Source organism: Vibrio sp. Isolate25, assembly GCF_022398025.1.
Taxonomy (GTDB): Bacteria; Pseudomonadota; Gammaproteobacteria; order Enterobacterales; family Vibrionaceae; genus Vibrio; species Vibrio coralliilyticus_A.
This window is the reverse complement of sequence record NZ_JAKEUT010000005.1, coordinates 1-57,671: the sequence shown is the minus strand read 5'-3', so window position 1 is coordinate 57,671 and position 57,671 is coordinate 1. Positions and strand designations below refer to the sequence as shown.

38 protein-coding genes and 2 tRNA genes (1 of these 40 running past the window's edge) are annotated in these 57,671 nt (G+C 45.5%); 18 read left to right on the top strand and 22 right to left on the bottom strand.

Translation table 11 applies throughout. From position 1 onward, the window contains the following. The 5 genes from ompV to L1D15_RS12530 form a co-directional block, all read left to right on the top strand. Positions 1-571, top strand: partial view of an outer membrane protein OmpV gene (gene ompV / locus L1D15_RS12550; RefSeq protein WP_239876100.1) — the 3' portion only. The gene continues 206 nt to the left of window position 1, outside the view; the window shows 571 of its 777 coding nt (coding positions 207-777); its start codon lies beyond the left edge, outside the window; its stop codon occupies positions 569-571. 91 nt (positions 572-662) lie between these two features. Further along, positions 663-1,574 (top strand): VirK/YbjX family protein, encoded by a 912-nt coding sequence (locus tag L1D15_RS12545; RefSeq protein WP_239876099.1) that lies wholly within the window; start codon positions 663-665, stop codon positions 1,572-1,574. A gap of 165 nt (positions 1,575-1,739) precedes the next feature. Then, positions 1,740-2,672, top strand: a complete 933-nt coding sequence (locus L1D15_RS12540; protein WP_239875931.1) for a LysR family transcriptional regulator — start codon at positions 1,740-1,742, stop codon at positions 2,670-2,672. 146 nt (positions 2,673-2,818) lie between these two features. Then, positions 2,819-3,922, top strand: coding sequence for a sugar diacid recognition domain-containing protein (locus L1D15_RS12535; RefSeq protein ID WP_239875929.1), 1,104 nt, complete (start codon positions 2,819-2,821; stop codon positions 3,920-3,922). A 122-nt stretch (positions 3,923-4,044) separates the two neighbouring features. Continuing rightward, positions 4,045-5,181 (top strand): glycerate kinase, encoded by a 1,137-nt coding sequence (locus tag L1D15_RS12530; protein WP_239875928.1) that lies wholly within the window; start codon positions 4,045-4,047, stop codon positions 5,179-5,181. Between the two features lie 36 nt (positions 5,182-5,217). On the opposite strand, the gene L1D15_RS12525 is transcribed toward L1D15_RS12530, so the two are convergent. After that, on the bottom strand, positions 5,218-5,931 hold the full coding sequence (locus L1D15_RS12525; RefSeq protein ID WP_239875926.1) for a 4'-phosphopantetheinyl transferase superfamily protein: 714 nt from the start codon (positions 5,929-5,931) through the stop codon (positions 5,218-5,220). A 176-nt stretch (positions 5,932-6,107) separates the two neighbouring features. Between L1D15_RS12525 and L1D15_RS12520 the strand changes: the two genes are divergently transcribed. From L1D15_RS12520 to L1D15_RS12465, 12 genes are all read left to right on the top strand, one after another. Next, on the top strand, positions 6,108-6,872 hold the full coding sequence (locus L1D15_RS12520; protein WP_239875924.1) for an ABC transporter ATP-binding protein: 765 nt from the start codon (positions 6,108-6,110) through the stop codon (positions 6,870-6,872). Further along, on the top strand, positions 6,866-7,747 hold the full coding sequence (locus tag L1D15_RS12515; RefSeq protein ID WP_239875922.1) for an iron-siderophore ABC transporter substrate-binding protein: 882 nt from the start codon (positions 6,866-6,868) through the stop codon (positions 7,745-7,747). The genes L1D15_RS12520 and L1D15_RS12515 overlap by 7 nt, the downstream gene beginning before the upstream one ends. Then, on the top strand, positions 7,744-9,720 hold the full coding sequence (gene fhuB, locus L1D15_RS12510) for a Fe(3+)-hydroxamate ABC transporter permease FhuB (RefSeq protein ID WP_275658379.1): 1,977 nt from the start codon (positions 7,744-7,746) through the stop codon (positions 9,718-9,720). Before L1D15_RS12515 ends, fhuB begins: the two co-directional genes overlap by 4 nt. Positions 9,721-9,820: 100 nt before the next feature. Beyond that, complete coding sequence (locus L1D15_RS12505) at positions 9,821-11,476, top strand: multidrug ABC transporter permease/ATP-binding protein (RefSeq protein ID WP_239875920.1); 1,656 nt, start codon at positions 9,821-9,823, stop codon at positions 11,474-11,476. Between the two features lie 57 nt (positions 11,477-11,533). Next, positions 11,534-11,737, top strand: coding sequence for an MbtH family NRPS accessory protein (locus L1D15_RS12500; RefSeq protein ID WP_006962378.1), 204 nt, complete (start codon positions 11,534-11,536; stop codon positions 11,735-11,737). Positions 11,738-11,810: 73 nt separating this feature from the next. Continuing rightward, positions 11,811-22,715 carry a non-ribosomal peptide synthetase gene (locus L1D15_RS12495; protein ID WP_239875919.1) on the top strand — a complete coding sequence of 3,635 codons (10,905 nt, stop codon included), beginning with the start codon at positions 11,811-11,813 and terminating at the stop codon, positions 22,713-22,715. Further along, entirely contained in the window at positions 22,712-28,132 is a 5,421-nt protein-coding gene (locus L1D15_RS12490) for a non-ribosomal peptide synthetase (RefSeq protein WP_239875917.1), read from the top strand. Before L1D15_RS12495 ends, L1D15_RS12490 begins: the two co-directional genes overlap by 4 nt. A gap of 137 nt (positions 28,133-28,269) precedes the next feature. Further along, positions 28,270-30,501 carry a TonB-dependent siderophore receptor gene (locus L1D15_RS12485; RefSeq protein WP_239875915.1) on the top strand — a complete coding sequence of 744 codons (2,232 nt, stop codon included), beginning with the start codon at positions 28,270-28,272 and terminating at the stop codon, positions 30,499-30,501. Beyond that, positions 30,491-31,459, top strand: a complete 969-nt coding sequence (locus L1D15_RS12480) for a GNAT family N-acetyltransferase (protein ID WP_239866314.1) — start codon at positions 30,491-30,493, stop codon at positions 31,457-31,459. The genes L1D15_RS12485 and L1D15_RS12480 overlap by 11 nt, the downstream gene beginning before the upstream one ends. A 75-nt stretch (positions 31,460-31,534) precedes the next feature. Then, a complete protein-coding gene (locus L1D15_RS12475; RefSeq protein WP_239875914.1) occupies positions 31,535-32,827 on the top strand; it encodes a lysine N(6)-hydroxylase/L-ornithine N(5)-oxygenase family protein in 1,293 nt (430 codons plus the stop codon). A gap of 66 nt (positions 32,828-32,893) precedes the next feature. Then, entirely contained in the window at positions 32,894-33,142 is a 249-nt protein-coding gene (locus L1D15_RS12470; protein ID WP_239875912.1) for a DUF2127 domain-containing protein, read from the top strand. A gap of 182 nt (positions 33,143-33,324) precedes the next feature. Beyond that, complete coding sequence (locus tag L1D15_RS12465) at positions 33,325-33,501, top strand: hypothetical protein (RefSeq protein WP_019277768.1); 177 nt, start codon at positions 33,325-33,327, stop codon at positions 33,499-33,501. A gap of 68 nt (positions 33,502-33,569) precedes the next feature. On the opposite strand, the gene L1D15_RS12460 is transcribed toward L1D15_RS12465, so the two are convergent. The 20 genes from L1D15_RS12460 to L1D15_RS12365 form a co-directional block, all read right to left on the bottom strand. Then, positions 33,570-33,646: transfer RNA gene (locus L1D15_RS12460), tRNA-Val, on the bottom strand. 33 nt (positions 33,647-33,679) lie between these two features. Beyond that, a tRNA-Val gene (locus tag L1D15_RS12455) sits at positions 33,680-33,756 on the bottom strand. 158 nt (positions 33,757-33,914) lie between these two features. Further along, positions 33,915-34,553 carry a sugar transferase gene (locus tag L1D15_RS12450; RefSeq protein ID WP_006962371.1) on the bottom strand — a complete coding sequence of 213 codons (639 nt, stop codon included), beginning with the start codon at positions 34,551-34,553 and terminating at the stop codon, positions 33,915-33,917. Between the two features lie 13 nt (positions 34,554-34,566). Further along, positions 34,567-35,751, bottom strand: coding sequence for a glycosyltransferase family 2 protein (locus L1D15_RS12445; protein ID WP_239875911.1), 1,185 nt, complete (start codon positions 35,749-35,751; stop codon positions 34,567-34,569). After that, on the bottom strand, positions 35,748-36,839 hold the full coding sequence (locus L1D15_RS12440; RefSeq protein ID WP_239875909.1) for a glycosyltransferase: 1,092 nt from the start codon (positions 36,837-36,839) through the stop codon (positions 35,748-35,750). The genes L1D15_RS12445 and L1D15_RS12440 overlap by 4 nt, the downstream gene beginning before the upstream one ends. A gap of 118 nt (positions 36,840-36,957) precedes the next feature. After that, on the bottom strand, positions 36,958-38,394 hold the full coding sequence (locus tag L1D15_RS12435; protein ID WP_239875908.1) for a chain-length determining protein: 1,437 nt from the start codon (positions 38,392-38,394) through the stop codon (positions 36,958-36,960). Continuing rightward, entirely contained in the window at positions 38,391-39,506 is a 1,116-nt protein-coding gene (locus L1D15_RS12430; RefSeq protein WP_239875906.1) for a glycosyltransferase, read from the bottom strand. The genes L1D15_RS12435 and L1D15_RS12430 overlap by 4 nt, the downstream gene beginning before the upstream one ends. Further along, the gene (locus L1D15_RS12425; RefSeq protein WP_239875905.1) at positions 39,506-40,231 is read right to left on the bottom strand and encodes an acyltransferase; all 726 of its coding nucleotides are present in this window, start codon (positions 40,229-40,231) and stop codon (positions 39,506-39,508) included. Before L1D15_RS12425 ends, L1D15_RS12430 begins: the two co-directional genes overlap by 1 nt. Before the next feature lie 80 nt (positions 40,232-40,311). Continuing rightward, positions 40,312-41,703, bottom strand: a complete 1,392-nt coding sequence (locus tag L1D15_RS12420; RefSeq protein WP_239875903.1) for an O-antigen ligase family protein — start codon at positions 41,701-41,703, stop codon at positions 40,312-40,314. Then, positions 41,700-43,151 carry a lipopolysaccharide biosynthesis protein gene (locus L1D15_RS12415; RefSeq protein WP_239875902.1) on the bottom strand — a complete coding sequence of 484 codons (1,452 nt, stop codon included), beginning with the start codon at positions 43,149-43,151 and terminating at the stop codon, positions 41,700-41,702. Before L1D15_RS12415 ends, L1D15_RS12420 begins: the two co-directional genes overlap by 4 nt. A gap of 10 nt (positions 43,152-43,161) precedes the next feature. Beyond that, the gene (locus L1D15_RS12410) at positions 43,162-44,358 is read right to left on the bottom strand and encodes a glycosyltransferase (RefSeq protein WP_239875900.1); all 1,197 of its coding nucleotides are present in this window, start codon (positions 44,356-44,358) and stop codon (positions 43,162-43,164) included. After that, the gene (locus L1D15_RS12405; RefSeq protein WP_239875898.1) at positions 44,351-45,553 is read right to left on the bottom strand and encodes a glycosyltransferase; all 1,203 of its coding nucleotides are present in this window, start codon (positions 45,551-45,553) and stop codon (positions 44,351-44,353) included. The genes L1D15_RS12410 and L1D15_RS12405 overlap by 8 nt, the downstream gene beginning before the upstream one ends. Before the next feature lie 99 nt (positions 45,554-45,652). Next, on the bottom strand, positions 45,653-46,720 hold the full coding sequence (locus tag L1D15_RS12400; RefSeq protein ID WP_239875897.1) for a glycosyltransferase family 4 protein: 1,068 nt from the start codon (positions 46,718-46,720) through the stop codon (positions 45,653-45,655). After that, positions 46,698-48,185 (bottom strand): sigma-54 dependent transcriptional regulator, encoded by a 1,488-nt coding sequence (locus L1D15_RS12395; RefSeq protein WP_239875895.1) that lies wholly within the window; start codon positions 48,183-48,185, stop codon positions 46,698-46,700. Before L1D15_RS12395 ends, L1D15_RS12400 begins: the two co-directional genes overlap by 23 nt. A 21-nt stretch (positions 48,186-48,206) precedes the next feature. Next, positions 48,207-50,507, bottom strand: a complete 2,301-nt coding sequence (locus L1D15_RS12390) for a response regulator (RefSeq protein WP_239875893.1) — start codon at positions 50,505-50,507, stop codon at positions 48,207-48,209. A gap of 22 nt (positions 50,508-50,529) precedes the next feature. After that, positions 50,530-51,330 carry a phosphate/phosphite/phosphonate ABC transporter substrate-binding protein gene (locus L1D15_RS12385; protein WP_239875891.1) on the bottom strand — a complete coding sequence of 267 codons (801 nt, stop codon included), beginning with the start codon at positions 51,328-51,330 and terminating at the stop codon, positions 50,530-50,532. Between the two features lie 9 nt (positions 51,331-51,339). Further along, positions 51,340-52,035, bottom strand: coding sequence for a chromosome partitioning protein ParA (locus L1D15_RS12380; protein ID WP_239875889.1), 696 nt, complete (start codon positions 52,033-52,035; stop codon positions 51,340-51,342). Then, on the bottom strand, positions 52,035-54,125 hold the full coding sequence (locus L1D15_RS12375; RefSeq protein WP_239875887.1) for an SLBB domain-containing protein: 2,091 nt from the start codon (positions 54,123-54,125) through the stop codon (positions 52,035-52,037). The genes L1D15_RS12380 and L1D15_RS12375 overlap by 1 nt, the downstream gene beginning before the upstream one ends. Then, positions 54,115-54,954, bottom strand: coding sequence for an OmpA family protein (locus L1D15_RS12370; protein ID WP_239875885.1), 840 nt, complete (start codon positions 54,952-54,954; stop codon positions 54,115-54,117). The genes L1D15_RS12375 and L1D15_RS12370 overlap by 11 nt, the downstream gene beginning before the upstream one ends. Before the next feature lie 41 nt (positions 54,955-54,995). Next, on the bottom strand, positions 54,996-55,313 hold the full coding sequence (locus L1D15_RS12365; protein ID WP_239837009.1) for an STAS domain-containing protein: 318 nt from the start codon (positions 55,311-55,313) through the stop codon (positions 54,996-54,998). 290 nt (positions 55,314-55,603) lie between these two features. Between L1D15_RS12365 and L1D15_RS12360 the strand changes: the two genes are divergently transcribed. Further along, positions 55,604-56,464 (top strand): DNA ligase, encoded by an 861-nt coding sequence (locus tag L1D15_RS12360; RefSeq protein ID WP_239875883.1) that lies wholly within the window; start codon positions 55,604-55,606, stop codon positions 56,462-56,464. Here L1D15_RS12360 and L1D15_RS12355 read toward each other — a convergent pair. Further along, positions 56,454-57,449: a DUF3080 domain-containing protein gene (locus L1D15_RS12355; protein ID WP_239875882.1), complete on the bottom strand. Its 996-nt coding sequence runs from the start codon at positions 57,447-57,449 to the stop codon at positions 56,454-56,456. The two genes, L1D15_RS12360 and L1D15_RS12355, sit on opposite strands and share 11 nt — an antisense overlap. Between the last annotated feature and the right edge of the window lie 222 nt (positions 57,450-57,671).

Genomic DNA, 57,671 nt, shown 5'->3' with positions numbered 1-57,671 from the left:
CTTCAATGCGAGCCTGCAAGGGGTCAACTACCGATTCCTTGGGAATACCGGTGACATGTTCAATATGAGTGGTTACTTGGGTACTTCTGGCTTGATGTATGACCATGACACCTCTGACTTCCTAAAGGGGATGGATAAGCGCAAAGCGAGTTTGGATTTGGGTATTAATGCTGATTTCCACTTATCTCAAGGTACCATCTCTACTTACGCTCAGCATGACGTGACGGATACTTATGATGGTTACCTTGCAGGTGTCACTTACTTCTTACCTATGAGTGTAGGACGCATGGACCTTGTTCCATTTGCGGGCTTAACTTATCAGAGCAAAGACTACGTCGATTACTATTTTGGTGTTAAAGATAAAGAAGCGACTCAAACACGTAAGGCGTATAAAGGAAGTGGCGATGTCTCTTATAACCTAGGTTATAAACTGATCATGCCAATTAATGACAGTTGGGAAGTTACCCAAACGACAGCTTACACTCGCCTAGGTGACAATATCTCAGACTCTCCGGTTGTTGATAGTGCTAATCAATGGATGGTGGGTGCAACCGTCGCTTATCACTTCTAATCAAAAGTTCCGCTCGAAGCCTGACTGTATTAGTCAGGCTTACATACCTTCGTTCTTCAAGTCCCACACCATTCTGAATTTAAGTGAAACCATGCTGTCCGATTATTTTACTTTTATACGATCTCTGCCGCTTGTCGCACAGAGGGTTTATCCTGAAATCCATGGTTTAAAGAAAGTCCGATATAACGTTCGTTTCTGTTTGTGGTCAATGTTAAAACCCAATGCGCTTAAACAAATGCAGCGGTTATTTGAACACCCTGACTTTCGTCCAATTACAGAGACAAATCCAAGGATGTTTGAAAAGCCTCTAAAGCCATTTGTTTGTCTACAGTGGCGCCCTAAGCAACGCGCCATAAAAATATATGAGCATTTTCAGACGCTACACCAAATGTACGGACGCGCATTCCTCGATTTTTACTCGGAAGCAGGGTGGTGGTTGCTGGATGTTCAGGATTGCAGTCTTATACTGTGTGCGGGTCCAGAAAGGGAAGGGTCTTTGGCTTTGAAGTTGGTCGATGAAAATAAACAGGATTTATTTACTTTAGCCTTCAATATCTCTTCGTCACCAAAACGAGAAATCCACATTGGAGCCTTGCAAGGACCAGGCGATCATATCACTGGTCGTGGTGAAATTATTAAAAGCCTGACGCGCGGAATGCATGGGCTTCGCCCCAAAGCGCTTATGCTAGAGGTACTTCTGATGCTTGCACGTGAGTGGGGTGTTGAATCGGTTTATGGTATTACCAACAAAGGCCATGTCTACCAAGCACTAAGGTATACGGGCTCTAAGCGCTCAAGCATCACGTATAACTATTCTGAATTGTGGGCAGAATATGGTGGTGTAGAGGTATCAAAATATTTGTATCAAATACCTCTTTGTCCTGCTCGTAAAGATCCAAGTTCATTGAAAAAAGCCAAGCGACGCCTTTACACAAAACGTTACGCTTGGCTTGAAGAGATGCAAAAAACAATTCGAATACGCCTAGATGAATTGTTGGGCTGAACATCGATATAGAAAGTGTTTTCACGTGGTTTAAGAGGTTGGCCATCATTCATTTTTTCACTTTATCGGGCGATGAGTGCATTTTATTTGTTTGCTATTAATTGATAATTGAGTGAAAGTAAAACTTATAATTTAGCTATCCCGAACAATGGTGTGAAAAGGTATATGGATAAACTAGCGGATATGGAATTGTTCACTCTGATTGTCAAACATCAAGGGTTGGCAAGTGCCGGCAGAGAGCTTGGATTATCACCTGCCACCGTAACAGCAAGGTTACAAGGGCTTGAGGAGCGACACGGTGTTAAACTCCTCAATCGCAGTACGCGACATATCGCGCTGACAGATTCAGGCCTCAGCTATTACGAGTCGTGTGTACAGATTTTAGAAAGCGTCCGTGAAGCAGAAGCGAAATTGCAGAACACCGCTGTTCAAATAGAGGGGCAAATACGAATTTCAGCACCTAAAGATATTGGGAAGCAATTTGTGATGCCAGTTATCGATACCTTTCAGCGGCTATATCCCAAAGTTGTGCCTCATCTATTACTGCATGATAATTTATCTAGCTTGTCGGAAAGTAACCTTGATCTTCAGATACGTTATGGTTCTCCTCCCGACAGTGGCATGATTGCCAGAAAGCTAGCAGTGAGTGAACGTGTTTTGGTCGCATCACCCGCTTATATTGACTGCCATGGTCGGCCCAATTCTCCTGAACAACTCCAAACACACCAAGGCTTATCTCTGCTGAGAAATGAGCAAGAGATGAAGCTGTGGTACTTTCAGCACAGAGAGTCTAAGAGTAATTCATCCCAGCAAGTGTGGAGTTTTCGCTGTTCAGATGATGGTGAGGTAATACGTCATTGGGCTAGGGAAGGAATGGGAATTGCGCTTAAATCAAGGTTAGATGTTGAGACTGATATAAAAATGGGTGCATTGCAGGTGTTATTACCAGGTTTTCGCGTCGACTTTAAGCCCATTTCTTCAATGAATGACTCTGAGCTTTATGCCGTCTACCGTGACCGTAAATATCAACCTAAACGTCTCAAACTGTTTTTGGAGCACTTGATCGCTGCTTTTTCTGCTGAAGTGGATGCTTCATGAGCCATTGGTTAAATTGATGCCACTGGTATATGTTTCATTTTCTTCTATTGTCACTTTTATGCAAAACAATGAAAATCTTGTAGGAGCAGGAGTAGAGATCTGTCAGACTCTCTAAAGTTTAAAAATCAAAGAGTTCAGGGAAGATCATGTTAGATGCTCAGCTTGCTCAACGAATTGTTGATCGCACAATGCCGATTATTGGTCACAACATTAACGTAATGAACAATGCTGGTATGGTCGTCGCGAGTGGAGAGAAATCACGCATTGGCCAGACCCATGACGGGGCATTGCTAGCGTTAAACCGAAAAGCGTCAGTTGAAGTCTCTTCAGAAGACTGCAAACTCTTATCTGGGGTTAAACCCGGTGTTAACCTGTTACTGAAGCATAAGAATGCGATCCTTGGTGTGGTGGGGATTACAGGGGATCCTAGTGAGATTCGTGGTGTAGCTGAACTTGTGGCAATGACGGCTGAGCTGATTATTGATCAAGCTGACCTGCTGGAAAAAGTTCAACGTGACAGGCGATATAAAGATGAATTTATCCTAGCCTGTTTAACAGGGCGTTTGACTCCATCGGAAATGCGCGATGGTGCTGAACAAATATCAGTGAATCCGAGTGATTCATGGGAGCTACTGCTGGTCGAGATGCCAAATCAAGATAGCTCAACCACAACTCTTACTGAGCATCTGTACCAAAAGTCGGGACATCATCTCTGCGCTCATTTGTCTGCTCGCCATTTAGTTATATTTGTTCCAACTGAACAGCCTTTGAGCGTAGGCAAAGTGAACGAGTGGCTTCATTGGTTAGAGCAAATACCATGTCGAAATCTAAAGATCTCAACGGGAAAGTTTGCCCACAGTCTAGATGAATGGCAAACCGCGTATCACTCAGCACTTCAGGTAATGAAAATAGGCAAAGCGGCTCGCCCTAAGAATGCGGTTTATCTTCTTGAAGAGTATCAGTTGCCAGTTTTATTAGCACCGTTGCATGGTACTTGGCAGGGAGAGCAACTGTCACAAATGATAGCAACCTTGACCGAGCATGATAAATCAGGCCAGCTTGTCGCGACCTTGGAGGCCTACTTTGATGCTAATGGCAGCGCAAATGATACGGCTTCCAAATTGTTTATCCATCGAAATACTCTGAAATACCGTTTGGACAAGATCACTGAAATCACCGGATTTGAGACAACAGATTTCTCTCATATGGCGCAGCTTTATCTGGCTATTCAACTTGGTAAGCTTAGTTAAATTGTGCAAATATACAATAATTAAGTTTTATTTAGCTTGTGTTTTGTTAGTTTGCACAATGTTGTGGCTCTTGTTTTGTTCCATAATGTCTACAGTGATTCAGTGGAAAGGAATAGGCCAATATGAAGATTGTTATCGCTCCAGACTCATTTAAAGAAAGTTTATCCGCAATAGAAGTTGCTCAGTCAATCCAGACAGGGTTGGAAAAAGTATGGCCTAATGCTGAGTTTGTCAAAGTGCCAGTTGCCGATGGTGGGGAAGGGACGGTTCAGTCTTTAATTGATGCTAGTGCTGGGAAGAAAGTCTTCACTGAGGTAACAGGACCATTAGGTCAACCAGTGCAAGCTTTCTATGGTGTTTTGGGTGACAGCAAAACCGCTGTGATCGAAATGGCTGAAGCAAGTGGTTTACACCTTGTCCCAGCAGAAAGACGAGACCCTAAGATCACAACTAGCTTTGGAACTGGGGAGCTGATTAAGCACGCGTTAAATCAAGGTGTAACTAAGCTAATTGTCGGATTGGGTGGCAGCGCGACTAATGACGCTGGCGCTGGGATGCTTGCCGCATTAGGTGTTACTTTCTTAGATAAAACAGGCGAAGAGTTTGTGCCTGTTGGCGGTGCAAGCCTAGCAAACCTAGAAAGTGTTGATACTTCCAATCTGGATCCGCGGCTACGACAATGTGAAGTGGTCGTCGCATGTGATGTAGATAACCCTCTTTGTGGTGATAAAGGTGCATCTGCTGTCTTTGGACCACAAAAAGGGGCAAATGAGCAAGAAGTGGCCTTGCTGGATCAATCTTTAGAGATTTTTGGCCAAGTAACGGAAAAAAGTGCTGGCGTTGCTGTGCTTACTGCGGCTGGTGCCGGTGCGGCTGGTGGAATGGGCGCTGCTTTACTTGGCTACGCTAATGCAGTGTTAAAGCCGGGTATAGAGATTGTTCTGGATACGGTTGAGCTAGAGTCGAAACTGATGGGTGCGAATTTAGTGATCACTGGTGAAGGTAAAATTGATGACCAAACGGTTCATGGCAAAACTCCCGTAGGGGTATCAAAGCTAGCTAAGCAATTTGATCTTCCTGTTATTGCGATTGCGGGCTGCACAGGGAATAATTTCCAAGCGGTCTATGAGCATGGTATTGATGCTGTCTATGCCTGTTTACCTAGGCCAATGTCGCTGCAAGAAGCATTTGATGAAGCCGCTACTAACCTAGCCAACGTTGCAGAAAACGTAGCTCGGACTTATCAGATCAGTCATTAGGTTCAGCGAATACGGCAGTGGATAGCACTGCCGTCTTTATACGGCCACTTTAGATAGACAAATCACACACTGTTGATACCACGTATAGTGACTCTCCAAAGTCCTAGAAATTCCCTTCGAAATCAGATATTGGTTCGATTCGAACCTTAAACTATTTTCACCACTTTTCACTAAACGAATGACATCGAACTCAAGGATTTCCTGAACTTGAGGGTAGATAGCTTTGTAGAGTGACTCTTTCGCTGAAAACAATAATGTGACCGCTTCATTTCGACTTAGACCTGTTTGAACAAGCAAGTCTATTTCCTCTTCTCTCGCAATAAAAGCCTGAGTATCATGTACTTCCTGATCTGAAAGAACACGTTGGATATCCACGCCTAGGTGATGATCCGCTAGTTTTGTCTTCCTCTCTACGACGGCAAGCGCGTAGTTTTCACAGTGAGAAATTGAGCCAGTCAAGTGAGATGGGAAATTGGGAGAGCGATCTAAATTTATGCCTATCTTGTGCGACTCACCAAGAAGTGCCATGGCGTTTTCAGCTGCAGTGCGGCCTGCGACAAATTCAGCCTGACGTGAAAAATGTGCCTTTCGTATTGAATTGGGCAGAACACGAATTGAATAAAGTGATTTGGTAAACAGAGACTTATCGTATGAAACCATGCAAACAACCAGTTCCATTTGATTAACAGTAAATGGCAGGTGTGGAAGACTTTGAAGCCAATTTTGTTCGCTTTTAATCAGAGTGTTCATTTCTTAAATCTTTAAGCTTAACCCTTATAAAATAGGGGGTACCATATCATTTGTGAATAGTATTGCAAATGAAAATGGTTTGCATTTATCTATTTACTGTTATATAAATCCCACCTTGTTAATTGATAGTTTTTATTGATTAACCCTATGTAAAAAGAGAGTTTAAGGGAAATAATATGCTCGAAGCTAGAAAACTAGCATTTAGCGTTGGCAACAGAAACTTGTTGTCAGATTTTGATATGAATTTTGAGCCTGGCAAGATTTATGCGCTTGTCGGTCACAACGGCTCAGGTAAATCAACGTTACTTAAACTTCTCGCACAGCAGCAAAATGCCACCAGCGGAGATGTCTTGCTACAAGGCAAATCAGTTTCCGATTGGTCAGATAAGAAATTCGCTCAGCAAATCGCCTATCTTCCTCAGCATTTACCACCTACCGATAGCCTTTCAGGAAAAGACCTAGTGAGTTTTGGACGCTACCCGTGGCACGGCTTACTTGGACGTTTAGGTGCGAAAGATAAAGAGTTCATTCAACAAGCGATGCAGATGACAGATACAGAAAAGTATGCAGACCGCTTGGTTGATACTTTGTCAGGTGGTGAACGTCAGCGAGTGTGGTTAGCCATGCTTCTGGCTCAGAGAACTCAATATCTGCTTTTGGATGAGCCCTTGTCTGCTCTGGATATCGCTCACCAAGTAGAAATGCTTGAACTAATAAAGAAACTGGCCACTGAACTCGAATTAGGCGTTCTTATCGTGATACACGATATCAACATGGCCGCTCGTTTTTGCGACCACATAGTGGCACTTCATAGCGGGAAAATGATCGCTCAGGGCTCTGTTTCTGAAGTGTTTAACGAACAGCAGCTAAACGATATATATGGTATCGAAATGCAGATCACCGACCACGCTGCAGGTTACCCGGTTGCAATGCCATGCTAAACATCAAACGAATGACAATCGCTTGTCTTACTACGTTGACCGCAGTAATGCCTGCCATGGCTGGATCAGAGGTTTCACAAGATAAACTGCGAGTGATGTCGATTGACTGGTCTCAGACGGAAACCATGATCGCTCTTGGCGTTACGCCTGTGGCATCGGCTCAACAATCGGATTACAACGACTGGGTCAGAAATCCGAAAATACCGGATGAGACTGTGGACGTTGGTCTGCGCACTCAGCCTAACCTAGAAAGGTTATCTGAGCTAAACCTCGACACCATTTTCCTTTCTCCTCGTTTTGCTTCGCTGGAGACTCAGTTATCTCGTATTGCACCCGTAAAAATCCTTGGTCTGTATAAAGTGGGTGAGGTTAACTGGGAAGCCGTCACTGATTTCACACGCCGCATGGCAAAAGAGGTTAACGCTGATAAGCAAGCTGAACAGCTTATAGCCAATAGTGAAGCTGAATTGAATGACCTAAAAGCAACACTGCCTGACAACATAGCTCCAGTGCTTTTAGTGCAGTTTATGGATACCAAACATGTTCGAGTATTTGGTGAGAACAGCATCTATAAAGTGGCATTGGATCAGTTGGGCATTCAGAATGCTTGGGACAAAGCGACTAACGCTTGGGGTTTTGCCCTCACAGGCGTTGATAAGTTACAGGGTATCGATGCGCAGTTTATTGTCATTGAGCCTCTCCCGGCGGGTGTTAAGGAACATTTAACGCAAGATCAGTATTGGCAGTACTTGATTGAGCAAACGGGTCGTCCGGTAATCACTGTAAAACCGACATGGAGTTTTGGTGGTTTACCGTCAGCGATGCGTTTCGCTAATTTGGTCACCTCTGCACTGACTGAGGAGTTCACCCGATGAGAATCTTATCTTTGAGTCTTGTCGCGACACTCGCGGCATTTATGCTGACCATTGCAGGCTTTCAATTAAATGCTTCTGGCAATTTCTTAGCAGGCGTGAATAGCCTTTTCCAAGCAGACTGGATGTCGCCAGAATCGGTTAGATTGCATCTAACTTGGTGGCCTAGATTTTTCACGACGCTGATTGCAGGTGCGGCTTTGGCTGCTGCTGGTGTGCTGATGCAGCAAGTATTGCGTAACCCTTTGGCGTCACCTTCCACTTTGGGCGTGGCAAGTGGTGCTAGTTTTGCCCTGATGATGGCAACCTTGTATGCCCCTTGGTTAATGACGTTTTCTAAATCATTGATTGCTTTGCTAGGTGGCGTAGCGACAATGGCACTGGTGTTTGCCCTGTCATGGCGTCGCGCACTTTCACCGACAGTTGTGGTGGTGTCGGGTCTGGTGATTAACCTTTATTTCGGCGCTGTCAGCACAGTTCTGTTGATGATGAATCAGGATAAGCTGGCAGGCTTAATGATTTGGGGGGCGGGCTCACTTGTCCAAACCGGATGGTCAGATATTGCTTATCTCGCCCCAAGACTCGGGTTAGCGATTGGTATTTCATTTCTATTCGTTAAGCCGCTAACCTTGTTGGAATTATCTGAAGAAGGTGCGAAGAGCCTTGGCGTGTCTCTGGCGAAGTTGCGCGTAGTATGTCTTGGTCTTGCAGTGTTACTGACATCTTGGGTGGTTGCTAAAGTTGGCGTGATTGGCTTCGTAGGCCTCGCTGCCCCAGCGATTGCTCGCGCAACTGGTGTGCACCGTCTTGTCCCTAAGTTAATCGTCTCCATGCTGTTAGGTGGCTTACTAATAACGCTTACGGATCTGCTTATCCAGCAGCTCCCAGGTATTGCCGCTATGATTGTGCCAACTGGTGCCGCTACTGCTGCATTAGGTGCTCCTCTTTTATTGTGGTTACTGCCAAGGTTGTCGATGCGTAGTCAAACCCAGACGCAAACGGTCATGACACGTCATAGTGAGCAGGTGAAGAGCCTGAATCGTCATGCCATTGCATTGGTTACGCTCGTCATCCCAGCAGCTTTATTTATCTTTAGTACCATTTCAATCCAAAGCTCTGGCTGGCAGTGGCTAGTGTTCTCAGGCGAGTGGAACCTGCTTGAGTGGCGTTGGCCTAGGCTTGTTGCCGCCGCCTTGGCTGGTGTGATGTTGGCTACCGCAGGTACTGTGATCCAGCGTTTAAGTGGCAACCCAATGGCGAGCCCTGAAGTGATCGGCATCAGCTCGGGTACCGCTTTGGGTTTGATTATTGCCATGTTCTCTGGCATTGGCGTTAGTCTCGTTGGTTTGTATTTAGGTGGACTAGTGGGCGCAATGGCGTCGCTCTCCGTGATTGTTCTTTTGAACCGTAAGTCTGGGTTCCAACCTGAACGTGTGCTGCTGACCGGTGTCGCTATCACAGCTCTTATGAACGCAGTACAAAGTTTCGTATTGGCGGGCGGTGACCCTAGGAGCTACCAAGTCCTAGCTTGGCTTTCTGGCTCCACTTACTTTGTTACACAGGCGACCTTGCTTCCTTTAACTGTTGCGACTTTAGTGCTTGTAGGGGGCAGTTTTTTAACGGCGCGCTGGCTGGACATACTACCGTTGGGAGAGGCCAGTTCTCGAGCACTTGGAGTCAAAGTCGGGCAGGCGAGAGGTTTGCTATTACTGCTGGTGGCATTGCTGACAGTGAGTGCCACTCTCGTTGTTGGCCCATTGAGTTTTATCGGTTTGATGGCGCCGCATCTCGCTCGTTTGTTTGGTTTTAGTCGAGCTAGAGAGCACCTGATTTGTTCAGCGCTTGTCGGTATGGGACTAATGCTTTTCGCTGATTGGCTAGGGCGCCAAATGTTGTACCCACAAGAAATCCCGGCTGGTTTGGTGGCGTCTTTGATTGGCGGTATGTACCTGATGTGGGGACTTCGCAGACTTTAATTTTTTAGTCATGAGGGAGGCAATGCTCAGCTTTCCTCAATGCTGTTTTAAAATTTGTTGATAATGATAATCACAATAATAATTAATACATGGATTTGAGATGAAATTACTTTTTCAGTTGGCCCATAAACAACATAAAGCACTCGCTTTGGTTATCTTGTTGAGTGTAGCAAGTGCCTTTCTCAGTATTGGCGTGATTGCTTTTATTCAATATGAACTATTGAGTCAGACAACCAGTGTTCATAGCGCTATCTGGCAATTTGCTGGTTTACTGGTACTTTTGTTGATCACCGCAACCGTTGCGCAGGTGTCACTGCACAAGTTAGGTCACCAGTTCGTTTATTCGAAGCGCTGTCAATTGGTTAAGCAATTGATCAACACGGATATTGAACAAATAGAAGATGTCGGGAGTGCCGGGGTTCTGGCATCACTGAACACTGACATTCGTAACATTACTATTGCCTTCGTTACTTTGCCGGAAATGATTTATGGCTTGGTACTTACCGTAGTGGCATTATCCTATCTCGCGTTCCTCTCACTACCATTATTTGGTGTAAGCCTGCTGATGTTAGGCGCGACTGGTATTATTGGTTATGGACTGGTGACTCGAATCACTTTCCATGTACGTCAAGTTCGTGACTTTGAAGACAAGCTTTATCACGATTATCAGGCATTGATTGACGGTCGCAAAGAGCTATCACTTAACCCAAATCGTGCTCGTCGTTATTTCGAGGATGAGTTCAGCCCAAATGCTAAGGGTTATAGAGACGAAGTCACAAGAGCGGACATCTACAATGGTTTTGCAGCCAACATGGCTAACACGATTGTACTGGCACTGATTGGTCTCAACTTTTATCTGGCGTTGGGTTTAGGTTGGGCAAGTTTTGACGTCGCCTCTACCTTTGCTCTGGTCATTTTGTTTATGCGCATGCCGCTTATGGCGGCAGTCGGTGCGCTGCCAGGTCTTATTAGCGCCAATATTTCTATGCGCAAGCTTGAATCGCTCGATTTAAGTGGCAATGAAAACCTTGTTGAGGCTAATGAACAACCAGAAGTCTTTGAAGGCATCGATCTCCAGCAAGTGACGTATGAATACCGCGCGGATGGCGATGACCGTCCGTTTAAAGTTGGCCCGATCAATTTTAAAGCTTCGAAAGGTGAGATGATCTTCATCATTGGTGGTAATGGCAGCGGAAAATCAACGTTTGCTCGTTTACTGACCGGCCTTTATCGCCCGCATACAGGTAATGTTTTCTTGAACGGTCAACCTATGACTGAGCTCAACTGGCCTCACTATCGCCAGCAGTTTTCTACGGTGTTCAGTGACTTCTACTTGTTCCATCAGATAACCAATGGACAAGGTCAGGATGTTCCAGAGGCCGCTATCAAAGAGTGGATGGAGCGTCTGGAAATGAGCCACAAAGTGACTCAAGAGAATGGTCGCTTGTCGGATGTTCGTTATTCACAGGGGCAGCGTAAGCGTCTTGCGCTACTGATGGCCGTTGCTGAACAGCGAGGTTGCATGCTTCTCGACGAATGGGCGGCAGATCAGGACCCTCGCTTTAGAAAAGTCTTTTACCAACAGTTACTGCCTCTGCTTAAGGAGCGTGGCGTGACTGTAATCGCTATTACCCACGATGACCGTTACTTCGATGCGGCAGATCGCATTTTCAAAATGGACAGTGGGCAACTGACAGAACTGGATACTGCGGATAAATCACAAGCTCAACAAGCAGTAGAAAGTGTCGTCGCTTAACGAAACAACAATCCAGAAAATCAAAACAATAACAACAACGATCTAGTTGAGGATATTATGAGTATTGACAGCCCAAACACAGAATTTACCGTCGTTATCAACCCACAAGAACAGTACAGCATTTGGCCTACTTATCATCCAATTCCAAATGGATGGAAAGCCGTTGGTGTTACTGGCAACAAAGAAACTTGCCTTGCCCACATAAATGAAGTGTGGACTGACATGCGTCCGAAAAGCCTGCGAGAAGCGTTAGCTGAGTAACATCACTCGCTTTTGTTTAATTTTGGTACCTGCTGTTTAGGTACCTGACATTTAACAGTTTTTAGGTATATGTATGTCAGTGGATGATATCACGATGACTCCGGCCAATGGTGGTTGGAGTCCACTTTCTCATTCTCAGCAACGTCTATGGTTGTTCCATCAACTCATGCCAGAAAGTATTGCGTATAACTTAGGCGGTGTTGCATGGTTATCGGGTGAGGGGATCACTAAAGAAAAAGTCCTAGGCGCACTTTCTAAAATATTAGAAATGCACCCAGTCTTGCGTATAAAGATCGAACAAAGGGACGGACAACCTCAGCAGTTTGCGTATTATGACCGAATCCCAGTGGCTTTTGTTGATTTGACCGATGAAGCCGATGCTGCTGACATTGTAAAGCGAGAAGCCAAAGCTAAGACTTATCAGCCGTATAACTTAGGAAATGAGCTACTGTGTAGATTCCACCTATACCAGTTAGCTGAAGATAGGTTTGCTCTAAGCATTGCTGCGCATCATTTGATTACCGATGCTTGGTCACTACAGTTGTTTGTAAGCTCCATTGTTCAATTTGTATCAGGAAAGCCACCCAAAAGCCCAAAAGGGACCAGTTACTTTGATTTTTCTGAAAGTCAAAATGACCTCGATCCTGTAAAAGAGAAAGCGGACTGGGAAGCTCTGAAGTTAATGGGTGAGGAGCCCTGTATTCTTCAAGGCAAGACGACTCAGGAGCAGAGCGCTTATACCGCTGGGCATATAGAAGAGTCATTGGGTATTGATGAATCAGTCTTGGTCGAAAAGGCTGCCAAACATTTTGGAGTGACTAAATTCGAGGTGTTGTCTTGTGCGTTGTTGTTGACTCTGTCTTCATATGCCAACAATTCTCAACCAACGATCACCGTGCCAGCATTGAATCGAGACTCTGCGAACAGGAGGAATATCGGTTTTTACGTTAATAATGCGGTTTTGGGTGTTCAGGCAAATCCAGAGTTGAACTTGAAAGAAGTTGTGCAGCAGGTGAAAAGCAATCTGCGCAACTCATTGAAGTTCTCTCATTTACCTATTGAGAAGCTTTTAGGCCAGACGCCGCTTCCTACTGTTGCATTCAATTATCGTAGTCACGGGCATAAGCTCGCTGTGAAAAGCATCGGCGAGGATGGCAACACAATTAAAGGTGTTTTTGAAGAATTCCCAGTGACCGAAACACCCTTTGAACTTGTCCTTGATGCTATTGCAGGAGAGCAACTATCGCTCCGACTTGTCTATGCACAAGAGAAGTTCACTCAAGCTCAAATTGACAGCATTTTAAGCACATACAAAAATGTTCTGAACCAGATCTGCCAATCTCCTCAGCAGTCTTTAGCACAGACGAACGCGCTTTCTTACCTAGATACAGTGGCCTTAGAAACGCACTCAGCGGTTCAACAAACATGGAATCCAGTGACCTTTATGGCGCTGGTGGCTGAGCAAGCAAAACTGCGTCCTGAAAAAGTTGCCTTAAAACATGGCGATAAAACGCTGACTTACGCTGAGTTAGAGGCTCAATCGAATGTAGTCGCAGATTCACTGCGTCAAAGAAAGGTTCAATCAGAAGGTGTTGTCGGTGTGATGATGGAGCGTGGCACCGATATGTTGGTCGCCATGCTGGGTATCATGAAAGCAGGCTGCGCATTCCTGCCGCTTGATCCGGATTACCCTGCGGAACGCATTAGCTTTATGCTTGAAGACAGCGAAGCTGAGCAGTTACTGACTCAGCAGCACCTGATGGGTAAGGCTCAAGATCTTTTCACCCGTTCTGAAAGTGCTCAAGAGTGTATTGCTATTGAATCTTTGTTAGCAACTGAGGCTCCAGTTCCTGAGCTTGGTGAGTGTTCCTATCGAGAGATCAATCTAGACCAGTTGGCGTATTTGATTTACACCTCTGGCTCCACAGGTAAGCCTAAAGGCGTGGCAGTGAGTCATCGCGGACTGACAATGCACGTCCAGACGATTGGCGAGCAGTATGGCATGACGCCTGAAGACACAGAGCTGCATTTTGCTTCTATCAGTTTTGATGGCGCTGTTGAGCGTTGGACTGTTCCACTGGCGTTTGGCTCAACGCTGATCATTCGAGACCAACAGTTGTGGACACCAGAAAAAACGACTCAAGTATTGGTAGACGAGAAAGTCACCATCGCTTGTTTCCCGCCAAGTTATGCAGGACCTTGGCTAGATTGGGTTGAACAAACTCAGCCAGATTTGGCTCTTCGCTCATTGACTCTAGGTGGTGAAGCATTTACCCGAGAAACGTTTGAACGAATTCAACGGGTGGTCAATCCACCTCGCATCGTCAATGGTTATGGTCCGACAGAAACCGTCGTCACTCCGATGATTTGGCGTGCTTATCCCGAAGATAAACTGGAAAGCTCGTACGCGCCGATTGGTCAGCCTGTGGGTGACCGTAAGTTGTATGTGCTGGATGAGAACCTTAAGCAGGTACCATTTGGAACGGTTGGAGAGCTGTACATTGGTATGGAATCTGGCCTTGCTCGCGGTTACTTGAAACGTCCTGACTTGACTGCTGAGCGTTTTATTCCGGATCCATTTGCCGCTAATGGCGAACGTATGTATCGCACTGGTGATTTGGTTCGATTCAGACAAGATGGTGTTGTTGAATACCTTGGCCGTGCCGATCAACAAGTTAAAATTCGTGGCTTCCGTATTGAGCTTGGAGAGATTGAGTCCCGCCTACAGACGCTTGCTAATGCTGAGTTTTGTGCGGTTGTCGCACACGAGTCGCCGACAGGAAAGCGCCTAGTCGGTTATGTTCAATTGAGTGAAACAGAGCAAAAATCTGAATCTCAATGGCGTATTGAGTTAGCCTCCCAGTTGCCAGATTATATGGTGCCGTCACGTATCATTGTTAGCCAAACACTCCCTCTGACACCTGCTGGTAAGGTGGATCGCAAGCAACTATCTGCACCGGATTGGGATGAAGAACAGAAAGCGGGTGCTCCGCTGGAAGGGGACATCCAACATCAGCTGGCTGAAATATGGCGTGAGCTACTTAAAGTTGAGTCTATTGGTTCTGACAGCCATTTCTTTGCACTTGGTGGAGACTCCATTACCGCTTTGCAAATGGTAGGGAAGCTTCGTCAACGAGGTTTGATGCTGACACCAAAGCAAGTGTTTGACCATCCAGTACTCGCTGAAATGGCGTTGTGTGTTCTCGATAGCCAAATCAAACCAGCTGAACAAGGTGAGCAGAAGGGCAAAGTAGCCTTGCTACCAATGCAGAAGCGATTCGTTGAACGAGGCTATTCTCATAAAAGTAAGCTAGATAAAAATGGCCAGCTTGAACTGTGCAACCAGTACGCAAAACTCAACTTGCCAGCTCCGGTTAATGCAGACGCGATTGTCCGAGCACTTAAGCAAGTGGTGCAACATCATGATAGTTTGCGCCTTTCTTTCGAGGCTCCCAATAACACAACACCTAATGCAGCAGAGTATCTAGCTGAATATGTGACTACCGCAGATTTTGCATTCCACCTTTATGCCGAGCAGATAGACATCGATGCTGTGCAGAGTGCGATTAATCCGCCTGTTGGTAAGCAATTGTCGGTTGGCTTGAATACTGAGACGGGCGAAATGCTGGTTGCCGTTCACCATCTTGTCATTGATGCGCTTTCTTGGCCTGTGCTAATTCAAGATTTGCTGGGAAGTTACCAGCAAGAAATGGGTGTTGACTCTTATGCGTTTGCCTCTAAAACTCACAATCAGGCTGATTGGTATGAGGCACTAGAGAATCTTCATATCAGTCATAAACAGTCCGAATTCTGGAATGCTCAGCGAGCAGAACCTGCTTTTGCTGAAGGTTCAGCTAAGGAAGGCGAAAGCAAAGGAATTTATAAACACAGTTACCATTTAACCAAAGAGCTCGCCGAGACACTGCTTGCATCGACTCAGGCCTTTGCCAGAATGAGCAAGGAGCAGACGTTAATGGCATTGTCTGCACTTGCTGTAAAACAAATAACCTCTGCAAACGAGATCGTTGTTCATCGTGAAAGCCATGGTCGATTCAGTGAGTCGTTTGGGTTGGATCTTTCACGCAGTGTTAACTGGCATACTGCGCTGTTCCCGCAAAAAGTTGTGCTAAGTGAGAGTATTAGTGAACTCTTAGCGAGTGTAAAAGATGGCTCTCATGCAATCACCGATGGCGGTTTGAGTTACTCAGCGGGTGTAGCTCAGCAGCAATGGCAGTATCAAGACAATGTTGATGTGCTATTTAACTTCCTAGGCCGAGCAACGCAAGCTGACGTGAAAGGGGCTGAACTGGGTGAGTTCGGCTTATGGCGACCAGAAAATGCCAAAGCGGATGCCGCAATTGTATTGAATATCAGCGAAACTGATGATGGCTTTGACGTCGAATTGGAGTTTTCACTTTCTGCTCTGTCGGAATCTGAGTGTGATGCGTATGTTCATCACTTAGAAGCGGCAATCAAAGCAGTGACGGAACATTGCACGTCTAACTCAGCCATTTTGACACAAGCTGATGCGCTAAACACTAACCTGAGTCTTGCTACGCTAAGCCATGTAAGTGATAACGCTCATCAACTTCCGAATCAAATACTACCGCTGTCTACGCTACAGCAAGGTTTGTATTTCCACGCTCAGCTATCGCAAGACACAAGTACCTACGTCAACCAAATTACCTTACCAATATTTGGCGCTGATGCTGGCCAGTTAGAAGAGGGTTGGAAAGCCTTGATGAAGCGTCATTCGATTCTACGTAGTACGCTGCATCAAGTAGAAGGTCAGGCACACCTGTATGTTTGGGATGACCTTCCTATCACGAGCAGAGTCTTTGATGGGCGAGAGGAAGTAGGCTTTGAACTAGAGTTGTATAAACGTTCGCTCATTGAACAAGGTTTCGAACTGGAACAAGATGCGAGCGTACAGCAGCTAAAACCTTTGTGGCGAGTAGATCTAGTGACAACGGGCGACAATGAGATCGCTTGTATCTTCACGATTCACCACATTCTGATGGATGGTTGGAGCACCGGTGTTTTGCTCAGCGAATTGTTTGCCCACTATCAAAACATGAGCCTGCCTGTCGTCAGTCATGATTTTGCTGATTATTTGGAATGGGTTGTACAGCAAGAACCAGAAAGTGCTCAAGAGTACTGGCGTGGTTATCTGAATGGTGTAGAAGCGCCAACAATGTTGGTTGAACAATACGGTTCGAACACAGATAAACTCGGGCATGTGCGCCACAACGTGGACTTCAGTGCTGAGGTACTAAGTGGTTGGCAGTCTCAACTGAAGTCATCTGGCATCACGCTGAATACTCTCATTCAGGGCGCATGGTTACTAACGCTTCAACGCTACACGGGTCAGTCTCAGCCTGTTTTCGGCAATACGGTTGCAGGTCGACCATCGTCATTGGCAAACAGTGAAGCCATGGTTGGTCTTTTCATTAATACCTTGCCTGTTACATCAATGGTGAACTGGCAAGCGAAAACCGGTGAATGGCTTGCCGATATACAAGAGCAGGCGAGTGCACAGCGTGAATTCAGCCACGTCTCTTTGTCAGAGGTACAAGCACAATCTCCACTGGCTGGTGAGAATCTGTTTGATTCGTTGGTGGTGTTTGAAAACTACCCATTGGATGAGAGCCTGTTTAGTGAAACCGGCCTTAAAATTGGCGAGCCTGACAGTTATGAGTTTACGCATTACCCGTTAACGCTGGCGGTATTGCCAGGTGAATCATTACGCATTGTTTTTGCGTACGACTCAGCGAAATTCTCACAGTCAGATATTGATGCGCTGTCCGCAACGACGTCTCATTATCTTGAGCAGCTTGTCGATAAGCTGACTCATAGCCTGAGTGATATTGATGTATTGGACGCCGAGCAACAGTCTCGCTTGTCTGGTCATGTAAAAGCGTCGGAACCTTGGGCTTACAAGCCCTTCACTGAACTGTTAGAAGAGCAGGTGCACGCTCTACCAGATAGTGAAGCGCTTGTGGCGAATCCTCTTGGGGGAACGGCCTTATCAACTAATGGCACTGAACGGATCGCATTGACATACCAACAGCTGGATAACTTCAGTGATGGTGTGGCTGCTGAGCTAATTGCGCGCGGTATTCAACGAGATCAGCGAGTTGGTGTAATGTTTGCCCGTGGCGCAGACATGCTGGTGGCAATGATCGGTGTGTTGAAAGCCGGAGCTGCATTCCTACCTTTAGATCCTTCATACCCTCAAGACCGACTGGCCTACATGGTTGAAGATAGCGATGCTCAATGGCTGATTTCTGACGGTAGTTCGCAACAATTGGCACGTGAGATTTGTCAGCCAGATAACATCCTTGCGTATTCTGAAATCGACCTTCAGCAACCTCTTGTAAATCGCCCTGAAATTTTGGAAGAGCAGCTGGCGTATGTGATCTATACCTCTGGCTCAACGGGTAAGCCTAAAGGCGTGTGTGTTTCTCATTCAGGTTTGAGTATGCACGTTCAAACTATTGGCCAACGATATGGCATGACGCCACAAGACATCGAGCTGCACTTTGCTTCGATCAGTTTTGATGGTGCCGTTGAGAGATGGACTGTCCCTCTGGCCTTCGGCTCAAAACTGGTGATTCGAGACCAGCAGCTTTGGAGTGCACAAGAGACATGTGAAGTACTCGAGCGTGAAGCGGTGACCATCGCGTGCTTCCCGCCAAGCTACGTTGGACCACTGCTAGAATGGATCGAGGTTGAACAGCCAACATTAGCTGTACGTTCTTGGACTCTGGGCGGCGAAGCCTTTACACGAGAAACCTATTTTAAGCTTCAGCAGGTACTGAATCCTAAGCGTATTATCAATGGGTACGGCCCGACGGAAACTGTTGTGACGCCAATGATCTGGCAGGCTTATCCTGAAACGCCGCTAGAAAGTGCTTACGCACCTATCGGTACTGCTGTCGGTGCACGTAGTCTGTATGTATTGGACGGCGACCTTCGTCCGGTTCCGTCTGGTGTCAGTGGCGAATTGTACATTGGTGAAGAAGTTGGCTTAGCTCGCGGTTATCTTGATCGTCCAGACTTAACGGCCGAGCGTTTCGTGCCCGATCCATTCGCGAATAATGGAGAGCGTATGTATCGCACTGGCGACTTAGTTCGCTGGCGTGAAGATGGCGTAATGGAGTATCTGGGTCGGGCAGATGACCAAATAAAAATTCGAGGCTTCCGTGTCGAATTGGGTGAAATCGAGTCACGATTACAGAGCATCAGTGGCAGTAAACTGAGTGCTGTCACCGCCTTTGAAGGTTCAGCTGGAAAATACTTGGTCGGCTACGTAGAAGGTCAGACTGACCTAATAAACGGCGATGATATTCTCGCTCAAATGGTGAAAGTACTGCCTGACTACATGGTGCCTTCACAGCTTGTGGTTATGGATTCGATGCCATTGACGCCAGCAAGTAAAGTCGACAAGAAAAAACTGCCGCAGCCTGATAATCATGTTCAGCACAAAGCCTATGAAGCGCCAGAAGGTGAGATTGAGCAGCTTCTGGCACAAGAATGGCAAGCCTTGTTCGGGCTAGAGAAGGTGAGTCGTAATGATGACTTCTTCGCTCTGGGTGGACAATCATTACTCGCTACACAGCTCGTTGGACGTTTGCAGCAAAAACACCAGATTCGCCTTTTACTTCAGAGTGTCTTTGATTCTCCAAGACTAGATGTGATGGCAACTCAGTGCACTTCACTCAAAGAACCCGCAGTCACGATCAAAGCAGTGCCGCGCATGGAATACATGCCAGTGAGCGCTTCACAGAAACGTTTGTGGTTTGTTCAACAGCTGATGCCTGAAAGCTCTGCTTATCACATGCCGCTTGGCCTTAAGTTAAAAGGCGCAGTGAATAGAGAGTGGTTAGAGCAGTCGTTGCGCACTGTGATAGGCCGCCATGAGGCTCTGCGTACCAGCTTCGTGCAGGTAGATGGCGAGCTGATGCAGTCTATCCATTCTGATGACGATGTAAGTCAATTCGCATTAGCAGAATACTCAGCTGATGATTTCTCTAGCTTAGAGGCTCAGCGCCTAAACTGGATCGGTGAAACCTTTGATTTGTCATCGCCTGAACTGCTAAGAGCTTACTTGCTCAAGCATTCAGAACAGGAATTTGAATTACTTCTGGTTGTCCATCACATCGTCTCTGATGGTATTTCGATTCAAAACCTAATGCGAGAGCTGTCGGCTGTTTACTCGTCGTACAGTCATTCTGGACACTTTGAGTCAAGCGTAGATACTGTCGCGCTGGATTACGCCGATTACGCTAGCTGGCAGCAAGGGTGGTTAAAATCAGATAATGCCAAAGGATCACTGTCATGGTGGAAAGCGGCGTTAGCGAAAGATATTGAGCCGCTTGTTCTCCATAGCGATGTCGCGAGAGACCAGCTCGAAACCACCGGTCAGCGTCATCACTTTACTCTGACCAAGCAGCAGGTCAACGCGATTGAGACTCTTGCTGCACAAAGCGCAACGACTCCGTTTAACGTTATGTTAAGCCTGTGGCACTTATTGCTGCACAAGTATTCTGGGCGTGATGAAATTCGAGTCGGTATCCCTGTTGCGGGCCGAACACAGCCGGACACTCAGCTGATGCAAGGCTGCTTCATTAACAACTTGGTGATCCCTGCGCAGTTAGACGCAGCAATGAGTTACGACAATCTGCTCCAAGAGACAAAACGTTTTACTGAGCAGGCGTTGACGCATCAGGATGTGCCATTTGAGGTATTGGTAGAGTCTCTTGGTGTGACGGGTAATTTGCAGCACCATCCGTTGTACCAGACGAGTTTCAACTTCCAACGTATTGAGCGCTCAATTCTTGCTGAATGGGGAGGATTACAAGCAGAAGCGTTTGATCCGGGAGTGGTCGCGGCTCAGTTAGAGTTGAGCTTAGATGTTCAGGCTTATGATGACGGCGAATGGAGTGGTTTTGTTAACTATGCAGCACCAGTATTCGATCAAACGTTTGTCGAAGCGTTACTTGGTCACTGGCTCAAGCTGCTTGAACAAGTTGCATTGAATCCTAACGCAATGTTGTCTGAACTCAAGTTGGTTGATTCTGACGAGTTTGAACAAATTGAAGCATTCAACGCGACGAAGAAATCATGGGGTGAAATGCTCCCTCCGCCAGTCGCTGTTGAAGCTCAAGCACAGCTCACCCCTGAGGCGATTGCTTTGTCCATGGGTCAGCAGTCAATGACTTACGCTGAATTCGACAGCAAAGTTAATCAGTTGGCTCAGTGGCTACGCCAACAAGGTGTGGGTGAAGAAACCAGAGTCGGCCTTGGTTTACCACGCTCGTTTGAACTAGTAATTGGATTACACGCGATTACTCGTGCCGGTGGTGCTTATGTGTCATTAGACCCAAGTTATCCAGCAGAACGTTTGAATTACATTCTTGAGTCTGCGGACGTATCCATCTTACTGACCGATAGTGAGACCTTGTCTCAATGGCCAGAAAATCCTCAATGTCAGTATGTGGCGCTAAATCAGCCTGAGATCTTACAGCAAATCAACGAGCAGAGCACTGAGGCTCCAGTTGTAAATTGGCAGGCTGAACAGTCGCTGTATGTCATCTTTACTTCCGGTTCTACAGGGTTACCAAAAGGCGTGGTAAATACCCAGTCGGCACTGCACAACCGTTTGGCTTGGATGCAAAACGAGTATCAGTTAGATGTCAGTGACTGTGTTCTCCAGAAAACACCGTTTAGCTTTGATGTCTCTGTATGGGAGTTCTTCTGGCCGCTTATGTATGGTGCAAGACTAGCGATTGCTGAGCCAGATCATCACCGACAACCTGAGTTATTGCATAACACCATTCGCGAGCAGGGCGTAACGACGATCCATTTCGTTCCTTCGATGCTTCATGCTTTTGAAAGTGAAACGGATATTGGAGAGTGCAGCAGCCTGCGCCGCATTATTTGTAGCGGTGAAGCTTTACCTGCTGAGTTGACTGAAAAAGTGTTGACGGGCGCGCCAGGTTGCCAGCTGCATAACCTTTATGGTCCGACTGAAGCGGCTATTGACGTGACTTACTGGCAATGTGATTTACCTGTCGGTAAGCGCATCCCGATTGGTCATGCGATTAGCAACACTCAGCTTCATGTATTGGATGATTGTTGGAATCCAGTCCCAGTCGGTGTGCCTGGTGAGCTATACCTAGCGGGGGACGGTCTCGCGCGTGAATACCTATCCAGACCGGATTTGACCGCCGATCGCTTTGTGCCAAATCCGTTTGGGTGCGAGCAAGATGGGAACATTGGTTCTCGTATGTACCGCACCGGTGACCAAGTAGTTCGCATGCCAGATGGCAGACTTGAATATCTGGGTCGATTGGATCATCAGGTAAAAATTCGTGGACTTCGTATTGAGCTGGAAGAAATTGAAAATGTTCTCAACCAGTACGATGACGTCGATGAATCGGCAGTCATTGCTTATGAACATCAAACAGGGACGCAGCTTGTCGCTTACGTGGTTTGCGGTGAGTGGAATTCAGAAAAAGAAACCGCTGCTAAAGCGCACTTGAATGACCACCTTCCAGACTACATGGTTCCGGCCATCTACGTTGCACTGGATGAAATGCCTCTTTCACCAAATGGCAAGCGTGATCGCAAAGCGCTGCCTTCTCCTGAGTGGAGTCAGGTGGAATATCGCGCCCCAGAGAGTGAACTGGAAATTTGGTTTGCCAACACTTGGCAGCAAGTCCTTGGCTTAGAAAAAGTCGGCTTAGACGATAACTTCTTTGCGCTCGGAGGCCATTCTCTGTTGGCTACACGTATCGTCGCTCAAGCACAAAAAGAGCTCGACTTAGCGATTTCATTAAAAGACTTCTTTGCCGCTGGGACGCTACAGGCGTTAACGGATGCGCTTCAAGCTCAGTATCAGGCAAACAATGAACAAGAACAGGATGAACTCGATGCCATGGCAGCACTAATGGACGAGTTGGAATTGTTATGACCCAAGAATCAAATTCAAAAGCACAACAAAAACCAAAAATAGACAAATTTGCATTAGCAAAACGTTTTCTAAACCTTGGCGAGCAAGAGCAGGCGAAATTTATCGCTCTGCTTGACGCCAAAGGAATGAGCTTTGAAAAGCTACCGATTGTCCCAGCAGAAGAGGTGCGCGATGTGCCTCTTTCTCCGGCGCAGAAACGGCTTTGGGACATCTACCTGCTTGATGCTGGTAATAGTGCTTACCATATCAGTGGTGGTTTTGAGCTCACTGGTGACCTATCTACCGATAAAATGGAACTGGCGCTTGCTGAAGTCATGAGCAAGCACCACGCCTTGAGAACACGCTTTGTTGTTTCGGACCAAGGTGAGCCGAAGCAACATGTTGACCAGCACTGCATTGCTCACGTTGAGTTTAAAGATGCTAGGCACTTAACGGAAAGTCAGCTGGGCGAATGGACAGCTGAATTTATTGCCAAGCCGTTTGATTTACTTCATGAGATGCCAGTGCGAATGGCGTGTATTCGTGCATCTGAAGACAAAACCCATGTGATCATCATGATGCACCATATTGTGTCTGACGGCTGGTCAATTGGATTGTTTATGCGGGACTTGGTCTCCGCCTATCAGGGTGAGTCTCTAGAGCCATTGAGCATTCAGTACAGTGACTTTTCTGTCTGGCAGGATGCACTACTAAAAGCCGGTAAAGGGGACGAGGATCTTCAATTCTGGCAGCAAGAGTTAGGTGAGAAGCAGCCGCAAAAACTGTTTGAGTGGACGGGCGATATTGAACCTAATCAGCGTCGAGAAGCACAGCAGGTAAGCCTAAAATTTGATGGTAATGTTTCTGAACGCATTGCACGCCTTGCAAGGCAAAATAACGTCACCACGTCGAGCTTTTGGCTAGCCATTTGGCAGGCAGCGCTGTTCAAGTTGACAGGACGTAACGATATCAACATTGGTATGCCAATGGCTAACCGCGCCCGACCAGAAGTATCTGACGTTATTGGCTTTTTCGTAAACACTAATGTGGTTGCGCAAGACGTACAGCCTGAACAGAGCTTTGGTCAAATCATGACTAGAGCTCACAACAAAGTGCTGGAGATTCAGGAACACCAGCTATTGCCGTTTGATCGTGTGGTTTCTTCATTGTTGGCGGAAAGGTTGGTTGGCGAAACGCCTTACTTTCAAGTGTTGTTTAATCATCAGGTCAATCAAACCGAGTCGGTCGAGTTTGCTCCGGGTGTGGCAGCAAAGCCTCTGGCACTTAAAGGCAACTTCGCATTGTTTGATGTTGCCTTGGATGTGTTGGAATCTTCGAGTGGTACTCAGGTAACGCTGACTTACGCAAAAGATCGTATCGACCCCGAGATGATGGCTTCGCTTACTAGCACTCTGAACCTGTTGGTCTCGCAAGCAGAACAAAACCTGAATACACCATTGGCTGCGCTTAACTCACTGGATCAGGATCAACTCGCCAGATTATCGCAACTGTCGCAGCCAGAAGGTGAGTGGCGTTATCAACCCGTCACTGAGTTGTTCGATCTTCAGGGTATTGAGCAACCGTCAGTCATTGCATTAAAACATGGTCAGCAAAGTGTCTCGTTTAAACAGCTGGAAGAAAAATCGAACCAGCTGGCGAATCAGTTAGTGGAACAGGGTGTCGTTCGCGATCAAGCTGTGGGCGTTCTTTTTGAGCGCGGCAACGATATGATCATAGCGATGATCGCCATTATGAAGGCTGGTGGGGCGTTTCTACCACTTGACCCTGATTATCCGACCGACCGATTGGCTTACATGATCGAGGATTCTGCTGCGAGCTTGGTCATCAGCGAGCAATCATTGCGCTCACGTTGGGAAGAGATTAATTCGCACGTCCTCTCACATGCGGATCAGGCGGCTTCGGTTTCACCGCTTTATCTGGATGCGCTAGATTGGCAAGGTCTCTCAAAAGCCAAACCAGAAGTAAAACTCTTGCCAGAGCAGTTGGCTTACATCATCTATACATCAGGGTCGACGGGTAAACCTAAAGGTGTGGCGATTGCCCATGATGGCCTGAGTATGCATGTGCAGACGATAGGTGCTCAGTATGGGATGACGCAAGATGACGTTGAACTGCACTTTGCTTCAATCAGTTTTGATGGGGCAGTAGAGCGCTGGACAGTGCCATTGGCGTTTGGTTCTCGCTTGGTGATTCGCGATCAGCAACTGTGGAGTGCGGAGAAGACCTGTGATGTGCTCAAGCAGGAAGGGATTACGATAGCCTGTTTCCCTCCAAGTTATGTTGGCCCGTTGCTGGATTGGATAGAGACGACTCAGCCTAAGTTGAATGTACGTTCTTGGACTTTGGGTGGTGAAGCCTTTACTCGTGAAACCTATGACCGCCTGCAATCTGTTGTAAACCCACCACGTATTATCAACGGCTATGGGCCAACAGAAACTGTGGTGACACCAATGATCTGGCGTGCTTACCCACAGGATAAGCTAACCAGCGCCTATGCACCTATCGGTCAACCTGTTGGCGCTCGTAGACTTTATGTGTTAGACGGGTTGCTTAACCAAGTTGCCGAAGGCGCAGTCGGGGAGCTGTACATTGGTGAAGAAGTCGGCCTCGCACGTGGGTATTTGGGTAAGCCAGATATGACCTCAGAAAGGTTTATGCCGGATCCATTTACCAATAATGGCGAGCGTATGTATCGCACTGGTGATTTAGTTCGTTGGCGGGAAGACGGTGTAATGGAATATTTTGGCCGTGTTGATCAACAGATAAAAATCCGTGGATTCAGAATTGAACTGGGTGAGATAGAATCAAGGCTTCAGCAAATATCCGGCGTCGAGACTTGTGTGGTTGCGGCGCATCGTCATGGTTCTATGGCCCACCTTGTGGGGTATCTGCATGGCGCTGATGCAAACAAGGTTGATAGCGTTTCGATATTATCTGAGCTTGCTGAGCATCTGCCGGAGTATATGGTACCAGCGCATCTCGTAGTGCTAGATTATTTGCCGTTAACTCCAGCAGGTAAGGTAGATAGAAAAGCGCTACCGGAACCAGAGTTCAAATCTGAGCTGTCGCAAGGTTTGCCACCGGAAGGTGAGAAAGAAACTCTCCTTGCTGAGATTTGGCAAGAGCTACTGGGTATTAATTCTGTTAGCCGAGAAGATAGCTTCTTTGCGTTAGGTGGAGACTCTATATTGAGCCTTCAGCTAGTGAGCAAATTGAAACTGGCAGGTCTCAACGTATCTCCAAAGCAAGTATTCCAAGCGCCAGTGCTGAGCGAGTTAGCACAAGTACTTGAAGCAGCGGTTGAGCAAGAGCAAAGAGAGTTGCCAAAAGAACCATTTGGTCTGATGCCAATTCAGGCTCATTTCATGGCGCAAAACTTTGATCAGCCAAACCACTGGAACCAGCATGTGTGTGTTGAGTTGAAGCAGGATATGGATATTCAAGCACTGGCTACTGCGCTTAAAGGGTTAGTAGAGCATCATCCCGCGTTGAGATTGTCGTTTTCTCAAACTGAAGGTAAATGGCAGCAGCAATACGTCGAGCATGTTTCCCATGATCTTCTATGGAAAACTCAGCTAGACAGCTTAGAGGCATTCGAAGTGTTTGCTCACGAGTTGCAAACAAGCCTTGATATCGAAGCAGGCCGACTGATTCAAGCAGGCTACGCTCAAATCGAGGGGCAGAAATCTCGCTTGATGATTGTAATTCATCACTTAGCTGTAGATGGCGTCTCATGGCGAGTCCTGATGGATGACTTATGGCGTGCTTATCAGCAAACGCTTTCAAGTGACGAAAAGTCAAAGAAAACAGTTGAGCTACCACCTGTTTACACCTCTTTGGATATGGCGGTAGATAGCCTCAACAACTGGGCATCAACAGAACAGGGCAAAGCTAGGAAAGCCGTTTGGAACGAACAAGCTTTCCATGTGGAAAATACACACGCTAAAGCAATCTATGGCAACAAGCGCTCACTCAAGGTTGAGCTAAGCCGTGAGGTGACGTCGGCTTTACTGAGTTCTGAAAACATCACAGTTGAACTTGTTTCTGCTTTGGCAGCAATTGTGGGAAGCAACGAAGATGGTCAAAGCGTGTATCTAGAAAGTCATGGTCGTGACGAGTCTGTCTTTGAAGGGTTAGATCTAAGCCGCATGGTGGGCTGGATGACGAGCCTCTATCCGATGACTTTGAATGCCTCAGATTCTCGAGATGATATCGCCGAGCGTATGGCACTATTGAGCCAAGACTCAGGCATTGGCTATGGACTGCGCTACTTAGAGGATGAGCCTCAAGAGCAAACGGTGGAGCTAACATTCAATTACTTGGGGCAGTATCAAGGCAATAGTTTTGCTCATTGGTGCCAACCAGTGTCGTCAAACTCGCGTGATCAAGCAGATGATAACACCATGTTGACGCCTTTGGTCATCAATGCCCAAGTTGTGGATGGTGTATTGAGCGCTGATTTTGAATATGCAACGAGTCATTATTCGAAATCAGATATCGAGACCAAAGCGACTATATGGAAAGAAAAGCTTGAATTGATACACTCGGCATCTAAATCGCGTAAAGGCGAGGCGATAGCAGCCAAAGCTGACCTTAAATTGATCGAGAAGCTTAATACCAATGTTGACGGGATTTCACCTGTATTCTGTATTCATCCAGTGACGGGCCGAACAGTTGGTTATCAAAAATTAGCTCAAGCATTGGCGGGCAAACGCACCGTTTATGGTGTTCAGTCTCAGAGCTTCGTCTATCCAAATCGCTTTGACACTTCGTTTAGCGCAATGGCTGATACTTATTGCGCGACTATTCGTCAAATACAGCCATCAGGGCCTTACACATTGATTGGTTGGTCGCTTGGCGGCGCGCTCTGTCAGGAAGTCGCAGCCCGCCTTGAAGCAGCTGGTGAAAGTGTCGCTTTCCTCGGATTGTTGGACTGCTATGTGCCGGGCACTGAAATTGCCGAAGATCAATGGGAATCACCGAAAGCAAAAGCTAAGCTGATTGAGCATCTAGAATTGCTCTTGGGTAATTTATCGGAAGGGCAAAGGCAAACCTGCCTTGCAGGGTTTGACCAATCGACACCAGATAAATGGCCAAACGTATTCTCATCTTGGTTGGCTGAACAAAACTTCGATCACTATCTATCTGAAAGTGCACAGCAAATGCTATATAGCTGGGCGGTAGAGCAGCACATGAGAGCGCTGTGTCATGAGTATCAGTTACCAGAAATTAATACCAAACCAACCGCATATTGGGCTGGGAAACCTGAAGGCCGACACAAGCTGTTGAGTTCGGAGCTGTCAAAAGTTAACACCCAGCTAAGCAGTGAAGTGCTGGATACAGATCATTTAGGGATAGTGCAAGATAGTGTCCTGATAGAGAAATTACGTCACTTATTAATAATCAATACATTATAGATCTATAACGACTAATTTATAGATTCCATTTTTCTATAAAACTCGTTAAACTCCATTCGCATTCGAAATGCTAATGATAATGGTTATCATAATTATTAATATAATATTCGGTAAAACCGAAAGTTAAGGAGAGAGACATGAATCGGCAGTTTTTGCTGAGCCCAGCTTGTTTGGCAGTCGCGTTCGCTCTATCTGCTGGTGCAGTAAACGCAGCAGAAGACGAAACAGTAGTGGTAATCGGTCAAGAGCACGACAGTGCTGTAGGCCCAGATTTTAGTTACCTAGGCCAAAAAAGTCGTACAGCGACTAAAACAGATTTAGCAATCCATGAAACACCACGGGCGGTTTCAGTGGTTACTCGCGAGCAGATGGATGACCGCGCGTCAATCAGCATCTCAGACGCACTTCAGTATACGCCAGGTATTCAAGCTAATTTTTATGGTGAGGATAACAAACAAGATTGGTTTGTTATTCGTGGTTTCACGCAAGCAAATAATGGGCTTTACCAAGATGGCACACGTCTATATTCGGCAGGCTTCTACAGCTGGCAGATTGACCCATTTGCATTAGAACGTGTAGAAATTCTGCGTGGTCCAGCTTCTGTACTTTACGGACAAAACCCACCGGGTGGTTTGATCAATACGGTAAGCAAGCGTCCTCAATTTGATGGCGGCTCAGGTCAAGTTGCGGTTGAGTATGGTTCGTATGATAGAACTCAGATTAGCTTGGATGTTAACCGTGAACTCAATGAAGATGTTGCTTTCCGTCTTGTCGCTATGGGCCGAAAGAATGGTACCAAAGTCGACAATGTCGATGCCGAGCGTATTTTGATAGCGCCGTCTCTAGCGTGGAACATTAACGACAGCAGTAGCATTACCTTCCTAACTAGCTATCAAAAAGATGATTCTGATCCGTATCTACAGTTTTTACCAATGGAAGGGACCTTAACGAGTAACCCTAATGGCACAATCTCAGATGATGTTGCAGTAGGAAACCCAGACTGGGAAAGGTTTGAACGAGAACAGCTTTCTTTGGGTTATGAGTTCGAACACCAATTCAATAGTGCTTTGAGTTTCGGTCAATCTGCTCGCTACAGCCGAATGGATATCGACTTGCGTCAGATGTATTTTGCTGGCTATTCAGCGGATGCTACTTTTAACGGTAATAGTATCGGTGCTTTATTGGATCCCACTGGATCACGTCAAACTATTTCACGAGGTGCATCTATTGAAAAAGGACAATCAGATGCTTTCAATATTGACAACAGGTTAGTTTATGAGTTTAAAGCTGGTGATTTTAGCCATACCTTACTAACAGGAATAGATTATCAGAGTATAGATATAGACAGCAAAACGTTTGCAAATGATCCAACTATAACTAATGGTAATGAATTTAAAACCATACCTGGCGTAGGAAGCATCCCCGACCCAACGTTCAATATCTTCAACCCTAGTTATACAAATAATATTGTATTACTCAACGGTGTAACCCAAGTCACCGAAGACGATATGCAAACAACAAGTACTAAGAACAGCCAGCTTGGCTTATACGTACAAGATCAGATTAAGTATCACAACTGGGTGTTCCAAGCAGGTCTACGATATGACGACACGTCAAACGAAGATAGCAATCAGTCCACAGGAAAAACTTACAAAGCTGATTACGAAGAATGGACCTCAAGTGCGGCTGTTGCCTATGTTATGAACAATGGCTTTACTCCATATGTGACTTACGCGCAATCTTTCGAGCCAGTCATTAAGACAGTGGACAATCAAGCTGCTAAACCAGAACGGGGCGAAGCAATAGAAGCCGGTGTTAAGTATCAACCGAGAAGCTTTGATGGTTACTTTAACTTTTCTGTCTATGAAGCCACTAAAAAGGATGTTGTCCAATCGGTTAATTCAGAAATCAAGCAAATCGGGGAAATACGTAACCGAGGTATGGAACTTGGTGCGGTAGCGAATGTTACTCAGGCTCTCACTTTGATTGGTAACTTATCTTACGTTGATTCTGAAATCAAAGATGATACAAACACGTCCATAATAGGTAATCAGCCCCAGCAGGTGGCGGATACTACAGCTTCGGCTTGGGCTAAATACCAATTCTTTGGTGGTACCTTTGACGGTCTCAGTATAGGTGGTGGTGTACGTTATACAAGTGATAGCTATGCTGGAAATGATAATGCAAATACTGTCCCTTCTTATACACTTTATGATGCAACGGTTAGCTACCGAATTGATGACTATAAATTCCAAGTTGCCGCGAAGAACATCTTTGACAAAAAATACATAGCAACTTGTACGGGTAATACTTGGTGTTACTACGGTGACAGCCGCAATGTTATCGCGAGTCTGAGCTATGACTGGTAACCGTGATACCCTCGACACTCTGCCCTTTGGGCAGAGTGTTCAGCAACAAGGGGATACATGTTGCGTTGAGATGCCAAGTGGTCAGTTAACACTTAGCAAGGAAAGTGGCGGTTATTGGCGTGTGACCAGCAGTGCCATCAATGATAAGGAAGTGGTTCAAGCTTTTGTCCTTATGCTTGAGCACCGTACGGATATTCGTTGTATTGATCTTGGCGAATTTACTTTCTCATCGTTAAACGACATCACTCATGTCACAGGTGAAGGTATTCGTCTGGTTTGGCGAGAAACTTTACTGCAGTTGCCAGAACTTTGGCTAAAGCAGCAGCGTCGCGCTATCCCACATAAGCAGATTCTCGCTTCTAATGGCTATCATCCTCTTCGTCCAAGACCTCAAAAAGGTGAGTTGTACAGCCGCTACATTCCTGAGCTAGAGCAGACGCTGTCTCTGGTTGGGTTTGATGTAGAGCAGCATGCTGAGCTGTTTTCAAAATGGCAAAACAGTGGACGAGTGGCTGCGTTTTGGGAGCAGACAGGCACTTTAGAAGAGCATAAAGCTTATCTAGAGGAGCAATTGGTCAATGATAAAAACCAGCTCTTGATTGTGTGCCTCAATAACGAGCCCTTTGCTTACATTGAAGCCTATTGGACAAAAGAAGATCGCATCGCGCCGTATTATGCAGCAGGCGATTACGATCGCGGTATTCACATGCTTGTTGGTGAAGAGCATCACCGTGGCAGTCACAAGGTCGCCGCTTGGCTTCCTTCAGTATGCCACTTCCTTTACCTGTCCGATCCAAGGACAGAGAAAATTGTCAGCGAACCAAGAGCAGATAACGCCAAGATGATTGGTTATCTGCAGAAATTCGGTTTCGCCAAATTAAAAGAATTCGACTTCCCTCATAAGAGGGCAGCTCTAATGTGTCAGTTGAGAGATACCTTCTTTAGCGATTGCTTTTAGTATCGCGACCCAGTTTTAGGGTGTCTCGGGGATAGAGAGCCAAAGAGCTCAACGGAAAAACATGAGGTTACAAAAATGACAGACCAGATTAAGGAATATGATGTGCTTGGCGTGGGCTTTGGCCCTGCTAACTTATCAATTGCGATTGCGTTAGAAGAAACGGCGCAGAACCAAGAATTAAGTTACTGCTTCCTAGAGCAAAAATCTCATTTCGAATGGCATGGTGGCATGTTGCTAGATGGCACTCGAATGCAGATTTCTTGTTTGAAAGATTTGGTGACGCTGCGCAATCCAACCAGCCCTTATTCCTTTGTGAACTACCTACATTCACATGACCGCTTAAGTTCATTCATCAACTTGGGCTCTTTGCACCCTTCACGCGTCGAATTCAATGACTACCTGACTTGGGTGGCAAACCAGTTTGATTCTGTCGTGACTTATGGACAACGCGTTATCGACATCGAACCGATTGAAGTTGATGGCGAAATTACCAAAGTTCGCGTTATTTCAACGGATATCAATGGCAACCAAACAGTACGTATTGCGAAAAACCTATTGATTGGTATGGGTGGTATGCCGAAACTTCCAGATCTGTTTAGTGGCCTGAATGACGAGAAGGTGATCCACTCATCGAAATACAAGGTGTGGCGTGAACAGTTTAATGCTGGTACGGAAACGCCTAAGATTGCGGTTGTCGGTGCAGGTCAAAGTGCTGCCGAGATCTTCGTTGACCTGACAAACCGTTATGAAGAAGGTGAAGTTCACCTCGTCAACCGTAATTTTGCTCTACACCCAGCAGATGACAGTGCATTCGTTAACGAGATCTTCGATCCTGAGTTCACGGATCACGTATACAAGAGCACTGATGAAGAGCGTAAAACCATCCTTTCTCGCTTCAATGGCACAAACTATTCCGTTGTAGATACAGAAGAGCTTAGCGCTATTTATGAGCGTCTATACCTTCAGCGCGTGACTGGCGAAGGCAAGCACCAACATCTACGCTGTCACGATATTCAAGAAGTAGGGCAGAAAGAAGGTAAGATTGCGCTTCGTTATAATGATCGCATTCATAGCGAGCAAAACTGGCACGACTACGATGCAGTTGTCCTTGCTACTGGCTATCGTTACGACCAGTTCAACCAAATGTTGAACAAACTAGAACCACTAATGTTGGACAAGCAGGTTGAGCGTCATTATCGTCTACCAATGCAGGAATCTTGCAAAGTGAATGTATTCCTTCAAGGTTGCTGTGAATCATCACATGGTCTGAGCGATACTTTGCTTTCTGTTCTGGCAGTACGTTCGAAAGAGATTGTTGACTCGCTATTTGCCAACTTTGAAACAGAAAAAGTCGCAGAAGAAGCTTAAAGCATCAAACAGACTATAAGGGCCGTAAAATAAAGTGTTACGGCCTTTTTGTTTTTTGGGATTTATTTGTCCAAGGGCTTATGCTGGGGCGTTGGCATACACGATTACTCGATGGGCTTAGGCTTATGGAAAGGGCTTCGTTGGACGGAGTGGCTAGCACTGATCGGCTGTGTCATCCACGTGCCTTTCGAAGTGTATGGCCTGATTCATCATCCGGGTATAATTGGAGCTGTGATACTTATCGTTAATCTCTTGATCATTGCCTATATTGCAAGAACGTTACAAGCCAAGCCTGAATTAGTTATACAAAGTTAGCTTGTGCTGAAAATCATATTTGTTATGCAAACCTGAACATGGGTACAGCAAATACTGTAATAGAGTGTAAAAAGCTGAAAACCTGAGAGCAGTATCGCTGGTTTCGAAGCGGAAAAAGGCTAGAGTGACTAGTGCAGGGTATGAACCTGTATGTACAAGGCAGACAACGTCAGGAGGTTGCCATGGATAGATATTGCCCGAACTGTGGAATAGAGATGATCGACAAGAATCATGTTTCCATATGTCCGCGAAACGATATTGGAGAGTGTTCATATGATGGATATCAGAACACGCTAGAGCAGGCTAGCCAAGAGTACACGATACTCGGTAATGAAAAACGGCTAGAGGAAGCGCATTAGACATAGATGGTTTAATGAAAACTCCAAAAACAACAAAGCCCGCTATAAGCGGGCTTTGTTATAAAATTTGGTGGGTCCGGGCGAACTCGAATCGCCGACCCCTACCATGTCAAGGTAGTACTCTAACCAACTGAGCTACGGACCCAAATTTTCGTTCTTAGTGCATTTAAGCAAGGAGTGGTGGGTCCGGGCGAACTCGAATCGCCGACCCCTACCATGTCAAGGTAGTACTCTAACCAACTGAGCTACGGACCCATTCCTTAAGAACGAGATGGATATTACCGAGACTTTTTGGGTCGTGCAAGAGCAAATTATTGGTTTTTAAACTGTTTGCTTCACAACTAATCGAATTGGCGCTTTTTTATACCAAAATAGAAAAGGAGAGCGGGATTGCTCTCCTCTAAGTGCTTAATTTATCGTCCTCGCCCGTCGACCATGACGATGAGTGTTTTGGTAATGATGCTGATATCCATCAGAATCCAAGACTTTAGCGAACGCAGTGATAAGGCATAACTATGGTCAAAGCCGACTTTTCTGCGAACGTCATCGATACAGGTGTCATAGCCTTGGTTAACTTGCGCTAACCCTGTGATGCCTGGCATTACTCCATAGGTACGATCAGCAAAGTAAGGTATGGCCGTTTCTAGCTTATTATAAAAGCTAGGGCGTTCAGGGCGTGGGCCAATCAATGACATATCGCCTCGGATTACATTAAACAACTGCGGGATCTCATCTAGACGTGTCTTTCTCAGGAAACGACCAACTGGAGTAATTCGTGGGTCGTTCTCTGTCGCCCAGACTGCACCTGTACGCGTTTCTGCATCGACATACATGGTGCGAAACTTAATGATTTCAAAGAACATCATTTGTTCTGGTGTCGATTTGCCCACACGCAACTGCTTATAGAAAATGGGCCCTTTGGAATCGAGTTTTATGGCTAAGGCAATCGCGGGCAAGATGGGTGAAAGCATCAAAAGCCCGATTACAGCGCATAGAAAATCGAAGATACGTTTTGCTAACCAGATTGAATATAAAGAAGATACGTTGCTCATAAGATGCTCCTTATCATTGAATTCTTGTCCAACGAGTGGCTTCGAAACCGAACAAATAGCGTAAGCCACCAATTAGGTTGGCAAAGTGTCCTGCTACTATGTATGTGATTAACTGACAGTATTTATGGCTAAATATGTGTGGGAACACATGCCCCAGAATCGCAACTGAGTAAACGGCGAGCTGTGCAATGGTCGCGATGAAAAATAGTGGATGGTGAATAAGTACGACAGAAAGCGCCAGACACAGAATCATGAGGTATGGTGTTATTAGTCTTAAACCTTTGCCTGAAAAGAAAGCAAATGCGACGCCTTTGTATCGTGGCAAAAACAATTCCGCCAATTGCAGGGCTTGCTGCATGTTGCCAGCAGAAATTCTGAGTCGACGTTTAAAGTCGTTGTCGGTGTTGGTTGCTTCAAGCTCTAATGCGATCATGTCCTTGTCGTAGTCCACTCGATATCCTTTACGAATAATCTCCATTGGAATGATGAAATCGTCGTTGATAACGTTTTGCTTGAGCGGTTCAAACAAGTGAGTTCTGAACAAATAGAAAGCCCCATGAGCGCCAAGTGTGCTGCCCAAACTCGCCTCATGCAGTTTCATTCTGCTTTGGTATTGCCAGTATTTGCTTTCACCTTCACTGCCACTAGAAAGTAATTGGTAATGTCCGTTAACAGCACCTACAGTTTTATCTTTGAAGTGTTGGTTGGCGACCAGCAGGGCATCGACAGAAATCAGAGCTGACACATCGCTCAATGCTGTAATGTCACTTGATATCGTTAGCATCTGCTCATTCACTAGTGCAACCTTTCCGCGGTTCTCTTCAAATACTCGAATTTCAAAATGTGTATCACAGCAAATGGCTTCTTGAATCGTGTTCTGAGCCACTTGAGCAGTATTGTCGGTACAACCATCACAAGCGACGATGACGTTATAATGTTCTTTCGGGTAATCCAGACAGGCTAAGTTGCGAATTTTGTCTGCGATCCACTGTTCTTCGTTATATGCAGGGATAAGAATGGTGATGTCAGCACATTGTCTATCTGAACGAGCGATCTTGTAACCACGTTCGATTGGCTTTACTTCTTCCACTGGGTGGCGCTTAGAATACCAAGCAAGCACAAGAGGGTAGCCGACATGGTGATAGACGATGAGCCCAGCACAGATTGTGAAGAAAATTCCAATGGTCAGATCAATCATGCGTATTCCTCCTGTGTTATTGCGCTATAGGCATCCACCATTTTTCGAATGTCGTTATTGTTGACAACAAACTGGCGTGGTGAGGATTGAGGGGACTCAAGCAACATTTGGGATAGCTTTAAAGCAAGCTCACTACTATTTTCTGCTTCCGCGAGCTGACTTGTTATAGGACATAACGTTTCATTGGTGCCACCAACGTTTGTCGCGACTGTAGGAACGCCACACGCTTGCGCTTCCAGTGGAGCAAGGGGGAAACCCTCGCATCTTGATGGCATGCAAAATACATCGAGAGCACGATAAAAGGTTGGCATGTCCTCAACTAAATCGAGAAACCGTACTTGATGAGAGATAGATAAGTCTTCAGCCAGTCGTGTTAATGCGTCCTTTTGGCTTCCTATGCCTGCAATAGCGAGAGTCACATTGCTATTAATGAGAGGGAGTGCCTTGAGTAGGATATCGTGACCTTTTACTTTTTCGAGGCGTCCAGCGGAGCCTATGATTTTTCCATACGTAGGTAGGCCAAGCTCACAGCGTGCCTGTGCCTGAGATCCCGGTTTGAATCTTTCACAGTCTATGCCGTTTTTTATTACAGTGATATTGGCATAGTTGAGTTTCTCATCTAATTGCTCTTTAACTAGCCCAGCATCTGCCACCAGATTGGGACGGGATAGTTTCAAGGCAAGGTTTTGCAACAGAAGATGTTTTTGGTTGTTAAGATGCCAAGCGTCGTGTTCTGTGTGGACTATGTGTTGTACACCTGCCAGTTTAGCTGCAGTCGCTCCATAAATCAGAGGCCCAATGTGGTGAGTGTGAACGACTCTAGGTTTAATTTGTTTGAATAGTTTACGCAGTTTAGATATCGCCTCGAAATCAAAACCGGGCTTCTTGGTTAGAAAGATAAGTTTATCTTCAACGTTCTTTAAGCTAGGCCAGTTTGCCAATGTTTCGCAGCGACTTCCTTCGAGACTGATCAGGAAAACGTTCTCGTCTGATTTAGCAAACTTGAGCATGTTGATGGCTAATGTTTCTAATCCACCTGGTGCCAAATGCTGAACAACATGTATGGTTGTTTTCGGTTGACTGGTCATGCGATTTCCTTGGTGTGCGATGGTTTAAATTAGAAATTGCATAACCTGTGCCAAAAAAAAGTCCCTATATAACAGTATGTTAGGTTTTCATGTGTGAGGTGTTTTATTTTGAGATTCTTTATGATTGAAACGGTTTTATTTTAGGAATTGCAGTGATCACCTGTTTGCCTGTTAGAGACTGCAACTCACTCGCGCTTCGAACCGAAGTATCAAAAAGCTCAATGAGCGTAGCGATACCGCAGCCTAGGCCAATGCCTGCGACGAACCCTGCGATAATAAATATGACTATGGGTAGGTTAGCTGGTGAACTTGGCGTATAAGGTAAATCAATGATCTTGACTCGCTTGTTTTGCTCAAAGATACCTAATGAGCCTGTAAGTTGAGCCATCTCATACCTTTGAATCAACTCATCGTAGAGTTGTCTTTTGATTTGAACATCTCTCTGCAACTGGAACATGTCTTTTGCGTTGTCGCCGAAGCGGTTCGCTTGTTGCTCAAGCTCTTCAATCATTTTACGCAAGCTTTTGGTTTCTTCACTCAGGGATTCAAACCTTCCTCGCACTAGCTGAAGGCTGTGTAGTTGGGTAACGAGCAAAGGTTGAATTTGGCTGATGTCAGATAAAGTGTTGCTACTCGCGATATCCCAAAGCTGGTCGCTGCTGATATTTGGCTGCTCAACTTTAAGAAGTTCCGAACGTTCGTTTTCAAGTCGACGAAGTTCCCGCTGTTTGCCGAGTACAGCGCTATGACTATCAGTATATTTAGCTCTTAGTAAAGTTAGCTCACTGCGAATTTCTATGATTTGATCTTCAATTTTACCAAGGACGGGGTTGGTTTTAGACAGTTGCTGATCGAGTGAGCCCAGACTCCGCTCAACCCCAGCAAGTTCCGCCTCTTTCTCGGCTAAGTTTTGCTTCAGGCTAGCAAGCCTCGCAAGACTCTGGCTCTGCATTTCAGGCGTAACGGAGGCGTTTTTGTTCTTGAAATCAGCAAGCGCTGTTTCTGCTAAGTCGAGATCTTCTCTTCGTTTATCAATATGCATGGTGAGAAACTCACTTGAATCTTTGATTGAAGAGCGTTCTGGGGCCAGCATTTGCTCTATAAAGTGCTCGCTGACAGATTCTAATAGTTCTTTCATGCCTTGAGGTTGAGCAGAAGAAAGCTGGATTTTAAGGAAATCCTTTCCAGGTTGGGTAACCGTTAAGCTTGCTGCGAGCTCTGCGATAACTTGATCCACTTGAAAAGGGGACATTGAATCGTCAATCAGTCCACGCTCTTTGGCAACGGATCTTAAAATATGTCGACTCTTGAGCAAGGTACTCAGAGCTGCCAAACGCTCCTTGAGCATGGTTGAAACTGCGATATCTTCCAGAAACGGGTTCATTTTTGCCGTTTCCTGAATCAGCATACTGGTATGGGAAACGTATTTCTCCGGAGCCATTTTCCCGACGAAGTATCCAGCAAAAGGCATGATCAGCATTGGTAGAACAATTACGTACCTCTGTCTCCAAGCTGCATTAAGGATAATGATAAAGCGCAGTTTCAGTTCATTCATAGTGACTCCAGAAGCTGATTGACAACTCGACTTCGAGCATCCCAGCTGTCGCGACGAACAATCTCGGTATCAGTGTTTTCTATACTGAGAACCTGATTAAGTGATTGGCTAAACTGTTTCGCATCGTTGGCAATATTGACGTGTGATCGATAAGGAGCAAGTGCTGGAAACGGCGTTGTAACTACAGGTGTTCCGGCTGCTAGGTACTCCATCAGTTTTAAAGGGCTACAGGCTTGAATCTGATCATTGAACAAGAAAGGCAGCATGCTCGCATCCCAGTGCTGACTGTATCGAGGCAACTCTCGGTGTGGTTTTGGGCCCAAGTAAAATACATTTGGAAAATTCGGCAGAGGATTATGATCTAGTTCCAATGGCCCGATAAAAACGAAGTTCCAGTGAGGATTATCCAAACAGACTTGAGCTATCAATTTATAGTCCAGCCATTGGGATATGCTGCCGTAAAAACCAGCAATAGGCTTACCGTCTAAGGGAAGGTCTAGGGCACGGCTTGCTGGGGCATTAAATAATTCATAGTCTACGCCATGAGGGATGTGCGCGGTTTTTAATCCGTCAAACTTTTTGCAGATTTCCTCGCTTGCACCCAAGATAAGGTGAGCTTTCTCAGCCAGCCTTCTCTCATGATTACTCACTGTTTCATGATCAACACCAGCAAGCGAGTTGAAATCGTCTCCACAGTAATAAACAACCGCAGCTTCATCTAGGTTGCCACATAAATCCGCAGCAGTCGGAAGAGAAGTCCACAAAATCGGTTTTGTTAGCCCCAGCTTTTCGATGATGGGCTTGAGTTGAGCTAATAGCATGGACTTTGCTATTTCCCTTGCCCACGAAGATTTTGGAGCAGGGATAGTTTTTAAGTTTACGACAGTGATATTTGTACTCAGTTGCTCATTCTTCGACGAGTAGCCTTTTTTGCTTTGGCCTAGTAGTTTGGCGAAAGCACGAGCAAAATCTTTTTTATTAAGCTTAGGCTGACGTAGGCCGATTGAGTTAACCCAAAGCACTTTTCTATTCGCAGCTAGTCGAGAAACGATGTGTTGTGTACTTGAAGGTAAGCCTCCAAAGTCTTCGCCAAATACGATGAGATCACGCATTATTCCATCTCCTTACTCGTTAGTTTACGAACCACTTTGGCGGGGTTGCCAGCTGCAACAACATAGGAAGGAAGGCTTTTCGTTACGACACTGCCAGCCCCTACGATGGTACCTTGACCGATAGTAACGTTCGGGCAGACGGTAACATTTGTGCCTAACCAAACGTCTCTTTCTAAGGTGATGTTGCCAATGTCTCTTTCACTATCGCCAGCCCCCAAGGCTCTTTTCCCCGCGTGTAAAGAATGGCCAGAATAACCAAAGAGAAACGCTCTACCGGCCATTCTTACGTTGTCGCCAATAACAATGCGTTTACCAACCGCTATTGTAGTTTGCCATCCTATGTCGACGTTATTGCCAACGATAAGCTCTGTTTCTAATGATTGGGTGCGACCGCTGAATGTGCTTTGTCCTGAGATCCTGCAGTCGTCTCCCAAATAAATTTTAAGGGGGCCGGTTATGAGTGGTACGCCACCAAATAGATAAAGTCGTTTGCCAAATTGAGTGAGGCGGCCTTTAAAGGCTGGCGTGTGAATCAGAATTCTAACCATATTGGCAAAGAGGGTTTTGCTTCCGTTGTACAGAAAAGCAGTTGTTTTATTGAAGATACTTGGAGTTGGAAGGTCGCAAGCGCGAATGTTTTTCAAAATGACAAACAATTTGCGATAAACAGGGCTCGGGTTCTCTTTTAACCAAATCTTGACCTCGTTAATGTGTGTAGCCAGCATAAGCGCCTCCGCATTTTTATAATTCAATAGGAGGTGTTACACGTAACGTGCCAAAAATTATTTTCATTAAAAACAGTTGGTTATGTATAAACCTTGTCGCTCTTCTGCGTATTCTCATTTTGAGAATGGTTTTGAACAATACGATTCAGGGCGATACATAGAGCGGCAAGGATATAAATAGGCCAGGTAAAGCCTTGAGTGAGGAATGTGCCCGACACGATTGTCCCCATAATGCCAGCGTATACTGCTGCGGCTGTTGCATGAAGGTAAGGAGAGTAATTATCTGGCACGGCATCTAGAAGTGACAGCGTTTGTTTGCTGGTTTTGACCAGTGAGTAGATACACCCAATGAATACTAACAGGCCAAGGAAACCTGTTTCTGCAAGCACACCAAACCAGGTCGAATGTACGGCATGGTTTAGTCCATCCCAGTGGGGGCTATAGAAAAAGTAATTGGCGTAGAAGTTGTTCAGTCCAACGCCTGTTAAAGGATTGGCGACAGCCATACCAAAAGCCGCTTCCCAAGCATAGAGTCGACCCATCGCCGAAGCATCAATGCCCTCTTCAGCGGCGCCTCCTGATTGTCTGTCTGAAATCCCCGCTGCTGCAAACAGAACAAGTAAACCGATAGTTCCAATCAACGCGAGTAGAAACTTGGAACGTATAATACGCAAGCCGAATATTCCGAATACCGCGATTGAACCGAGTAATCCACCTCGGCTTTGGGTTGCGATAACAGCACTCAACGCCAATATCGTAGCGACTAAACCCAGAATTCGAACGCTGCCAAGGTTTTTTGTGGTCATCAAACTGATGGCAAAGGCAAGGGGGAACATAAGTACTAGTGACAAATCATTTGGGTCACCCAAAACTGAACCAAGTTGACGGCCAATGGTGACACGTGTTCCTTCTACTAGGCCAATGCCATTAATGGAATTGGATAGGGCTACAAATGCAATCAGACTTCCTGCTAATACGATTAGAATACTAATGCGTTTGACATTTTGAACGCTATTTACGAGCCATGCGATTGCCAGAGTCATGACGATGATCTTCCAATAGATCGACTTGAAGTAGGTAATAGCTAAACCGGGATTGGATGATAATACGGCGCCAACAAGCACCAACAGCCAAAACATTGCGAACCAAGTCAGGCTCTGATGCCAGAACATCTGAAGATTTTTGCTGATTAAACTGTGCCACAACAGAGCACTTAAGGCTCCGACTGAAAGTAACAAAGGGATTTTTAGCGAGTAAAGAGCAGGGATGGCTTCGTGAATTCTGAAAAATGAAAACAAGACAAATAAGCTGACCAACCAAAAAGTTTGGTTTAGCACGAAAAGTATCCCAAGAGGTATCATGCTAAGCACAACGGCAACAGCAGGATGAGGGACGAGCTTCCAAACCAGTGCAATGAAGATACACACTCCAGAGGTAATGACGGCCGGATAAAGCTTATCTGCATGCATCATAGCGTACGCTCCACATGATTATGACGATGAGTTTTTTGGACAGAACTTGCAGAAAGTGAAATAAATCTTAGTTTGTGCAGCAATGCGATTAGCGCCATAGGTTGCAATACAAGCATTACCCCAGCCGTTTCTAATGAATGATTGAACCACCCACTGATCGTGAATATTGAACTAATAAGGACAAACGCCAACAATGCGCCATATCTATAGGGAATATGGCATAGTGACTGGCTTAGGTGGTATATCAAAGTAAGGCGAATAAATTGGCCCATACACAGGCAGAGTAGGATAGCTGTCACGCCTGTTTCTTTAGTCAGCCAAGCACTGACGAGTGCCACTACTGTCGCAACAATATTGATGACAAAAAGCTTGCTTGTCTGCTTTGCATACAACACTCCGATATTGAGCATTTCTACCATTTCTTTGAGCAACATTATTACGATACACAGAACAACAAGCTGACCAGCGGATTGGTAGTCACTGGGTAGCGCAAGGCTGATAAAACATTGGCTCATCCACATAACAATGACACTCAGGAAACACAAAGCGATAATGCCGTGTTGAGTGTTAAGCGCGACTTTTTCTTTGCCGAGGGTTTCAAGTACTCCGAAGCGCTTTGGCATCCACCACATATGGAAGGGTTGAATCAGAATCCCCAACGCAAGGGCAAATTTAGCGGCAACTGCATAGATACCTAAGGTTTCTAATGTGTGCGCTTCGGCAATGATCCATCGTTCGGCACCAGAAAGTCCAAATGCGACTGCGGCTGATAACATCAAAGGGAACGAGTATTGGACGTAGCGTTTGTAGTGAACAAGTGTAGGCAGCTTGAAAGAAAGCTTGTTGTGGAAATGGAGATAAGTTACCTGGAGTACAGCACACAGAACGCCAACGCTAAATAATAAAGTAACATCTGGATTGTTGGTGAGTATCAAAATGACCAGAGAGACCTGAATGAGCAAAGTAACAAAACTGATTTTGAAAAAAGTTACCGCCTTGTTGTTTAGTCTTAACCAAGCTAAGCAGATTGCGAGAGGGGCCTCAACTATTACTACGATCGTTGTCAGTGCCATTTGTTCAGTGTTGATGGTTAACGCTGCATGAGACACGGCAAAATAACCTGCGAATAATACCCCTGCGAGTAGCAAGGATGTCGAAAAAGAACTGGAGTACAATTCGCATACTCGAGCAAAGCGAGTTGATGCATCCTTTATCGTACCAATGAAGCGATAAAGATTTTCGTGCATTGCTAAACCGACCATCAGGCTGAAAAAAACAGTGGTGATTGAAAGTAATTCAAGGTGGCCAAACTGTGATGGTTTTAAGTAACTTGCCATGAAGGGGAGCATGAGTAGTGATGTCCCTTTCATCATAAGCAGGCTCAGAGCATAGAGCGCCATACTGGTGACGTTGTCTTGTTTAAACCACTGCAATATTCTATGTCGCATAACATGTTCCTTAGTGGCTCTGAGGTTTAGGCTCACGAGATAGCTTTAGGTACGGATTAGGGTCTATGGTTTTAACAAAGTCTAAGTAGCGCTGTTCTGCTCTGTACTCTTCAGCAATCATCATTCCATTATCAATACAGCGTTTGAAGTTGGTGCGATCTTTAACGGCATATAATAGGGCATCACACAACGAGTTAGCATCATCAGGTAAATATTTGATGCAGTTGAGATTGTGTGTCAGGCGTTTATCCCAGTAAGAACCATCTTGAGGGATAACGACACACATCCCCGCAGCTAAGGCTTCTAAAATGGACAAACCAAACGGTTCTTTGTGGCTGGTGGAAACAAAGATGTTGGATTGGCTTCTAATCGTGTCTAATTCTTGCGGGTCTTGGTACCAATTCGTGTATTTAATTACAACGGGCGCGGTACTTGTCGGAATGGCTGTATCAACGGGCCTGATGTAACAGATGTTAGATGCGATTGGTTTGATATGTGCAGCATGTTTAAGTGCCTCGACAAACAAGTCCAGTCCTTTCCATTTTAATAAAGATGCAGCCCAAAAGCAGACGGGGAAATCTGTTTGGCAACGTGTTGGCCATCTGTCCTCGGGTAAACCGTTAACGAAGGTATGGTATTTGCGAGACGTCAAATACATCTCCACAAGGGAACCTGAGTCTTCTATGGACGTTTTGCGCTCCAGATATGTTCTCAGCGCGACAGAAATACTTGGTCTGCAGGAGGGCAGATAAAACACTTTGTCAGCAACAGTTAAGCAGTAACCGATAGACCTTGAATTTCCAACGTGTCCATGAATAAACTGAACTAATTCAATGTTTTTTAATAACTTTACAATGTAAAGTGGCATGTCCATACCGGGCCCAGATGCACCGATAGCTCTGTCAATGCTCTTGTACTTGATCAAGAAAAATAGAAGGCATAAGGCGGTATAACACTGGCTTAGCCAATATAGGAGGCCGTAATGCTGCTTAGCCAATGGTTTAATAAGAGGCAATGCAACTATATCGACTGAGTGTGATGCTGTAAGTTTACAGATCTTCCAGAATTCCACATCAGCTGTGGCGATAACAAAGTGGTTGATATCGGCCCGACACAAACTTAACGCTTCGACAGTGGCGATTTTTGATCCGCCTTTGAATGTTATTGGATCGAAGACCAGTGTTTTTGTCACGTTTGAATTAACCATGCTGACCTCCCATGGCAATGCGCTTTGCCAAATAAGTTTTTAGCGGGATAAACGTGCGCCAGAAAGAGACGGAGGGTTGGTGGGATACCATAATTTTCTTGTAAACACCGATGATACGATGGCTTGATAGCGAAACATTGAATTTGCTACCGATGTGTTCACTGGCATTACTGGCGAGTTGTCGCCCAAAGTCAGGGTTGTCGACTAATACTTTCATGGCCTTGCTTAATGGACCAACACCCCTGTTGGGGTAGAGAATACCGGTCTCACCATGTTGAACAAACTCTGGGATACCGCCTTCAAAAGGTGCTACAACTGGAATCTTAGCGACAGCGGCTTCAGCAATAACGAGTCCAAAAGCTTCGCTTCTAGCACCGCTTACAAAGGCATCACAGCCTTTCAACCAACCTACTGCATTGTTTTGTTCACCGACAAAGTGAACCCTGTTTTCCAAATACAACTTCTTGGCGTGTTTCTCTAGCTCGTTTCTGAGTGGACCGTCGCCAATGACTAAAAGGTGTGTGTTCGGATATTCAAAGTTCAAATGTCTTAACGCTACGATAAGCCGATCGATACCCTTGCGGTGAATTAGAGAGCCGACTGTCGCATAAAGGAAGTCGTCGTCGTTAAGTCCGAGTACTTTTTTCGTTTCGACAGTTTGTTGCGCGTCGAGTTTAGAAACATGCAATCCGTTATGAATGACTGACAAATGCTCACGAGGATACCCCTCAAATTTGAGCTGGTTGGCAACATATTCACTGACAGAGATAATATGTGGGGATAAATGCAGGCCTAGTGTTAATCGGTCTCTGGCAGGATAGGAGCTGTGTAGCTGAGTCACCATTGGAACCTGTTTGATTCGGGCTGCGAGTACCATCCATTGACATGGAGCTCCACTGTTGACATGAACGACGTCAATGCTTTCTCTTTGGAGGATTTTACAAGCTTTTCGGACCAGGTAGCCCCAACCTAGAAAATTGAATCTGGGGGCGAGCCAGCCAAGTAGGAGAGGGAATGCGTCAGCTTCGGATGAGATATTGTTGCGCAAGGCGTAACGATGCAAAGAAGAGTTATTGGTCCATAGATGTACAGAGAACCCTTGGTCAGAGCACTGTTCCATTAGGTCAATGAGGCACTGCTCGCTTCCGCGAATCCAGTCATTTCCGTAGTGAACAAACAGTATTTTTTTCTTCATTGTTATTCCCCTTTGCCATTTATAAGAGGAACAACGCAATTGAGATGCCAAGATTTAAGGTTGGCTAACTGTATGAAAAATATATAAAAAATAATTTAACTATTTTACGAGAGTGTTTTTCTCAATATGAGAAGCAGATTGACGACCAGATTTTTTGTAGAGTTGTAGCAATTTAGGAATGATTGCAGAAGAGGAAAATTGTTCTCGAACTGTGTAAATCGCTTGCTGAGATATCTTTTGTCTTTCGTCGTCTGTTAACTGTTCTAGAGTTCGTAAAACATCAGCAATCTGAGCAGCCGTATCAACTAAATATCCATTCTGACCACTGATAATCAGTTTAGGAAGGTCTCCAACCCTTAACGCGATGACAATACACCCTCTGGACATGGCTTCAAGCGCCGCCATAGGCAAACCTTCAAATCGAGAGCAAATGATAAGTACGCCTATGTGTTTCCAAACCCCATCCATGTTGCTTTGATGACCGTGGAGTTGAACATTTTGCGGCGCTAATTGAGAGATCTCTGCCTCTAACGGACCTGAGCCATAGATGTGAAAGGATAAATCTGGGCGGCTTTTAGAGCATCGAATAAACCTGTCTGGTCCTTTTTCATGGCTTAGGCGACCAACAAAGGCGATCTGCTCTCCTGTGCTCACACAGGCTTTTGAATCATCAATGAAATTATTCAACCTAAGGGTAGTCGCTGGGATCTTTTGGCTCACTTCATCACTGACGGCAAGTGAGAGCGTAGAAATAAACGCCGTGTAGCGGTCAACAAAATCATAAGCCCAGACTTTACCTGTTGGTGTTTCGCCAGCGTGATAGGTTGTTATTTGTTTTACTCCGGTCAAAACTCGTGCACATTTAGACAGCAGACTCGCTTTGTACCCATGAGCATGGATAAGAGTTGTTGGTGAATGTTTAATTTTTTGGATCAGTGCGAACAAAGGTTGAGTGGCTAGGTCAGATAAGTACTGGTAAGGGACAGCTTCTTTTTCCAGTTTTTCTACGAGGGGGGAACGCTGTTGATACCGTTTTACCAGCAACACCTCAACACTTATGTCATGATGCTTGAGCCCTCTAGCGAGCTCAAGCACGTAGGTTTCAATACCGCCAAACGTCAGGCTATCGATGACTAGCCAAACATCAATCCGCGTATTGTTGCTCATCTTCTTCGGCTTCCCAAGCCTGTTTTTTACGATAAACGGTTGATGGGCTCAACTCGAGTAATACTGCTGCGTTGAGGACATTACCATCGCAAAAATCAATGGCTTGTTGAATGGTTTCTCTTTCAACCTGCCACATCGGGCGTATCGTAGCTGGTATAGTATTTTGTGGATTCTCACTCTCAATCATTCGACCGGTCTCTTGTGCTGGCATTTCGACTGGCGTGATGGGGTCTGTTTGAGCTGATACTTCATGGTTGACTGTCGATTGTGTAACTTTAGGCCTTGAAGATTTACTATTTTTTGAAATTTGTTCAGGTAGGTGAGACACAGAAAGTTTGGGTTCATCATTAAGAACAACAATGTTACGAATGACATTCTGCAGTTGTCTTACGTTCCCCGGCCATGAGTAACGCTTGAGCAACGATTCGGCATCTCGGTTGATGCCATTAAATTTCTTCCTATCTTCTTTAGCGAACAGCTTAAGGAAATGAGTCGCTAGCGTTGTGATGTCATTTCCGCGTTCTCTTAGAGGCGGCATTTCAATCGGCACAACATGAACGCGGTAGTACAAGTCTTCTCGGAATCGGCCTTCTTCAACTTCTAGCAATGGGTCACGGTTGGTCGCGCAAATTATTCTCACATCGACCTTCATTTCTTTCGAACCCCCGAGTGGGGTGAAAGTCCCTGTCTGTAGGAAACGTAGCAGTTTTTTCTGCATTTCCAGCTCCATCTCACATAACTCGTCAAGGAAAAGGGTTCCTCCATGAGCTAAAGATGCCGCGCCTTTTCTGTCCGTAGTTGCCCCTGTGAATGCACCTTTTACATGGCCAAAAATTTCGCTTTCCATAAGATCTTTAGGAATAGCACCACAGTTGATGGCGATAAAAGGTTTATCGTTTCGTTTACTTTCTTTGTGAATTGCTTCTGCGCACACTTCTTTACCGGTGCCGCTTTCTCCGATAATGAAAACGCTCGCGGTAGTCGGAGCAACAGAGTCAATGATCTTGTAAACTCCCTGCATAGGCAGGCACGAGCCGATGAATCCGTGGAAGCGATTTCTGTCGAATTTCGCTTCGATATCTTCGACTAAGTGTTCGAGTTTAGCTTGTTGTAAGTGGAGATTTATCGACGTTTTGAGGCGGTCTGCCTGAATCGGCTTTTCGAGAAAGTCTTTCGCCCCTTTCTGGAGCAAGCTTACCGCGATATCCACGGAACCGTGTGCGGTTGCAACGACGACCGAGGTTGGTACTTGATTCTCGTTGATCCAGTCCAAGATATCTTCGCCGTTCATGTCCGGAAGCTTGAGATCTAAAATCACAAGTTGTGGTACGTTTCGTTCTATGAATGCTTTGGCATCACGACCTGTTTCAACATGAAACAAGTCAAACGCTTCATCTTTTACATACTGTTTGTAAAGGACTGCCAGAGAAGTGGAGTCTTCAATCAGTAGTACTTTTGCTCTCATGTGACGTCATCCTTGTTATATCTAGCCTGCTGGTTCGATGAAGCCCAGCGTTTTTCTATATTCAAGAGCGGCAAGTGACTTCTCAGCCAGTTCTTTTAGTTCTTCAGAAAGTTCAAAGGCTTGCTGTTCATGATTTTCTAAGCACATGCGCTCAATCTTTCTCGCAAGGTTGGATAACACTCTATTTCCTAAAGCCAGAGAGGAGCTGCCTAACGTGTGGCTTTCAAACTCAAGCGTTTCTTTGTCTCGGTCTTCCATGGCTTGATAAATCTTACTCAAGCGCTCATTGGATTCTTCGATGTAATGATCAATTAGCATAGGAAGAACATCAGCACTGGTGTCTTCTATCATTTGCTCTAGCACTTGTTCGTCGACGAGTTCTAAATCCACTTGTATGTCCTGATTTATAGAATGGTTGTTAATACCCTGCGTAAGCGTATGCGATTCAATCTTTAAATTATCAGATTTTTCAGCAGAGTTGTTCGCATCACCACTTAAGAATAGATTAATTTTTTCAATTAGTTGTGACAAGCGAATCGGTTTTGACAAATAGTCGTTCATCCCTGCATTGAGGAACTGCTCCTTATCACCTGACAATGAGTGGGCGGTCAATGCAACGATAGGGATTTGCCGAGCCGTTTCATCCGTCATCGAGCGAATAGCTTTGCAGGTTTCCATACCATCAAGTTCTGGCATAGAGATATCCATAAAGATAAGGTCGTAATGGTATTGCTCAACCATTTCTAAAGCACGGCGGCCATTTTCAGCGATGTCCATTGCAATCCCCATGCGCTTAAACATCTCGCTTATGACCAGCTGATTGGCTTTGTTGTCCTCAGCCACTAATATGCTGACATCCGATACCCGTAACTCATTATTGTTTGGGCTCTGATGAGATGCACTGATCAACTGGTCTGCGAGTTCCAATTTGATTGAGAAGGAGAAGGTACTACCAATAGAAGGTGTACTTTCCACCTCAATGTTACCGTCCATCAACTCACATAAGCGTTTGCATATTGCGAGACCCAGCCCAGAGCCTTCCTGGCTTCTTGAATAGGTCTGGTCAACCATAGTGAATTCATCAAACAGATATTCCACTGCGTTGTGGTTAATGCCGACACCCGTATCTATGACACTGCAAACGATCTTGGCTTTATGACCTTCATCAATCTCAGCTACCACCTGAATAGTTACGCTGCCTTCTTTGGTGAATTTCATCGCATTACCGAGCAAGTTATGCAGGATTTGCTTAACGCGGTTTTCATCGCCCTGAACATTGGTGGGAACAGAACCATCAATGAGGCAGTTCAAATCAAGAGAACGTACTTTCGCTGATGGTTGAAAGGTCTCAACGACATTTTCAATGCAATGACGCAAATTAAATGGCTTATGCTCAAGTCGCAGCGTGTTGGATTCCATTCTGGTGAAATCCAGAATGTCATTGATAATACTGAGAAGAAATTGTCCTGACTCGGTGGCGGTATTGACCAATTTTTTCTGCTCGCGAGTGAGTTTTGACTCTTCAAGAATATTTAAAATACCCAAAACGCCGTTCATTGGTGTGCGGATTTCGTGTGACATCGAGGCTAAAAAGCGGCTTTTTGAGTCATTTGCTTGTTCGGCTTCGAAACGTGCGTGTTTCAGATCTTGATAGCTTTTTTCGAGTTTCATCGACATGTCGTCAAACGCTCTGGCTACCTCTCCCAGCTCGCCTTTGGAGTGATCGTTGAGCTGAAATCCCGGACCGTGTTGACTGACCGTATTGGCTGCCTCTATGAGTTTTACTAAGCTTTTGGTCAAGTAGGTTCCGAGGAAAAAAGAGAATATAGCGACCAGAACGACCTCAATGGAAGCTATTCCTATTATTGTTTTTTGAGCACTGGTAAGCATAGAGTTGATATCAGATACTTCGAAACCTATGTCTATAGTGCCGTAACTTACATTGCCACTTTTGACTTGTACCTGAGTGTCGAAAATCCCATCATTGACAGAATTTAAGTCGTCATCAATCGACATAGTACGTTGCAATAATGCTTTATCTCCATCGCATGACAGCTCTTTTTCATCGCGCATTACCCTGATATAAGCAATATCTTCAATGGTCATGAACTCTTTGACCAAATCATCTAAAGTCGCAATGTCGGTGGTAATCATTGCGTCCTTAGCAGCGTGCGCGAACATGGAAGCCGTCGAGTTTGCGCGCTGGATGAGTTGCTTTTCATTTGAGTTGGAGAGAAAACTCATTGCACTCAATGTAAGCGCTACGAGCATAACGATCTCAATAAAGGCGATCCCAAGTATGGTTTTCATTCTAAATGACATAGCATGGCACTCCCGTTGCTGATTATTCCAATACTGTAATCTTGAGTGCTCGAACGTCGTTCCAGTCACTATCTTGGGCTGTAACAAAACCTTTGAGCTTGAGTTTATCTAGGTGCGCTAGTCCTTCTGGGGAAAGGTCAAACTCGATAAGCGCTTGCTGAACTTTATTTTTTAACTTCCCATCAAGTTCGGGATGAACTGCGATTGCATGAGGGGTATATCCCTTGGTGGTCCATATTGGCGTCAGTTGCTGACGTATCTCATCCGATAGAGACAGGTACGTTCTTAATATGCCGCCTCCCGCAGGGAAAAAACCCTTGGCGACAGATAGGTAAACGGAGTCATGAGACGACACATAGGATGGTTGAAAGTTAACCTCATTTTGTTTTAGATAGGTTTGAGTGAGTACGGTGGCGGCAAAGGCTGCAGGTGAAGGAAACGCTATTTCTGCATTGTTGAGTTGCTTAGGCGCCGAAAAGCCACTGTCCTTGCGTACGACAATAATGCCTTTAAGTCGATTGTTTCTGGCTTTTGCAATAGCATCATAACCGGGTGATACGCTGAAGATCGTGTAGTGATAGGGGTTCATATAAGCGAGATCGTATTCTCCATTCCTTAAACGCTGTTCAAACATGGGGATGTCAGGCGCTGTACTGAATACGATCTTTTGCCCTGTTTTCTCTGAGAGATACTCAATGATAGGAGCCCATTGTTCAGCAAGCTTGCTCGCTGAATGTTGAGGAACGATGCCAAAAGTCAGTGACTCAGCATACAAGGGCAGCGAAAGGAGTGTCAGCATAGGGAGTAAAGTAAAGCTTTTCATAATGGCTCCTTAGGCTGAGTGAGAGAGAAACTCGTTGGTGAGGAGTTTTTGTGCCCATTTCTCCCTCCAAGACTGGGGAATAAATCTCAACCTCTGGATCTCTCGAGCCATTTCTTGGCCTAACGTTGCCTGGTTCTTTAAGTTCAAAATCGAGCCTAGTAGTGAGATTTTCGGGCTTTGGAGAAGCTGTTGCGATTTTTGGATTTGACCAGTTGATGTTTTCCCCCCCATGACGACCAACACTGTTTGGTCGCAGGCACTGGCGACGACCTGAGCGGGGATATTCCCTCGGTTTACATGCAGCAAAGGCGAGGTATCGCAGATGACTCTATCGTAGTGTTGCAACCATTTATTTACCGAGTTGCTCAAAACACTTGGATCTTTATAGGCTAGGAGAGTCGAGGTATGCTCTGGCACAGGTAAACCTGTGAAAAGCTGTCGGGATGATTTATGTTCCAGCAGCACTCCAATTTCCTCACTTTGAACTGCATTGCCAAGAGCGGGCTCAAACGCAGGATGGAATAAGTTCAGGTCCACCAGAAGAGTTTTGTGCCCACCGAGTAAGTAACGCTCCGCTAACGCAGAAGCAATTGACGTGACGCCGTCACCTGAATTGCAGCCCGTTAGGCAGATTGAACGTGCCTCGGCCAATTCAGCGGCTAGATAGATATGTTCTACCTCGGTTAACGTAGCAGGAATCATCATTACAGTGCTCCTATCAATACAATGGTGGTCGTCAAGCGTAAGATGTCTTCAAGGCCTACTCGTGCTTTTTCAAAAAAGCTCTCACTGCGATCTGGGATGTAAATCGTATCGCCTGCGCGTAGCACTGGAAGCTTGTAAATATTGGCGGTTTTACTGAAGTCGATTAAGTCAAAAGTACGTGCCTGTCCTTGGCAGCAAGACATATTGACGATGGAGATTTTCTCTAAATAGGCTCTGTCAGAGGGGCCGCCTGCCTCCGCCAGAATGTCTAGGATTGTCATGTTGTCGTCAAATACATAGCGACCCGGGCTATTGACAGCACCCAACACTCGTACTGTTGACTCTTTGCTTGTGTCCAGCCAGATCTTGTCTTTTTCTGGGATATAAATCGTGTCACCCATAGTGACTTTGGGCAGCAGGCTTTCATCGCCAGTTTCGAAATACAGTGACAAGTTAAGCTTGCTGACCTTCGAATACGTTTTGTCTCTGTGGGTAATTTTGATGTTATGAATGTCGGCATCTTTGGTTGGGCCATCTGCCGCAGACAAGATATCCAGAAAATGCATCTCTTTGGTAAAGCGGTAGCGACCCGGAGCATTGACTTGGCCGAAGACGTATATAGATGCATCTGAGCTCTGACGTACCCATTGGGATTTGTTGTCAGATGGATCTTGGGGTAAGTCATGAACGCGAATGATGGTGCCAGCGCTGATGACAGGCAGCTCAGCCATTTGCGCGCCATTCAAGATAAACTCGTCAAGGTTGAACGTTTTCATTTTTCCGTTAGGTGTCACTACTTCTATTTTGGACGTGTCTGCTCGAAGAGTCGGTCCACCAACGTGCGCAAGTAGGTGCATCATGTCCATTTCATCTGACCATTCGATACGTCCGGGGCGAACTACTTCACCAATGACATTAACAGCACGATCTGGCGAGATTTTGAGCCATGACTTCTCGTTCATATCGGTCTTTTCGGGGACAAAAATCGCATCGCCAGCATGGATCTGAGGAGGTGTTTGAGTCGTTAAACCTTCGGTATAGGCGGTTAGATCAAACTTGATGACCTGCCCATTTGCCTTAATAAGACGAATCTGGCGAGATTCTGCATAACGAGTTGGACCGCCTGCATTAGCCAGAATGTCCATGAAAGAAGCGCCTTTCTTACCTTCGTAAGCGCCTGGGTGTTTGACTTCTCCCATGATGTAAATAACGTTTGAGCCTGCACGAATTTCTTCTTCTTGTTTAGGGACGAAAATCGTAGTGCCAGGCTGAAGGTTAGGAAGAAGAGAGGTATCTCCGCTATCTAAATACTCTTTCAGGTTGAAAATTTGAGGCTTGTTGTTGCTGATAACACGAATCTGTTCCACAGAAGCGTACCGGGTAACACCACCAGCGCGCATCAGGATATCGACTAAGTCGGCAGTATTTTTGAATGTGAAGGAGCCGGGGGCATTGACTTCACCAAACACTTTAATCGCGGTTCTGTTGTCTGCACTATCACCGGAGTTGGCCAACTTACTGGCATCAAACTGTTGCTCAATGTTGCCAACCAAGGGTGAGGCAGGAACGAATATAGTGTCCAAAGACTTAAGCTTAGGCAGTAGAGACTCATCGCCCGTATCCAAAAACCGTTTGTAGTTAAAAGGAAACTTGTCTTTGCCGCGCTTAAGAAGCAGATTATTTAACTGCGCCCCCGAACGTAATCCACCGGCAGCGTGAATTGCCATTTGAACATCTGCGCTTTTCGACAAAGTATACTCACCGGGGGAGTTTACGTAACCCTGGATAGAGATAAGCACTTGTTGCTCTGAAATGTAAACCGATGCAGTAGAAAGATCTCGATAGACTTTGCTTAACGCGTTGAGCACGGATTGCTGCAACTGGCTTTCAGTGTATCCAGCGACGTAGAGTGCGCCAACTTCTGGTAGGCTGATTCGGCCTCGCTTGTCGACTTGGAATCCTTTATTTAGTGTTTCTTCGCCTGGCAGGTTAACCTGAATCATATCACCAACCTGCACGCGTTCTATTTCGGCATTAACAGAGGCTGCGAACAAACAAGCTAGGGTGATTAAGATAAATTTATTCCACATGAGAGTAGCCTCCATTCAATTTGTTCTCTGCAAGCTCGTTGGTTTCAACAACCTCGATGCTGACTCTGCGATTAGTGAGTCGAACGCCATCTGATTCACCTTCAAAAAGCGGGAGGGATTCACCGAGAGATTTCGTTTCTATTCTTTTCGGCTCTAGGCCAAAAATGGTTAGATAACGTTTCACTTGTTTTGCTCTACCCATTGCAAGCTGCTGATTCTCTAGCTCGTCCCCGACCGAGTCGGCATGGCCGGTAACGATCAAATGTAGCGATTTATGCTCTCGTAAAATGTTGGCTGCTTGCGCAAGGTGACCCATGTATTTCGGGTTAACTTCTGTTGAGTTGAAGGCAAATTGGTTATCAACGTTTAACAGATTGTAGAGTTTGTCGATGATGGCCAATTGTTGTTGGAATGAGAATTCATCATGCGGTGGAACGCATTTAGATTGAGATGTGACGTAATCTAGCTGACGCTCTAGTTCGTCTAATCGTCTGCGTTGAATGACGATATCGTTGGCTGCATCTAGCAACAAACCACCTTCTAATTCTCTAGCGATTCTGTTCTGTTTTTCGATAGCTTGAACGACGGCGGCGGGAAAGCACCAACGAGCCCCCTCGCGGACGAGTGCATCGAGATGAAGTTTTGCCAGTTGCCAGTCAAAGCGCAAGCCATGCTCTGGGCCGAGTGGTTCGTCTGGCATAACAGGAGTGAAGTTTGATTGGATGTATTGCTCAGCAATGCCTCCACGTCCGGCTTCAGGGTAGCTGCTACAGCCAATCACGCTTACGATGGGTACAATTAGGGCTATGTGCTTTATGTAGTTAATCATGCCAACTTCCTTAGTTAGTGGGTGAGATCTCAATTGTTGTTTTAGTGAGTTTGAGAGTTCACTGGGATAGCTTTGTCGATACGAAGTAGGTTGATAATTTCCAGTGGCTGACCAGTGACATTCTCGATGCGCATCTGGCGCTCGCGCTCTACTAAGCGTTTGTAAAGGTAAACCAGAGCGCCGACACCGGAAGAATCAAGAAAGCGAACATTACGAAAATCAATTTCAACCTCGCCATGCTGATCGGCGATAATCTCATCAATGTGCTTTTGTGCGTATCGGCTGCCTTCAGCATCTAAGTTGCCATCAATTTGAAGGGTAAGAGTTTCATTAGTGAGTTCAATTTTACGTAGTTCCATGGCGATATCTCCTCAGTCAGTTTCCTTAAGAAGAGCACGTAATGTGCCAAAAAATATCTCTAATAAAATCAATTAGCTACGATATGGCTTGTTATGATTCTCAATTTGAGAAATACGTTTTCTCAGACTGAGAATCATGCCTGTAAGTAAAAATGGTTTACTGGATGTTGTAACTGACACCTTTATAGGTCTAAGTAACTTTTGAGGTCGCTCGTAATGTCAGTTGGCATTGATTGAACTTATGTCCCAAGCCCTGAGAATCACTTTGAATGGAGATTTTGGAGGTAAGGATGCAAATAAAATTGACCCGTATTGCGATAGGAGTGGTGCTTTCTTTTAATGCTCTGGCGGATGCTCACTACTCACACGGCTTTATTCCTGTCACTCAAGCCAATGTTTATGAATATGGTACTAATGTCGAAGATTATTGGAAAAGTGAAAAACTAGATGGCATCAGAGCAATCTGGAATGGCACTCAGCTTACGACTCGAAATGGTAAGATCATCCATGCGCCTGACTGGTTCATCAAGCCACTACCGGATTATGCAGTAGAAGGCGAGCTTTGGGCTGGGCGAGGGAATTTTCATATTGTTCAAAAAACGGTATTAGATGAACAGCCGTCAGATGTAGCCTGGCAGAAGATTGATTTCATGTTGTTTGATATGCCTTATGCTGCTGGTGACTATCAAAAGCGTTACTACAATATTCGCCATTTAGTCCATACGCTGAAGACTTCACACATTAAACTCGTTGAACATACTCCAATTCACTCAGAGCAAGAACTGTTTCACTTTCTCGACAATGTCAGTGAGCAAAAGGGTGAAGGGCTAATGTTAAGGAAAATCACTAGTCGTTATCAAGCCGGTCGCAGCAGTGATTTACTCAAAATGAAGAAGCATCAGGATGCCGAAGGTGTTGTAGTGGGTTATAAGGTAGGTAAGGGGAAGTACAGCGGTAAGATGGGGGCCTTACTCATTCAATTGAACTCAGGCGTGGAATTTTATATCGGCAGTGGCTTTACTGATGAGCAGCGCCGCCACCCACCAAAGCTCGGTTCAACCATTACATTTAGGTACAACGGTTATACACAAAATGGCATTCCAAAGTTTGCTCGCTATATGAGAGAGAGGCCTGATTACGTCAGCGAGTAGGTGGCGCTCCACAACGTTTGAATAAGCCTTGCCAATATTGAACATGCTCTTTAGTCGCGCGCCTGAACGTTTGGTGATATTGCCTAATAGGGTATTGATAATTGGGATGACCGCTTTCGACAAAATCAATCATAGGGTTGAGTTCGTTATACATACTGTCAATTTTGGCAAGATATGGCTGTATTTCACCAATATAGAATTGATTAAATACATTTCTTAAATAACGAAATTTCGTAGTGTTTCTTCCTCGGCTACAGAGAATAGTCCCGTCGTGATTTTTAAGCTGTTGAGTGACAATATTAAGTTTATTACTGGCGTTAAGCATTGAATAACTGAGTGGGCCGAGAACAGGATGTTTCTCTAACGCTTCTTGATAAGGTGTGAGTGCGTTTAGGGTGTCACCGGCACTTAAAGCTTTACTGGCAGTATGACCCCAATCAATCTGATTAATGGCTTGCATTATTTGAGTGCTACTCCTGCCATGTTCAATCGAAAGCCATTCCGTTGCTTCCAGTTGATGACGCATGGCTTCGCTAGTAAAGGCTAAGTTTGCAAAATGTTCGGGCAATTGATCGAGTTTTTGCTGTTTGATTGGGGTTAATTGTGCTTTCAGTGCTTGTGAAATATCAGTGCTCATCAAGCAACGTTCTATACCGTAGCTGAGTTTGATTTGATAATCGAAGTTACGAAATTGGTCTTGTACCTTACCAAGAACTGAATTTTTCTCCGCGACCAGATTAAATAGCCCACATTTGCGCAGTTCATAACTGTCTAGTAAGCCAATGCTGATACTGGGTATCGTAATGAGTAACTCTCGCTTCTCGGGGAGCAGAATATTGATGTTGGCTGGCATTGAGGGCGCGTCGCGGTTTTGGATATTCGCAATACGCTCTAGGTAGGTGTCTAGACTTACCTCTATTGGATCTTCTAGCCAATCACATGCTGTCAGGGATAGAGTTAATATAAAAACAAATAAGAAACGCATACGTTGGTTGTGTAATAAAAATAATCAAGGTCTGCTATTAGTCTACGTGTAAAATGCAAAAAAGGTCAGCATGGCTGCAACGTAGTTCACTTAAGAGGAGCTGCGTAGCGATTAACAGGGTATCGGGTCTTTGATATTTTTACCGCCCTAGGCCGATTTGGCTTAGGGCGTTTGTCTATAAAGAGGATAGATAAATCTCCTCGAAGGCTCTTTAAGCGTTTC

Bases quoted from the DNA above. Each gene is read 5' to 3' on its own strand.
- L1D15_RS12405 (WP_239875898.1), bottom strand. From the start codon at position 45,553: ATGAAGAAAAAAATACTGTTTGTTCACTACGGAAATGACTGGATTCGC.
- L1D15_RS12440 (WP_239875909.1), bottom strand. From the start codon at position 36,839: ATGACCAGTCAACCGAAAACAACCATACATGTTGTTCAGCATTTGGCA.
- L1D15_RS12375 (WP_239875887.1), bottom strand. From the start codon at position 54,125: ATGTGGAATAAATTTATCTTAATCACCCTAGCTTGTTTGTTCGCAGCC.
- L1D15_RS12515 (WP_239875922.1), top strand. From the start codon at position 6,866: ATGCTAAACATCAAACGAATGACAATCGCTTGTCTTACTACGTTGACC.
- L1D15_RS12355 (WP_239875882.1), bottom strand. From the start codon at position 57,449: ATGCGTTTCTTATTTGTTTTTATATTAACTCTATCCCTGACAGCATGT.
- L1D15_RS12530 (WP_239875928.1), top strand. From the start codon at position 4,045: ATGAAGATTGTTATCGCTCCAGACTCATTTAAAGAAAGTTTATCCGCA.
- L1D15_RS12360 (WP_239875883.1), top strand. From the start codon at position 55,604: ATGCAAATAAAATTGACCCGTATTGCGATAGGAGTGGTGCTTTCTTTT.
- L1D15_RS12480 (WP_239866314.1), top strand. From the start codon at position 30,491: ATGACTGGTAACCGTGATACCCTCGACACTCTGCCCTTTGGGCAGAGT.
- L1D15_RS12525 (WP_239875926.1), bottom strand. From the start codon at position 5,931: ATGAACACTCTGATTAAAAGCGAACAAAATTGGCTTCAAAGTCTTCCA.
- fhuB (WP_275658379.1), top strand. From the start codon at position 7,744: ATGAGAATCTTATCTTTGAGTCTTGTCGCGACACTCGCGGCATTTATG.
- L1D15_RS12540 (WP_239875931.1), top strand. From the start codon at position 1,740: ATGGATAAACTAGCGGATATGGAATTGTTCACTCTGATTGTCAAACAT.
- L1D15_RS12495 (WP_239875919.1), top strand. From the start codon at position 11,811: ATGTCAGTGGATGATATCACGATGACTCCGGCCAATGGTGGTTGGAGT.
- L1D15_RS12425 (WP_239875905.1), bottom strand. From the start codon at position 40,231: ATGCTGGCTACACACATTAACGAGGTCAAGATTTGGTTAAAAGAGAAC.
- L1D15_RS12435 (WP_239875908.1), bottom strand. From the start codon at position 38,394: ATGAATGAACTGAAACTGCGCTTTATCATTATCCTTAATGCAGCTTGG.
- L1D15_RS12445 (WP_239875911.1), bottom strand. From the start codon at position 35,751: ATGATTGATCTGACCATTGGAATTTTCTTCACAATCTGTGCTGGGCTC.
- L1D15_RS12430 (WP_239875906.1), bottom strand. From the start codon at position 39,506: ATGCGTGATCTCATCGTATTTGGCGAAGACTTTGGAGGCTTACCTTCA.
- L1D15_RS12385 (WP_239875891.1), bottom strand. From the start codon at position 51,330: ATGAAAAGCTTTACTTTACTCCCTATGCTGACACTCCTTTCGCTGCCC.
- L1D15_RS12365 (WP_239837009.1), bottom strand. From the start codon at position 55,313: ATGGAACTACGTAAAATTGAACTCACTAATGAAACTCTTACCCTTCAA.
- L1D15_RS12485 (WP_239875915.1), top strand. From the start codon at position 28,270: ATGAATCGGCAGTTTTTGCTGAGCCCAGCTTGTTTGGCAGTCGCGTTC.
- L1D15_RS12370 (WP_239875885.1), bottom strand. From the start codon at position 54,954: ATGATTAACTACATAAAGCACATAGCCCTAATTGTACCCATCGTAAGC.
- L1D15_RS12395 (WP_239875895.1), bottom strand. From the start codon at position 48,185: ATGAGAGCAAAAGTACTACTGATTGAAGACTCCACTTCTCTGGCAGTC.
- L1D15_RS12500 (WP_006962378.1), top strand. From the start codon at position 11,534: ATGAGTATTGACAGCCCAAACACAGAATTTACCGTCGTTATCAACCCA.
- L1D15_RS12415 (WP_239875902.1), bottom strand. From the start codon at position 43,151: ATGCGACATAGAATATTGCAGTGGTTTAAACAAGACAACGTCACCAGT.
- L1D15_RS12420 (WP_239875903.1), bottom strand. From the start codon at position 41,703: ATGATGCATGCAGATAAGCTTTATCCGGCCGTCATTACCTCTGGAGTG.
- L1D15_RS12410 (WP_239875900.1), bottom strand. From the start codon at position 44,358: ATGGTTAATTCAAACGTGACAAAAACACTGGTCTTCGATCCAATAACA.
- L1D15_RS12505 (WP_239875920.1), top strand. From the start codon at position 9,821: ATGAAATTACTTTTTCAGTTGGCCCATAAACAACATAAAGCACTCGCT.
- L1D15_RS12520 (WP_239875924.1), top strand. From the start codon at position 6,108: ATGCTCGAAGCTAGAAAACTAGCATTTAGCGTTGGCAACAGAAACTTG.
- L1D15_RS12390 (WP_239875893.1), bottom strand. From the start codon at position 50,507: ATGTCATTTAGAATGAAAACCATACTTGGGATCGCCTTTATTGAGATC.
- L1D15_RS12490 (WP_239875917.1), top strand. From the start codon at position 22,712: ATGACCCAAGAATCAAATTCAAAAGCACAACAAAAACCAAAAATAGAC.
- L1D15_RS12450 (WP_006962371.1), bottom strand. From the start codon at position 34,553: ATGAGCAACGTATCTTCTTTATATTCAATCTGGTTAGCAAAACGTATC.
- L1D15_RS12545 (WP_239876099.1), top strand. From the start codon at position 663: ATGCTGTCCGATTATTTTACTTTTATACGATCTCTGCCGCTTGTCGCA.
- L1D15_RS12475 (WP_239875914.1), top strand. From the start codon at position 31,535: ATGACAGACCAGATTAAGGAATATGATGTGCTTGGCGTGGGCTTTGGC.
- L1D15_RS12535 (WP_239875929.1), top strand. From the start codon at position 2,819: ATGTTAGATGCTCAGCTTGCTCAACGAATTGTTGATCGCACAATGCCG.
- L1D15_RS12380 (WP_239875889.1), bottom strand. From the start codon at position 52,035: ATGATGATTCCTGCTACGTTAACCGAGGTAGAACATATCTATCTAGCC.
- L1D15_RS12400 (WP_239875897.1), bottom strand. From the start codon at position 46,720: ATGAGCAACAATACGCGGATTGATGTTTGGCTAGTCATCGATAGCCTG.
- L1D15_RS12465 (WP_019277768.1), top strand. From the start codon at position 33,325: ATGGATAGATATTGCCCGAACTGTGGAATAGAGATGATCGACAAGAAT.